We start from the raw sequence: 56,567 nt of genomic DNA on the forward strand, positions 1-56,567 counted from the left end.
TTCGCCGCCCGCAGGCGGCCAAGGAAGTGAGATCATTTTCTCCGGCGGCATGTACGTCGGAGAAAATACCGCCCAGTCCGCCAGTGTGCGGATCGCCTGCTCCCGGCGGACGATCCGTGCGCGCAGCGGACTGTGATCCAATCGTCGGGAAAGCCCGAAGGGGTTCCCCGATGGGCAAAAAGCCCGGGGCGGAAGCCCCGGGCTTTTGCTGTATTTTCAGGCCTTCTGCAGCTCGGCCGTGCGGGCGAGCAGGGCCTGCAGGCGCTCGGGAAAGTCCAGCTCGCTCAGCTGCAGGAGCTGGCGGACGGCGTTTGGGATCGTGGCGGCGTTTGCGCTGCCGTGCGCCTTCAGGAAGGGCTTTGGCAGGCCGAGCAGCATGGACGCGCCGTTTGAGGCAAAGTCCAGCTCGGCGGCAATGGTGTCGCCCGCGGCGCGGACGGCGGGATCGGTGCTGGCGCGCAGCCGGGCGGCCGTGAACAGGCCCGTGCCCTCAACGGTCTTCAGCAGCACATTGCCGGAGAAGCCTTCGGCTACGATGACGTCGTACTCGCCGGACAGGGCGTCGCGCGCCTCCATCATGCCGGTGAAGCGGATCGGCAGGCGCTCGAGCAGGTCATAGACCTCGCGGATAAAGTGGCTGCCCTTGCTCTCCTCCACGCCGACGGACAGAAGACCGACGCGCGGCTCCTCCACGCCGCAGCTCTGCATGAGTGCCGTGGCCATCAGGGCAAATTGCTCCATGCGCTCGGGCTTGCAGTCCACGTTTGCGCCGCAGTCGGCAAGGCACAGCCTGCGGCCGGGGACGGACGGCAGGAATGTGGCAAGCGCGGGCGTGCGCACGCCGCGGATGCGCCCGGCATAGGCCACGCCTCCCGCGAGTGCTGCGCCGGTGCTTCCGGCAGTGAGCATGCCGGCAAGCTCCGGGTCGCGCTTCAGGCGCTGCATGCCCTTGACGAGCGTGGAGTCGCGCTTGTGCATGACGGCGTCGATGGGATCGTCGTGATTTGTGATGATCTCGGATGCGGGCATGAATTCCAGCGCATCCCAATTGCAGGGATATTTTTCCAGCTCCGCACGGAGCATAGCCTCCTCGTCGGGCAGGACGAGCATGACGTCCGGGACCTCCAGCGTGCAGCGGGCGCAGCCCTCGAGCAGCTGCTCGGGATGGTCGCTGCCAAATACGTCAATCAGAATCTTCTTCATGATCCTCCAGTCCAAACTTTTCGGAAAGATTTTTTTTGCGGGCGCGGACGCGCACTGTGTGCATGGTGATCCAGGCATTCTGTAGCCCGTCGAGCCCCAGCGCGATGCCGATGGCGACGGACGGCGTGAGGAAGCTGGAATACAGCGCCGAAAGGGCGAACAGGCCGCCGAAGCCGAGCAGCAGGGAGGAGCAGAGAATGGCGATCCAGCTCTCCATGCCGAAGCGGCGGGCATCCATCGCGATCTGCAGCTTCAGCAGGGCATCCAGAATAACATAGACGCTCAGCAGCACCGGAAGTGTCGGCAGAACGCGCTGCGGCAGGAAGGCCAGAAGCCCTGCCAGCAGGGCGCACAGGATGCCGATGGCAAAGTCAAACTGAAAGGCGAGGCGGTAGAGATCATTGGAGTAGTAGCCGATCATTTTGGCGGCGCCGGTCAGCAGAAATAAAACGGCAAGCACTGTCCGCTGCAGGGATGTGACCTCCGTGCTGGGCAGGAAGATCAGCATCAGGCCCGCCAGAAAGATCAGAAACGAGGCGGCCGTATTGGTGATTTTGGCCAGCTTGACCAGATTGTCGTTTTGCTTCATGGCTGTTTGTTCCTTTCCGCACCGCCGCGCCACTGCGCGCGGGCGAGAATTTCATAGACACGGGGATCGACCATCGGCCGCTGCACCCCGGCAAGCGTCTGCTCCGAGAGCGTTCCCGTTTCGGCATATTCCCGGCCTGCCGCCTCGAAGGCCTGCAGACGGCGGGCCCGCGGCCCGTCCAGCTTTTCCACCGGGAGCAGCTCGCCCTGCGGGAAAAACAGGGGCGTATAATTCCGGCCGCTGCACAGCCGGTCAAGCTGGGCCAGCAGCGCTTCATACATGGGCGCGGCCTCCGTATAGCCGCATGAGGAGATGACGACGAGCTTCTTGCGCCGCAGCGCCGGGTCCCGCAGCGTCTGGAACGAACAGTGCCCGCCCTCCGGCGTCTGGCCGTGGTATGGCTCCATCAGGCTGATCGTCCGATCCAGCAGGGCTTTGAGCTGAGCGGGAAGACCAAAATAATACAGGGGGAAGCTCGCAATCAGCACGTCTGCCCGGCGGAACTGTCCGACAAAAGCAGAGAAATCGTCCGCGATCGTGCAGGGGGCGCCGCTGCGCCAGCAGGCCATGCAGCCCCGGCAGGGCTCAATGCGGTTTTCTGTCAGGGAAAACGTCTCAAACGGCCAGCCTGTACCCTGCAGAAAGGCGCGGGAAAGTCGCAGCGTATTGCTGGCAGCGCCGCGCGGGCTGCCATTGAGCAGCAGAGCCTGCATGTTGATCTCCTCCTGTGTTCTGCGAGACTCAAAAAACCACCCCTATAGCATAGCGGGTCAGCCTCTGCTAGTCATCATTCATTCCCGGAGCGATGTGCAAAATCCATACACTCCGGGATATTTGTATGGCATTCAGGTGCGCGGATGAGCGGCGCTGAATTCCAGCGCATGGCGCACCGTGCCCTCGAACAGCTGGGCGACGCGGCGAAGCTCTGCCTCGAGCGCAACGTCGGAGCGGCCCGTCAGCCATTCCTCCAGCAGGCCGTAGAGGGCGTGGCAGCAGATGTCGCAGATGAGCTTGCGGTCCTGCTGGCTGTAGTCCAGATCGCGGACGTTTTGCTCGATATAGCGGTCCGACAGCTCGGAGATGACCTTGCTGAGGTAGACGCGCATGGCGTCCTGACATTTCGACTGGAAAATATGACGGCCGATCTGCGGCGAATCGGTGAGAAAGCTGAGCATATCGAGCAGCATGGTCTCCCATGAGGCCCCGCCTGCGGGGACGGACAGCGCCCGCTCGATCTCGGACTCTAGCACGTCGCTCAGCAGATCGTAGATGTCTTCGTAATGATAATAAAAGGTATTGCGCGTCAGCCCGCAGTCCTCGACGATATCGCGGACGGTGATCTTATCCAGCGGCTTGACGGCCAGAAGCGCCCGGAACGACTCGGTGATGGCGCGTTTTGTGATCTGCTGTTTCATCCGGACTCTCCTTTCCGTGCCGCGCGGCTTCGGGCTGCGACGGCAAGTTTCTGCATTCGACAGCATTCAGTGTAGCACATGAATTAAAATTTTTCAACTTCGGCAGGAAAAAACAACATTTTCCGTTAAGAATTCACCGGCTGCGCGGTATGGGTGAAAGGAGGTATACAGCAACATGGAACAAGACGTTCTCATCGCGCTGCTGTCGCTGGCCGGAACGCTGACAGGCACCCTCGGCGGGATCCTGACCTCGGCCCGGCTGACAAATTATCGGATCGAGCAGCTCGAGAAAAAAGTGGACCGTCACAACGGCTTCGGAGAGCGCATCCCGGTCCTGGAGGATCGGGTCACGGCGATCTCGCACAGAATGGACTGCCTGGAAGGGGGGAAGACATGAAGGATCGGTTATCCGCTTTGCTGACGGTCAAGTCGCTCGTCACGGTGACGCTGACGGGGGTCTTTGCCGCGCTTGCGCTGCAGCGGTGTGTCTCGGCGCAGGAATTTCTGACCGTGTTTACGGTCGTCATCAGCTTTTATTTCGGAACACAGCATGAAAGGAGCAATGCAGCATGAAAATTTGTCTCGATGCCGGCCATGGGACCGGCCAGAATCAAAGCCCCGCACGGTGCGGCTACTTTGAGGGCGACCGGATGTTTACGCTGCAGCGCCTGCTGCAGCAGGAGCTGGAGGCCTACGGCGTGACCGTGGTCTGCACGCGCGCCGCGCGGCAGGACGACCCGCCGCTCTATACCCGCGCGCTGGCGGCGAAGGACTGCGATCTGTTCCTCAGCCTGCACAGCAACGCAGCGGGAAACGGGGTCTGCGAAAGCGTGGACTATCCCGTCGTCTTTTATCCGGTCAGCGGGAAGGGGATCGGGCTGGCTGCCGAGCTGGCGGAGTGCATCCATAAGACGATGGGAACGCTGCAGCCCGCGCAGACGCGCGTCCGCTGGAACAGCGCGCACAACGCCGATTATTACGGGGTCATCCGCTTCACGGCAGCCTTCGGCGTGACGGGGATGATCCTGGAGCACAGCTTCCACACGAACACGCGCATGACGACCTGGCTGCTGGACGACGAAAATCTCAAGCGGCTGGCAGCTGCGGAGGCGGCCGCCATCGCTGAGCACTACGGCCTGAAAAAGACCGCAGACGAGCCGCAGCGGGCGGAGACGGTGTGCTATCATCTGCTCTCCGACGTGCCGCAGGGCGATTACCGCACCGTGCTGGACAAGCTGATCGCGGCGGACATCCTGCGCGGCCGCAGCGGAACGGGAGAGGAGCGGGTGCTGGACCTGACGGAGGACAGCGTCCGGCTTCTCGTTCTGCTGGACCGCGCAGGTGCGTTCGGGAGTTGACAGCGGGCCAAAGCCGCTGTAAAATCAGAAACAGAAAGCAGAAAGAAAGCGGAGGAAACTGCATGGAACGGATCGAGGAACAGCTGCGGGCCTATCGCCCGTGGAACGAGCAGGAGGAGGCGGACTGCGCGGAGCTGCTGCGACGGCTCGGGCAGGGGGAGGACCTGTGGACGCGGGAGAACCGCTCGGCCCACCTGACGGCCTCCGGCTGGATCGTCAGCCCGGAGCGCGACCGTGTGCTCATGGCCTATCACAATCTCTATGACTCCTGGTCCTGGCTCGGCGGCCATGCCGACGGCGACCATGATCTTCTGGCTGTCGCTCTGCGGGAGACGCAGGAGGAGAGCGGGCTTTCCGCTGTGCGCGCCGTCAGCCCGGAGCTGTTCTCCGTGGAGATCCTGACTGTGGACGGGCACGAAAAGCGCGGGCACTATGTGCCGTCTCACCTGCACCTGAACGTGACATATCTGCTGGAGGCGGACCCGGCGCTGCCCATCCGCTGCAAGCCGGATGAGAACAGCCGCGTGGGCTGGTTCGGCCTGGATGAGGCCGTGGCGGCCTCGTCGGAGCCGTGGTTCCGCGAGCGCATCTATTCCAAGCTCAATGCCAAGCTCTGCGCGGGCTGGCCCAAATAAATACGGAAAACAATGCGGCAGAGGCGAAAAGGCCCCTGCCGATTTTTTATGCTTCTGTGCCTTACAGCCTGCCGAGCGGCACGGCGAGCCCCGTTCGAGTCGGGTGCGGTTTAGCCCCACATTGCGGAGAGCGTGGGAATGATCTGCTTTTTACGGGACATGACGCCCGGCAAAAACACGACGTTGTTCTTGGCCTCGCTGGAGAAGGCCTGCTGGATCGTCTCCTCGTCGCCAAGGTAGATGAGCTGCGTGCCTTCAAGCAGCACGTCCGTCAGCATGAGCAGCATCAGGCTGTAGTGCCGCTCCTGCATGGTCTGGCCCATGATTTCCAGAAATTCCTGCTTGCGCTCGAGGATGTGCGCGGAATTCACGCAGGTGATCTGGCCGACGCCGAGATCGTGGCCCGCGATGTGGAAATCCTTGAAGTCCGTGAACAGCAGCTCCTCCGGCGTCTTGTCATCCGACCACGAGGCGGAGAAGATCTGCTGGCCCAGCTCCTCGAGCGAGACGTTGGCGATGCGCGCCATGCGCTCGGCCATACTGCGGTCGCGCTGGGTGCAGGTGGGGGACTTGAACATGACGGTATCCGAGACGATGGCGGCTGCCATCATGCCTGCGAGCTTTTCCGAGGGCATGAGGCCCTTTTCCTGATACATCGTGGCGATGATGGTCGTGGTGCTGCCGACCGGCTCGTTGCGGAAATAGATGGGATTGCCCGTCTGGATGTCCGCAAGGCGGTGATGATCGATGATCTCCAGAATTTCCGCCTGATCGAGGCCGGGTACGGACTGGGCCGCCTCGTTGTGATCGACGAGCACGACACGCTTGCGCTTCGGGCGGATCAGATGGTAACGGGAGAGCGTGCCGACGACGCGGTCGTTTTCATCCAGAATGGGATAGCAGCGGTAGCGGCTTTTCAGCATACCCTCGCGGACGTCGTCGACAAAGTCGTCGAGATGGAAGCACTCGAGGTCCTTCGTGCGGCAGATGCGGCTGATGGGCAGTGACTGATACAGCAGGCGGACGGCGCGGTAGGCATCGAACGGCGTGGAGATGATGACGGTGTCCGTCGGCGCGTTGCGGAGCTGCTCGTCCAGCTCGGCCTGACAGACGATGACGCAGCGGGCGTGCTGCTCGATGGCGCGACGCACCATGTCCGGCTGGTGGCCGCAGACGATGATGCTGCCGCTGCCGGAGAACAGCAGATTGTCACAGCTCTGCGGCAGGGCGATGCACACGTCGCCGCTGATGGAATCCACAAGATCGCCCGCTTCGTTCAGAATACGGCCCTCGAGCACGCTGAGCACATTGAACAGCGGAACGGCGTCGATGTGCGGATGCTCGATGGACTGCATGTCGCTGGCGGCGATGTCGCCGGAGGAGAGCATGCCGAACAGTGTGCCGTCCTCATTTGTGATGGGCAGGGCGGCGATGGACGTGTCCGTCGATAGAGCAGCCCACGCGCGGCTGATGGTCACACCGGAGGAAAGCGCGGGCGGCGTGTCATAGTCGAGGTCGCGCACCTGCGTGCGCATGGTCTTGATCCAGACCGGGGCAGGGAAGCCGAAGCGGTCGAGCACGAGCTGCGTCTCGTCGCTGACGTGGCCGAGACGGGCGGCGCGGTACTCCCGGTCGCCGAGTGCATTGCGCAGCGCGGCGTAGGCCATGGCGGAGACGATGGAGTCGGTATCCGGATTCCGATGGCCGGTGACGTAAATGGGATCCATGGGCAGCCTCCTTCGGCAGCGCAGCTGCGCCGCCGTTCATTTTCTATTATAGTATTATCCTACCCCGATTTCGGCGTTCTGTCAATGTCGGAATGCGGCTTTTTCCCGTTTCGATGGTCTGAATATGATGAAAACGTTTGCAAAATGTAGGTAAGCAGTACACATGGCAGTATTGCATGAAATCATGCAGGTTATGCTGATATTACGGCATATGAAAGGATAATCATGCGGGAAACCGTGAAAGAATTCCTGCAAGTATGCACGACGAGCAAAAAGCATAAGGAAATATATTCAAATTTTAGCGCATTTTTATCTTGACTGCACTTTGCGGCACTGCTACAATAAAGTATGGCCTAACGTCCGGTTTATCGAAAAGGGCCTGCGGGACCTTTTCGGCAAGCCGGGCGTATTGTCATAACAAAAGAAAGGAAGGTTGATTCGATGAGAAAACAGAAGCTTCGGCAGCTATTGGCTGTCCTCCTGACGCTCTGCCTGCTGCTCGGCTGCGTTCCCGCAGTGTTTGCAGCAGACCAGACGAAGGAGCTGGAGCTGCAGCAGACGCCTGTTTCCATCTCTCCTGAAAATGAGAATGTGGAAACGGACGCAGCGGACGAGCCCGCGCCGGAGGAAACGGTGCGTGTGATCATCCGCTTCCGCAGCGATTCCCTGACCGAGCACGGCTATTCGACCCGCGGCCTCGGCAGCAACGCTGCGGCACTGGCCTACAGTGACCGCCTGCAGAAGAAGCAGCGCACGCAGATCAAGGCCATTTCGGCGGAGCTCGGCGTGACGCTTCCCGTGCGCTACCAGTTCACCATCGGCGTGAACGGCGTTGCCACGAGTGTGCCCTACGGCGAGGTGGAGGCGATCCGCGCCATGGACGGCGTTGAGAGCGTCTATGTGGAAAATCAGTACGAGCCGGATGTCGACGAGCCCAACACGGCTACGGCAGGCACGATGATCGGCTCCTATAACGCCTGGGCCGACGGCTATACCGGCGCAGGCAGCCGGGTCGCCATCATCGATACCGGCCTGGATATCGACCACCCGAGCTTTGATGAGAGCGCGTTCCTTTATGGCCTCGAGCGCTCCGCGGCCCGTTTCGGCAAGCAGGTCTCCGATTATGATCTGATGACGGAAGAGAACATCACGAAGGTCCTGCCCCGTCTGCATGCATCGGAGCGCATGAGCGGCCTGACGGCCGACGAGCTCTACCGCACGGCCAAGATCCCCTATGCGTTCAACTATATCGATGAGGATCTGGACGTCACCCATGACAACGACGCGCAGGGCGACCACGGTACGCACGTTGCCGGTATCGCCACTGCGAATACCTATGTCTGGACGAAGGACGCCGACGGCGATCTGCACGCGGCCCGCCAGAAAAACGGCGTGGCCGGCGTGGCGCCGGATGCGCAGGTCCTGCCGATGAAGGTCTTCGGCAAGGGCGGCGGCGCGTATGATTCGGACTATATGGCGGCCCTCGAGGACGCCCTGCTGCTCGACTGCGACACGGTCAACCTGTCGCTCGGCTCGTCCGTCTCCGGCCATACGTTCAGCGATAACGACGAGCTGTTTGCCAGCCTCCAGGACACGGACACCGTCGTGACCATCTCCGCCGGCAACAAGTTCAGCTATGCGCAGTACAACAATACCGGCACGAAGATGCAGCTCACGCAGGACACCGTGATCGACACGGTCGGCTCTCCCGGCTCGTTCGGCAATGCGTTCACCATTGCCTCGACTGACAACTCCGGTCTGACGGGCGTGATGCCGGTGTTCAACGGCGTCGGCACGTCCTACAATGATACCTCCGAGAACTACGGCGCCTATGCGTTCACGACGCTCGATACCTCGGCGGACAAGTCCGGCACGACGTATGACTACGTCTTCCTTGGCGACCCGACGACGGGCGAGGACATCTTCGGCGCGGACGAGAGCTTTGAGGGCCTCGACCTCACCGGCAAGATCGTCCTGATCTCCCGCGGCGGCGGTGTTTCATTCTATGTCAAGGCGAACAATGCCGTGAAGGCCGGTGCGGCCGCCACCGTCATTTATAATAATGACAGCGCCAACAATCTCAACATGAACCTGACGGGCTATGAGTACAAGAACCCTGCCGTCCTCATCCCGATGATCAGCGCCGAGAGCATTCTCGCCGCCTCCGAGAAGGACGAGACGACCGGCCTGTACGGCGGAAAGATGGTCGTTGCCAATCAGGTCCGCACCGTGACAGACGTCCCCGGCGGCTTTGTACCGAGCGACTTCTCCTCCTGGGGCGTTCCCGGCAACCTCGACCTGAAGCCCGAGATCACCGCTCCGGGCGGCAACATCTGGTCCACCCTGACGGATGGCACCTACGGCTCCATGTCCGGTACGTCCATGTCCGCGCCGAGCGTGACCGGCATGGCGGCAGTCGTTGCGCAGTATCTGCGCGAGACCGGCCTTGCCGAGCAGGAGGGCATGACGGTTCGCGCCCTGTCGCAGGCACTGCTCATGTCCACGTCCAGCCCGCTGAAGCAGGATAACGGCGTGGAGTATTCGCCCAGAAAGCAGGGCTCCGGCTTTGCAAACGTCTATCATGCCGTGACGACCCCGGCCTATCTGCTGACGGACAGCAAGGATGTGACCGACGGCAAGGTCAAGGTCAACCTCGGCGACGATCCCGACCGCACGGGCGAGTATACCTTTGACTTCACCATTAACAATCTCTCGGATAAGGCCCTTGCCTATGTGCTCCATGCCGGCATCAACACCATGGCGGTCGAGGAGATCGAGGGTGAGAACTATATGTCCGATACGGCCCGTGTCCTGACCCCGAAGGTCACCTTCGACGTCGAGGGCGGCACGAGCTACCTCTATGACCTGAACGGCGACGGCGCCATCGACGAGAACGATGCCCTCGTGCTCCTGCAGGTCGCAAACGGCACGCATGACGCGCTGCCCGAGGCCGATACCGCCAAGTACGACTTCGACGGCGACGGCGCTCTCACTACGGCGGACGCCCAACTCTATCTGGCCGGTCTGCACAATGAGCCGGAGAGTCCGAACGTCTACGCGGCTGCCGTGACGGTCCCCGCCAGCGGCTCCGTCTCCGTCAAGGCGACAGTGAAGCTCAGCGAGGCCGACCGTGCTTACTTCGCAGAATACTATCCAAACGGCTGCTATGTCGAGGGCTATGTCTACGCCTCCGATCCGACGGAAGCCGAGGCCGAGCTGTCTCTGCCGATCCTGGCCTACTACGGCAGCTGGACGGATGCCTCCATGTTCGATAAGTACATCACCCTGCGCGACAGCGTCGATCCGGATGCCGTCGGCTACACCACGACGCAGTACGCCAACGCGCTCGTCCTGCGCGGCTCCGGCTCCTCCTCGGCCTACTACCTTACGGCAAACCCCTACGGTCAGGCTGCGGAATTCCTCGCCGACCGCACGGCCATCAGCTCCACGTCCGGCGTGCAGCTCTATGGCGCATACGCCAGCCTGATCCGCAACGCGGGCGGTGATCTGAATGCCGTCATCTCCAATGCAGAGACCGGCGAGGTCTATGCAAGCGTTGATCAGGGCGTGCAGTTCGGCGCTTACTACAACACGAGCGCAGCGGCCTGGGGCAACAACATGATCGCCATCCCGCTGAGCTGGAATGTGACGGACAAGAACGGCGGTCCGCTGCCCGAGGGCACGAAGATCAAGGTCACCGTGAACGCCATTCCGGAATACAACTGGGACCGCGCCACGAAGACTGTGAAGGGCACGCTCGGCGCGGGCGCTTCCTGGACGACGGAGCTCACGGTCGATAACACCGCTCCGGAGCTGACCGGCGCGAGCTACACCCGCGATTTCGTGACCGGCGAATCCAGCCTGCGGGTCACCGCGAAGGATAACCGCTATGTGGCGGCCATCCTCGTGACGAATGCCCGCCAGACGCAGGTCCTTGCCCGTCAGGCCGTGAACCAGACCGAGCTCGGCGTGGAATCCACGGTCACGGTCGATACCTCCGGCGTCACCGGCTCCGAGGTCTGCGTCATTGCCGTCGACTATGCCGGCAACATGGCAGGCTATAAGATCAAGCTCAACGGCAGCGAGGAAGAGGAGATCGATGCGGACAGCTTCTATGCCAACAACGCCTACGATTCCTCCTGGATCGCCTTCAAGGCCGGTTCGATGGACACTGCCAAGACCGTGGCGCAGGGTGCGATCTATGCTGCCGACTGCGTCGAGGATCATGTCTTTACGATCGACAGCAGCGCCCGCTTCTGCGTCGCTCCGCTGAACGATCTGGAGAACCAGACATACATCGAAACGCTCAGCCTGCCGAGCAATGCGCTCGATATGGCCTACAACTACGCGGACGGCAAGCTGTACGTCCTGTGCACGCAGAACCGCCTGTACTCCATCGACCCGCTTATGGGCACACTGGAGATGGTCGGCACCATCCCGATGTCCGCCGGCCTGAGCTTCATGACGCTGGCCTGCGCGACAGACGGCACGTTCTATGCCGCGACCTACAGCGACTATAACTCCCGCCTGTATAAGTTCGTCCTGACGGACGAGGGCTTCACGGTCACGCCGTTCCCGAAGACGACGGGCATGAAGGTCGCATTCCTGCAGTCCATGACCTACGACCATAACACCGGCAAGCTCTATCACGCCAACTACGGCGCGAAGACGTACTACACCACCTTCATTTCCTATGACCTGACGACCGGCGAAGCCACCGTGCTCGATGAGCTCTATCAGGCAGAGCTGTGCGGCCTGTTCATCCCGCGCAAGAGCGGCTCCATGTTCGGCCCGTCCGAAAAAGTTCAGGAGATCTCACTGAGCCAGGAGAGCCTCGACCTCATCAAGGACAGCAGCGCCACGCTGGAGGTTTCCGCGAAGCCGTGGACGGTCGTGAACCGTGACTGCACCTGGACAAGCTCCGATGAGACCGTCGCCAAGGTGGAAAACGGCGTCGTCAAGGCCGTCGGCGCAGGTACCTGCACCATCAAGGCAGCCTCCGTCCTGGACCCGAGTGTCACGGATACCTGCACTGTGACGGTCAAGGAGGTCGACCATGACCTCAGCGCCGTCATCTGGGATGCGGACAGTCAGTCCTGGTTCAGCACGTTCAACACGAAGACGATCCCGAATTACAAGAAGCTGACCGAGCAGGCCAGCCGCCAGCAGATCATGGCCGCGGCGACCGATACCGCCGGCATTACTTACGCCGCCTCCTATGAAGAAAAGGACGGCAATCTTTACTCGACTCTCTATCAGGTCGGAAAGGATTACAGCCTGACGAAGATCGGCGATTCCGAAGTTGCCTATACCGATATGACGTTCGCCGAGAAGCTCAATGGCGGCACGATGCTTGCAACCTGTGGCAAAAGCATCGTCACGGTCGACACCGCAACCGGTGCTTACACTGCGGGCTGGAATCTCTCCACACTCTTCTCCGCGAACCTCGTCGGCATTACCTATCTCAACACCATCAACGACACGACGAATGGCGTGACTGACAACTGCCTGGTGCTTGACGCAGACGGCAAGGTCTGGGCCATGGGCTTCTACGGCGACGGCGACAACCTGCACTGCACGCTGCCGCAGCTCGTTGCCGACCTCGGCATCACGGCGAGCAGAGCCTTCTTCTGCTCCATCGCGACCGACGGTGCTTACCTCTATGCCACGATCCTGAACGGCTCGCAGTCCGAGCTGGCCGTTCTCGACCTCAAGACCGGCGCGGCTGCCGACCTCGGCAGCTTCAACGCGGACGTCTGGCCCGTTGTCGGCCTGAGAACGGACCGCGTGACGATCGTCACCTCCGCATCCACCTCCTCCGCCATGGAAAGCACCGACTCCCTGCCTGCACTGCAGGAGGCGCAGATCGAGGCGCTTCCCGTGACGGCACGCTGAAGAAAGGATGAGGCAAGTCATGATGAAACGAATCATTTCCTGCCTGCTCGTCTGCTTCCTGCTGCTCGGGCTCTGCCCGGCAGCGCTGGCAGCTGCAGGCTCTCCCACCGCGACTGCAGCCGTAACGGCGAACGCGCAGGGCTCTGCGACGGTCGTCCTCACGGTCAAGGCGGGCAGCGGCTCGTCCCACGGCCGCGTGACTGCAACGATGCCTGCCGGCCTGACGCTGGCAAGCGCCCGCTCCCTGCTGGGCAGCGAAGGCATTGCCGACCTGTCGAGCACGAAAACGTCCCTGCGCTTTGCCTGGGCCTGCTATGCGGACCTGAAGAAGGATACCGCTGCGCTTGAGCTGAAGCTCACGGGAAAGCCCGGCGTCTATGCGCTGCAGCTTTCCCTCCCGGAGACAAAGGAGACGGTCTCCGTCTCGGTCGAGATCCCCGGCGTGTTCCGCGACGTTTCCGCTGACGACTGGTTCTTCAACGCGGTCTATGACGCATACGGCCGCGGCCTCATGGTCGGCGAGTCCTCCGATCTCTTTGCCCCGAACGACAGCATGACCCGCGCCATGCTCATCACGACGCTGTACCGCATGTCCGGCTCTCCGGCCGTGACGGGCGAGAACCCGTATTCCGACGTTCCTGCAGGCAGCTACTATGAGAAGGCTGTCATCTGGGCCATGCAGAAGGGCGTTGCCAACGGCATGGGCGGCGGCAAGTTCGAGCCGGACACCCGCGTGACGCGCCAGCAGGCCGTGACAATGCTCTATCGCTACGCCGTGAAGATCGCAGGCATCCGGACGGATGAGCGTGCCGAGCTCGGCCGCTTCACCGACAGCGCGAAGATCAATGCCTACGCGATCACCGCGATGCGCTGGGCTGTCGGCTCCGGCCTGATGAAGGGTTACCCCGACAATACGCTGCAGCCGAACGGCACACTGACGCGCGCCGAGGCCGCAACGCTTCTTGTCTGGCTGGCTGCCAAGGTTTGATGATCCCCATGCGGGGGCTGCGGCCCCCGCTCCGGATCCCGTGTTGTAACTCACAACAGAAAGGACAGAATCTATGAGTATTCGCAAACGCGCCCTGTCCCTGCTTCTGGTTCTGGTCATGCTGCTTGGCGTTCTGCCTGCCGGCGCTGCCGCGGCGGAGGTCTATCAGGATGTGCCGTCCGGGCATTGGGCCAGCGATTATATTGCGCGCGTCGCGGAGCAGGGCCTCATGGTCGGCACCTCTGACACGACGTTCGCTCCGGAAGAGACGATCACCCGCGCCATGTTCGTAACGATCCTGGCGCGCTATGCCAAGGCAGAAACGGACAACAATGCTGAAACGGCGTTCACGGATGTCCCCGCCGGGCAGTATTACACCGGCGCCGTTGCCTGGGCTGCGGCTAACGGCATCGTCAACGGCACGAGCGCTGTGACGTTCGCTCCGAACGATCCCGTGACCCGCGAGCAGATGGCAGCCCTGCTGTATCGCGCCATGCGCTTCCTCGGGAACAAGTGCCCGCAGGACGGCAAGCTCGACGTCTTCTCCGATGCCTCCGCGCTTTCGGATTGGGCCGTTGAGGGCATGATCTGGGCTGCCGGCGCAGGCCTGTTCGGCGGCTTTGAGGACGGAACGCTCCGCCCGCAGGAGACCGCCACCCGCGCGCAGGCCGCAAAGGTCTTCTGCGTGCTGCTGGACTATTCGGAGCAGCCCGAGCCGACGGAGCCCTCTGCCGAGCCGACGGAGCCCTCCGAGGAGCCGACGCAGGAACCGACTGCGGAGCCGACCGATCCCACTGAGCCGACGGAGCCGGAGACCGGCTTCACCGTTACGTTCAAGGGCGAGGGCGGCTATGCCAAGGTCAACGGCGAAAAGGTCACGTCCGTGACGCTCGAGCCGGGCGTGACCTGGCTGAACTTCAACCTCTACGGTGATCACAGCGAGGGCTTTGATCTCGATCAGGTCGCCGCCTCCTCCGGCACGCTGCAGCGCGTGCGCTCCGAGTTCATCCTCCGCGACATCACCGAGGATGTGACCGTCACGTTTACGACGACCGGCATGATCGTCACCGTGACGTTCGTCTCCAAGCAGGTCGCCACGGTCACACCCGAAAAGGTGCAGGTGCCCTGGGGCCAGACCGTTGAGCCCGCCACGGCGGAGCGCAGCGGCTATACGTTCGTCAGCTGGACGACGGAGGACGGCACACCGTTTGACTTCTCCCAGCCCGTTCGTGAGGACGTGACACTCTATGCGACCTGGAAGGTTCGCATGTACGTTGTGACATACTATGACGGCGAAAACGTGCTCTACACGCAGGAATACAGCTACGGCTCCGTCATCGACCGTCCGACTTCTCCGAGCAAGGAAGGCTACCTGTTCACCGGCTGGTTCAAGGATCCCGAGCTGACGCAGATGTTCGACTTCATCGACCGCTGCCGCGGCGATATGAGCCTGTACGCCAAGTGGCGTGAGGACGATCGCTCCGACTATATCTACCTCGACGGCACGGACGGCGATGATGCGAACGACGGCACGACCGAGGAGAGCGCCGTCAAGACCTTCGAGCGCGCGAAGTCGCTGCTCGCAGAGAGCAAGAACCCCGTCATCCTGATCTGCGGCACCGTGACCATTACGAAGGACACGACGTGGACCATGGCCGACCTTGAGGGCGGCAAGGTCATGCGTGCAGGCTCCTTCACGAAGCGCATGATCGTCATCGAGCCGGAGGCCGAGGACGCTTCCGCAACGCTGACGCTCGAGAACATCACGCTCGACGGCGGTGCGACCATGTGGCCGGAGCTGCTGACGCAGAATATGGTCTGGTACATCCTCGATATCGAGGCCGGCGGCCGCCTTGTCCTGAACAGCGGCGCGACGGTGCAGAACTCCGCGGCATCGTCCCGTATGGTCGGCGGCGCGATCTATGTCACCGGCAGCGGCTTTAACTGCGGCACGGTAGAGATGAACGAGGGCGCCAAGATCATCAATAACTACGGCGGCTATATGTCTGCGATCGCCGGTTCCGCCGGTGCGCATATTACGATCAACGGCGGCCTCATCTCCGGCAACAAGGCAACGAACACCGGCACGACCCTCCCGCACCGCGGCTCCGCCGTTGGCGTGAGCAGCGGCGAAGCCAACGCTCCCGGCATCCTGACTATCAACGGCGGCATCATCGAGAATAACGAATCCCTGAAGGGCTGTGCCGTCAGTCTTGCCCAGCATGCGGTCGGCTATCTCAACGGCGGTATCATCCGCAACAACGTCTCCGGCACCTATGCGGCTCTTGTTGCCTACGGTAACTCCGGCAGCTCGACGTGGTACCTCAACGGCGGTACGATCGAGAACAACACGCCGGGTGCAGGCTACCCCGACGATCAGGTCGCCATGCTTGAAAAGTCTCAGGTCGTCTTTGGCGCCGAAAAGGATGCCCTGACGTTCTCCGGCCTGTATCTGAACACCGAGAGAGGAGCGCTCCCAGTCGCCATCGCCAAGCCCCTGAGCAATGTGACGGGCGGCGGCGTCCGCGTGACCCTCGACTACATGGGCACGGATATCGTTCTGGCCATCGGCTACGGCACCTATAAGCTCACAGCCGAGGATACGAAGGCCTATCAGCTGGTCAACTCTCTCGACCCGTATTACAAGGCGGAGATCGACGCGGCGAACAACCGTTACTGCGTTGTTTCCGCGCAGGTTATCGGCGCCGAGGTCTACATGAACGACAGCACGATGTCCACGAACCCCGGCAATGATGCCAACGACGGCCTGACGCCGCAGACGCCGGTCGCCACCTTCGCGCGCGCCAAGGAGATCCTGAAGGCCAACGCCAAGGAGAAGGGCGACAACATCATCTACATTATGAACGGCGGCACGCTGGAAGCGGGCACGAGTGAGGTCTGGTCCCTCGAGGGCATTCCGAACGCCATGCTTTCGCGCTATCTCAACGGCAGCACCGGCTCGGCCGTCTGGGTCGAGGGTGAACTGACGCTCGAGAATATCACGCTCGACGGCCTGTGCATGTATACCCCGCAGACGCGCTCAACGAGCGCCTTTGTCCGCGTGGATGAAGGCGGCACGCTGAACGTTAAGGCCGGTACGGTCGTGCGCAACATGCGTGGTTCGTCTCAGGTCTTCGTGTGGTCGTTCAGCCGTGCAGGCAAGACGAACACGGTCAACGTTGAGGACGTGACGGTCACGAACTGCCAGACCTACAGCTCCAGCAACAGCGAGACCGGCGGCGCTTCCGTTTTCGCCATGTACGGTCAGAGCGGCAGCAGTGTTCTGAACCTGAAGAACGGCACGTTCACGAACAATCAGGCCAGGCTGGTCCATGTGAACGGCGGCGGTACGCACACGATCAACATCGAGAATGCGACGTTTACGAACAACTCCGTCAAGGGCTGCGGTGCGATCTTCCTGATGGATCAGTCGAATGCGGGCAACGCCTCTGCGATCAACGTCTACGGCGGCACGTTCACGGACAATGCCTGCCTGCTGAGCAGCACGTCCTACGGCTCCGGCTCCATCGCCCGCCTGAAGTCTCCGGGTGCGCTGCACTTCTACGGCGGCACGTTTGCCAACAACACGACCGTAGCCGGCAAGAACTATGAGGGCATCTATCTGCGCGACGTTTCCCAGAAGCTCGGCTCCAACGTCTATGTGCACAAGCTCTCTGCGGACCTGAACGTGTACCTGACACCATACAGTGCCAAGGTCTTCATGAGCCGCATCGTCGTCGACAGCGCCCTGACACATACGATCTCCGTGTATATCGCGGATAATCGCGTCCCGGCTAAGGGCATGCCGCTCGTCGTCGGCACGGACGAATACAAGCTCAGCGAGGCTGATCTGGCCATGGTCAAATCGGCCAATCCGAAGGCGACGTTCTACCTCGATACCGAGAACAACGCCATCTGCATTGCCAAGGCAGAGTGATTACTCTCCATTACATCCCCGCGCGCCCCGGCTTCGGCCGGGGCGCTTTTGCGTGCAGATTTACCAGATCCTTCCGCGCATGCAAGCCAACGTGCAAAATATTTGCCGAAATATGCGCCGTTTTTTGCAAAAACCATTGAGCTTTTGGAAAAGAGCTGTTATAATAGTGCGCACTGAGCGGGCTGCTCTGCGGCCTGCCCCGCGGCATATGCCGCGCAGAAAACCGAAATAACGCAGTAGAAGGGAAGTATTTCCATGAAAAAGCCGACGCTGGTCGTGATGGCGGCGGGCATGGGCAGCCGGTTCGGCGGCCTGAAGCAGATGACGCCCATTGATCCGCAGGGCAACAGCATCATCCAGTATTCTCTGTATGACGCGCGCCTTGCCGGGTTCGACAAGGTCGTTTTTATCATCAAGCACGAGATCGAGCACGACTTCCGCGAGAAGGTCGGCCGCGGCGTTGAGCCGTATTTTGACGTTTCCTATGTCTTTCAGGAGCTGACGTCCTGCCTGCCGCAGGGCTTTACCGTGCCGGAGGGCCGCACGAAGCCCTGGGGCACGGGCCACGCCGTGCTGTGCGCGCGCGGCGTGATCGACGGGCCGTTCGCCGTCATCAACTCCGACGATTTTTACGGTCGCGGCGCGTTCACGGCCATCGGCGGCTTCCTGACCGGGCAGCATGCCGATAATGCCTATGCCATGGTCGGCTACCGCCTGCACAACGCCATGACGGAGCACGGCTCCGTGGCCCGCGGCGTCTGCGAGCTGCGCGACGGCTACCTTACCGGAATCACGGAGCGCACGCACATCGAAAAGCGCGGCGACGACGCGGCCTTTACGGAGGACGGCGAGCATTTCACCCCGCTGTCCGGCGATACGACCGTCTCCATGAACTTCTGGGGCTTCACGCCGCGCATCCTTGACGAGCTGGCGGCAGAGTTCCCACGCTTCCTGCAGGAGTCCGTGTCCGTTAACCCGTTGAAGGCGGAGTTCTATCTGCCGACGGTCGCCAACAACCAGCTTGCCGCCAACCGCGCTACGGTGCGCGTTCTCCACACGGACGAGAGCTGGCACGGCGTGACCTATCGCGAGGACCTTGCCTCCGTGCAGGAGTCCGTGGCCGCCATGCATGCGGCCGGTATCTATCCGCCCGTGCTGTTCGAATAACAGCCGGCGGAACGGGAGGAGGGGCCCGCCTTGGTTGAAAATCTGAACAAGCTGACCTTTTCCGGCTACGGCCGCGTGCTGCGCGACAGCCTGCCGAACCGCGGCTTTCCGTCCGGAGCGCAGTGGCAGGAGTCCGTACAGTATTTCTCGGCGGAGGGCCTGTGCTTTTACCGCCAGAGTGCCGGACCGGTCTATCTGGATTTCGAGCTGGGCATGACGGTGCTTGCCGTGCGCAGGGAAGGGGAGACGGCGTATTTTTATCTCGATAAGCCGGTCTGCCTGCCTGCGGGACGGGAGTTTGCCATCCTGCCGTATCAGACGGAGTGCTCCGTCCGGCTGGCACAGCCTGCGGGCGCGCAGCTTGAGGTGCTCGAGCCTGTGACGGCGGCCGAGAATCTCAAGCTCGGCGACCGCCTGCGCGTCGGCGAGATCTATACGCTGTTTTACCGCGAGGTGGAGAGCGGCTTCCTGTTCAAGGGCGAGCAGCACTCCATGTTCGAGCTGACGTACGTCGACCGCGGCGCGCTGCACTGCGTTGTGGACGGCAACGGCGTCGAGCTGCATCAGGGCCAGCTCATGGTGTTCGGCCCGCAGCAATGGCATATGCAGTATACGGATCTGGACATGACGGCCCGCTTCCTCACGGTCAGCTTTGATCTGGAGAGCGAGTTTGCCGCGCGGCTGCCGGACCGGGTGTTCGACCTGTCGTCCGCCGAGGCGGCCCAGCTGCGCCAGATCGTCCGCGAGTCCGAAAATATGGACGCCTACAGCGGCGATTTTATCCGCAGCTATCTCAAGCTGCTGCTCCTGTCCGTTCTGCGCGACACGGGCAGCGAAAAAAAGCGCCTGAAAACGCCGGTGGCCCTGAACCACGAAAACGAGATCGTCAGCCGCACGCTGCAGTATGTGGCCGATCATGTGTGCGACAAGCTCTCTGTGGAGATCGTCTCGCGCGAGGTCGGTGTGAGCGCGTCGCATCTGACGGCGCTGTTCCACCGGCAGATGAATATTTCGCCCGGCGAGTATATCCGCCGGGTCAAGCTGGAGGAGAGCAAGCGCCTCATCCGGGAGGGAACGATGAATTTCTCCCAGATCGCCGCGCAGCTCAATTATTCCACGATCCACCATTTTTCCCGCCAATTCAAGGATAAATTCGGCATGTCTCCCTCGGAATACGCAAAGTCGATCCAGTCGGAGTAACGTGCGCAGCGCGTCAGACTGTCAAAAACTGATTTTGCAATTCTGAAAGCAGCTTGGCGAAGAAGCCCGAAAGGCCTTTTTTGACAAGCTGACGCGCGCAGCGCCTGCCGGGAGGAAGGACCCCCATGATGACTCTGCTGTATCTGCTGCTGCTTCCCATGCTGTCCGGCATCGGCATGCTCGGCCTCGGCCCCGCGCTGATGGCCGGACGCGCCGGAGCGGCGCATGTCGTGCTGCTGCTGTCGGGTCTGCTCCTGCCGCTGCGCGGCCTTATGTACCTGCTGCTCGCGCGCCGGCGCGGCAACCGCCCCGGCCGGATGTCCGTGCTGCTGGCGGCTGTCGAGCTGCTGCTGGGCGCGGGCCTGCTGCTCCTGCCGCAGCTGTCGGTGCGGCTGTTTGCCGTGGTCGTTGCGGTGTATCTGACGCTGCTGGTCACGGTCGAGGCAGTTAATGCGATCCTCTATGGCAGAATGCGCCGCTGGGGCGCTTTTTTTCCGGCGATGGCAGCCGCTGCGGGCGGCACGGGCCTGTTTGTGCTCATCGTGTTCGTTCCGGCGCTGCGGGACGCTGCGCTTCGCTATACGGCCGCGCTGCTGCTGACGGTGTTCGGCACGGGGCTTGTCTGCGATGTCCTTGCGCTGACGATCCGCAGCCGCCGCGTCCGGCGGGTGCTCGGCTCGATCCGCGTGGCACTGCCGGATCTGATGAGCTTGTTTTTGCCGCAGCGGACGGCGGACGTGCTGCCGCGCGCTCCGCTGGGCCCGGTCCCGCAGCAGGGGACGGAGGAGTTTGAGCTCCTGTTTCAGACGTCCGCGCACGGCATCGGCCTGGTCGGCCACTGCGAGCTCTGCTTTGACGGCCGGACGCTGACCTACGGCGCCTATGATCCGGCCCATCAGCGCCTGCTCCGTACGGTGGGCGCCGGGATCGTCTTTTCCGCCCCACGCGAGCCGTATCTCCGGTGGTGCATCGGCACGCATCACCGCCGCGTCATCAGCTACAGCCTCCGCCTGCCGCCTGCACAGGCCGCGCAGCTGCGCGCGGAGCTGGAGCGTTTCCGGCAGACGCTGTCACCCTGGCAGCCGGAAGCTCTGCCGGAGGACTGCTTTGCCGGGCGGCTCCGCAGGCTCGGCGGCGTGCGGTTCTGGCGCGTGCAGCGCGGGCCGTATGCAACGTACTTCATCCCGACGATCAACTGCGTCTCCCTGACGAACGAGCTGCTGGAGAAAACGGATATCGGCCGCACGGTCATGCTCGGGCTCAAGACGCCGGGCGCCTATCTCGACCTTCTTGAGCGCGAATATCTGGCCGGAAATCCGGCCGTGACGGCCCGCCGGGTTTATGACAGAATTTAATTGGTCCACTACTATATTTAAAAATTTGATGCATGATCCGGCATCCTTTTGCCAGCATAAAGCCTCGCGAGTTCGCTGCCCGTGAACTGGGAAAAATCTACAAATCAAAGGTTAGACGGGACAAACTTTTGGGCATGTATACAAAACACACAAAATCAGTGGGTAAATGAAATTACGGGCTTGACAAAAGGCCGCCCTCCCGTTATAATGATTCTCGGTTAGGGAAACCTAACCAATTTCAAACGACTTCGGTTAGCAAACGCTAATCACAATACCGGAGAAAGAAGGCGAACGTATGATGCCGTTGACCCTGATGTCGCCCGGTGAGGACGCCATCATCCAGAGAATCGGCGGAAAGCCGGAGGTGCGGCAGCATCTGGAAAACCTTGGCTTTGTGGTAGGTGGCAATGTCAGCGTGATCAACACGATCGGCGGAAACCTGATCGTGAACGTCAAGGAAGCGCGCGTTGCGATCAGCCGCGAAATGGCACAGAAGATCATGGTTTGATCCCGGGAGCCATTCGCTGCGGCTCTCTCACTTCAATCATATGCAATGCATTACAGAAAAGGAGGAGATTTCGATGAAAACACTCAGGCAGGTCAAGGTCGGCGAAACCGTTACCGTCGTGAAGCTGCATGGCGAGGGCGCCGTCAAGCGCCGCATCATGGACATGGGCATCACGAAGGGCGTGCAGGTTTACGTCCGCAAGGTCGCGCCGCTGGGCGACCCGGTCGAGGTCAATGTCCGTGGCTATGAGCTGTCCATCCGCAAGAACGACGCGGAAATGATCGAGGTGCAGTAACCCCGTTTCTTTTTGCAGGAGGGTTAGCCCAAACTACCCTCACTGAAATCCGGAAAGAGAGGAAGCAAAATGAACATTCGAATTGCCCTTGCGGGCAACCCGAACAGCGGCAAGACGACGCTGTTCAACGCGCTGACCGGTTCTAACCAGTTCGTTGGCAACTGGCCCGGCGTCACCGTGGAAAAGAAGGAAGGCAAGCTCAAGAAGCACAACGGTGTGACGATCACCGACCTTCCCGGTATCTACTCCCTGTCCCCGTACACGCTGGAGGAGGTCGTCGCCCGTAACTACCTGATCGGCGAGCGTCCCGATGCGATCCTGAACATCGTCGACGGCACGAACCTCGAGCGCAACCTGTACCTCACCACGCAGCTCACCGAACTGGGCATCCCGGTCGTCATCGCCATCAACATGATGGACGTCGTCCGCAAGAACGGCGATAAGATCAACACCGCAGAGCTGTCCCGTGAGCTTGGCTGCAAGGTCATCGAGATCTCTGCCCTGAAGGGCACCGGTGTCATGGAAGCCGCCGAGGCTGCCATCAAGGCCGCCGAGGGCACGAAGACCGTTCCGATGCACACGTTCTCCGGTCCGGTCGAGCATGCGCTGGCCCACATCGAAGAGGTCGCTGTGCATCAGATGCCGGAGGAGCAGCAGCGCTGGTACGCCATCAAGATCTTCGAGCGCGACGAGAAGGCCATGGCACAGCTCAAGCTCTCTGCCGATGTGCAGGCGCACATTGAGGAGGACATCAAGGCTGCCGAGAAGGAGCTGGACGACGATGCCGAGAGCATCATCACGAACGAGCGCTATGTCTATATCGCCTCCCTGATGAAGGGCTGCTACAAGAAGAAGAACGCCGGCAAGCTCACCGCCTCCGATAAGATCGACCGCGTGGTCACGAACCGCTGGCTGGCTCTGCCGATCTTTGCCCTGGTCATGTGCCTTGTTTACTATGTCTCCGTTACGACGGTCGGCTCCTGGGCGACCGACTGGACGAACGACGGCCTGTTCGGCGACGGCTGGCATCTGTTCGGTATCGGCTCGAGCGCCTATGACGATGCCATCAACGAGTACGCCGAAGAGAACATCTGGACACCGGAGGTCGTCGCAGAGGTCTCCAAGGCCGCTGACGAAGGCGTTATCGGCGCGCAGGACGTTCTGGACGCCATCAACGACCAGGACTTCGGCGCATTTGACGAAGCCTACGGCAGCTACGGCGACTCCCTCGCCGCTGCGGGCTATGACATCTCCGAGGTCTATGACACCGCCATGGAGTCCGCTCCGGATACGAGCGACTACGGCGTGTGGGTCCCCGGCATCCCGGTCCTCGTGGAGAACGGCCTGAACGCCATCCACAGCCCGGATTGGCTCAACGGCCTGATCCTTGACGGCATCGTCGGCGGCGTCGGCGCAGTCCTTGGCTTCGTCCCGCAGATGCTCGTCCTGTTCATCTTCTTGGCCTTCCTCGAATCCTGCGGCTACATGGCCCGTATCGCATTCGTGATGGACCGTATCTTCCGCAAGTTCGGCCTGTCCGGCAAGTCCTTCATCCCGATGCTCATCGGTACCGGCTGCGGCGTTCCGGGCATCATGGCCTCCCGTACCATTGAAAATGACCGAGACCGCAAGATGACCGTCATGACGACGACGTTCATCCCCTGCGGCGCAAAGCTCCCGATCATCGCCATGATCGCCACGGCTCTGTTCCATGGTGCATGGTGGGTCGCTCCGAGCGCCTACTTCCTCGGCGCTGCCGCCATCGTTGTCTCCGGCATCATGCTGAAGAAGACGAAGATGTTCGCAGGCGACCCGGCTCCGTTCGTTATGGAGCTGCCCGCCTATCACTGGCCGACCGTCGGCAACATCCTGCGCAGCATGTGGGAGCGCGGCTGGTCCTTCATCAAGAAGGCCGGTACGATCATTCTGCTGTCCTCCATTGTGATGTGGCTCGGCTCCGTCTTTGGCGTCGTGGACGGCAAGTTCGTGTTCGACCTTGAGATGGAACTGGACTACAGCCTTGTCGGCCGTCTTGGCAATGCCATCAAGTTCATCTTTGCTCCGCTTGGCTTTGACAATGCCCGTGCCGCAATCGCGACCGTCATGGGCCTTGTGGCAAAGGAAGAAGTCGTCGGCGTCTTCGGCGTCCTGGACTTCGTCTCCATGACCAAGCTGGCCGGTTACTGCTTCCTGATCTTCAACCTGCTGTGCGCCCCATGCTTCGCCGCTATCGGCGCGATGAAGCGCGAGATGAACAACGCAAAGTGGACGTGGTTTGCCATCGGCTATCAGTGCTGCTTCGCCTATGCGATCTCCCTGATCGTCTATCAGCTCGGCTGCCTGTTCACCGGCCACGGCAATGTCCTCGGCATCATCGTCGCTGTCCTGCTCATCGGCTTCATCTGCTACATGCTCTTCCGCCCGTATAAGGAAGCGGAGCACCTGAGCACGAAGGCGAAGGCTCTCGCACAGAAATAATCATCGCATTTCCTGAAAGGAGGAACTTCTCATGCTGGAATGGTTAGCATATTATTGGCCCACGATCCTCGTGTGCCTTGCACTTGGCGGTATCGTGTTCGCGATCATCATTTCGATGGTGCGCAGCCGCAAAAAGGGAAAGACCTCCTGCGGCTGTGACTGCGGGCACTGTGCGCTGCACGGCTCGTGCCACTCGAAATAATACCTCTGAACCGTCTGCGGGGCGGGTCCGCCCGCCCCGCAGGAACAAAACACTCAGCGGAGGGAACCGGAATGCAGCAAGCGCTTTCTGCAAGCAACATCAAATATCTTCTCGCGCTGCGCAGTCTGTGCGGTCCGAGCAATGAGATCCGCTGTGTCAGCGTGGCAGACGCGCTCGGCATCTCCAAGGCCAGCGTCCATGCCATGATGAATGCCCTGAAGGAAAAGAATCTCATTGAAAAGAATCACTATGGCATGGTGCATTTCACCCCGGAGGGCCGCAGCCTGGCGGATCAGTACGCCGCCTGCTACGACGTTCTGGCGGGCTATCTGCACCGCGTCTCCTCCGAGGAGGCCGCCCTGCGCGCCGCGCTGTGCGCTTTCCTTGCGGAGCTGCCGCCGGACCATCTTGGCCGTCTGTGCCAGTCGTCCGCCTGCGCAGCACACTGCTGAGGCTCGGGAGCGCCCACAGAAGTGAGGCCCCGATGGAATATGCTTCTCCTTGCCGGGCTGCTGCCCGATGCACCGGAAGCATTTTCTTCAGCACGTTGGTTAGAGATGACTAACTGCGAAATACCGGGCTGTCCGCAGGAAAACGGGGCATCCTAAAAGAGAAGGAGGAGACGATATGTCCGAATATCAGATCATTCGCTTCTGTGCGCCGACGCTCGCCGGGCTGAAAACCGCCAGCCTGTTCTGCTGCGATGCGCCGGATGAGGCAGAGCTGCTCGGGCAGCTGCGCTACTGGAACACTTCTCTTGCCCCGAAGGGCCTGCGGATGCTTCCGCTGCGCATCTGGAACGGGCGGGCGCTCATATACCTCTACCGGCCGAAGGCGCTGGCGCGCGACCTGGCCTGTGAGGATGCGGCCTGCCTGCTCAACGGCAGCGGTTACGATGGCACGGAGCCTTCCGGCTGCCTGCGCTGCCTGATGGACCGTCTGCAGTGCCAGAAGGACGGCTTCCCGCATGAGATCGGCCTCTTCCTCGGCTATCCGCCGGAGGACGTGCGCGGCTTTATTGAAAACGAGACCCGAAATTACAAATTCACCGGTTACTGGAAGGTCTACGGAGACGAGGAGCGCTCGCGCGCCCTGTTCGACAAGTTCGAACGCTGCACGCGCTGCTATCTGGCCTCCTGGGCCCGTGGGACCGGGGTGGAGCGGCTCGCTCTGGCCGTCTAAGCCGGAGCTGCCGTGATAAAAATTCAAAACAGAAAGGATCATGGATCATGAGTAAGATCGCAGTTGTTTATTGGAGCGGTACCGGCAACACCGAGCAGATGGCCAACGCCGTCGCCGAGGGAGCCAAAGAGGCCGGTGCGGAGGTCAGCACGCTGACCGCCGATCAGTTCTCCGCCGCGAAGGTCGCGGAATTTGACGCCATTGCCTTCGGCTGCCCCGCCATGGGTGCGGAGACGCTGGAAGAGGACGAGTTCGAGCCGATGTTCACGGGCTGTGAGTCCGCCCTGTCCGGCAAGAAGCTCGCGCTGTTCGGCTCCTATGGCTGGGGCGACGGCGAATGGATGCGCACCTGGGAGGACACCTGCCGTTCCGACGGCGCGGTGCTCGCCTGTGAGAGCGTCATCTGCTGCGAAGCGCCGGAAGACGACGCGCTTGCGCAGTGTAAGAAGCTGGGTGCTACGCTGGCCGGCTGATCCCGGGTGTAACGGGCGGGATCGCAAAAGAGTGGCCTTCGGCAATTCCTGTCGGAGCCCTGTGCGGCACTGCCTGATAGATCGACCACGCCAGAGCACAAATAGATCGTAATCAGCAAAAATCACCTCCTGAAAATGGGATACGTCCCGAAAAAAAGCTGTGGGCCGCCTGACGAACGGTCCACAGTTTTTGTTTCGGGGCTTCCTCGTTTTTTTGATGATTCAATTTGACAGGGTACTGTTCTCAGCTCATTCCGCTTCCATGGCGGCGCTGACCTCGCGGCGGTAGCGCAGCGTGACGACGGAGAACAGAATGCCGGAAACGGCGCTGAGGAGCAGGGAGAACATATGCAGCAGAACACTGCCGTTCAGATAGCCGAACATGCCGTAGAGCTGGAGGGCGATGTCGTAGTCCAGATACGGCGCGCCCCAGTACATAGCAAGACCGATGATCTGCATGGCGGCCTCTGCCATGACGATGACGGCGAGGAGCATCGGCGGGAGCGTTGTGGCGCGGGCTTTGACAGCTGCCTCATTTGCGGAGTTCAGTGCGGCGATGATGCAGCCCTGCAGGACAATGGTCAGCGCACAGCCGCCGGCCATGACAAAGACGACGTATTCTTCGCCGGCAAAGTGGAAGCTGAAGAAATCCTCGGCGCTGTAAAACAGCAGATAGATCAGCAGGAACGTCAGCTCAAGTGCCTCGAAGATGATGCGGAAGACGGCCGCCGTGCGCAGGCAATTCAGCCCGCCGGTCGAGATCTGCGCGCCGCGGCTTCTGCAGGCCCCTGCAGCAGACCACACGCCGATGACGGTCAGCAGCTCCGGCAGCCAGAAGGCAGCCTGCAGGAACTGCATCAGGCCGCTCGGGCTTGCGTCGATGGCCGCCCAGACGCTCTCGATGCCGCCGGAAATGCCCAGCAGCAGGTCCAGCAGGTGCAGCACCGCGACAGCGGTCAGGGCAATGGCGGCAAACAGGTAGGACAGCGACCGGCCGCAGCCCGTCAGGGCATGGGTATAGGCCGTCGGATGGGCAGGCACAAGCTGCACGGGCGCTGGGCGGACCTGCTGCACGACGACCGGAATCGGCTGCGTGCTCTGCACGGACGGCTGATGTGCGGGCATCGCTGCGCCGCAGACAGTGCAGAAACGGGCGGAGGTGTCGTTCGGCGCTCCGCATTTCGGACAAAACATGGAAAATCCCCCTCGATTCGATTCTGCCTTCAGTATAACGGAACGGCTGTGCCTTGTCAATGCACGCGGTACAAGAATGCTTTTCTGCTTGCATAAATGGACACAATCCGGTATAATAGTCCTACTCAAAGCAAATGGGGGATAGCCAATGGCAAAGCTCTACTTTAAATATGGCTCGATGGGCTCGTCCAAGACAGCACAGGCGCTCATTACCAAGTATAACTATGAGGAAAACGGCATGCACGTCTGGCTGATCAAGCCCGCGGCCGACGAGCGTGACGGCGCGATCATTCTGCGCAGCCGCGTCGGTCTGGAGGCCCCTGCCGAGGTCGTTCCGCCGCACAGCGACATTTACGAGCTCTACCGCAGCCGCGAAAAGACGGATGTCATCATCGTCGACGAGTGCCAGTTCCTGACGCCCGCGCAGATCGATCAGCTCCGCGACATCGTGGATGTGGAGAACATCCCGGTGCTGTGCTTCGGCCTGCGCACGGATTTCCAGTGCAAGCTGTTTGACGGCAGCCGCAGGCTGTTCGAGGTGGCGGACACCATCACGGAGATCAAGGCCATCTGCGACTGCGGGGCCAAGGCCACGGTCAATGCCCGGCTGGACAGCGAGGGCTGCATCGTCACGGAGGGCGCTCAGCTCCTGCTCGGCGGCAACGACCGTTATCTTGCCATGTGCCACAAGTGCTGGATCCGCAACATCCGCGAGCACCGCAAAGTAAAGAACCGCTGAATTTTGAAAGGAGATCCTGTTATGAATTATCCGACTCCCCATATCAACGCCACGCCCGACGATTTTGGTCAGACCGTCCTGATGCCGGGCGATCCGCTCCGCTCGAAGTACATCGCCGAGCATTTCCTGGAGAACGCCCGCCTCGTGAACAACGTCCGCGGCGTGCAGGGCTACACGGGCACCTATCACGGCGTGAAGGTTTCCGTTATGGCCTCCGGCATGGGCATCCCGTCCATCGGCATCTATTCCTATGAGCTCTACAACGCCTTCGGCGTGCAGAACATCATGCGCATCGGCTCGGCCGGTTCCATCAACCCCGATATCCACGTCCGCGACATCGTCATCGCCCAGGGCGCCTGCACCGATTCGAACTTCCTGCACCAGTATCACATCGACGGCACGTTCGCACCCATTGCCTCCTATGAGATGCTGCGCCGCGCCGTTGCGTCCTGCGAACAGGTCGGCGCGACGTATCACGTCGGCAACGTCCTGTCAACGGACAATTTCTATAACGACGACGAGGGCATGCCCGAGGTCCTGCAGACCGTTCCCGCCTGGATCAAGATGGGCGTCATGGCCTGCGAGATGGAGGCTGCCGGCCTGTATATGACCGCCGCCCGCTGGAAGAAGAACGCCCTGTGCATCTGCACGATCTCCGATCACATGCTCACGGGCGAGGCCCTGCCCGCCGAGGAACGTCAGACGTCCTTCACGCAGATGATGGAGGTCGCGCTCGAAACGGCCGTCAAACTGGAAAAGTAATCAAAAAATTCGGAAGCGTAAAACAACGCTTCCGAATTTTGACCGCTTATTTTCTTTTTCTTCTCAAATTTCTATCACGACAAAAAGGAGCAAATACCAAAATGAAGCGCATTTTTCTGATCGTTCTGGATTCCTGCGGCGCAGGTGAAATGCCCGATGCCGCAAAGTTCGGTGATTTCGGCGTGAACACGCTCAAGAGCTGTTCCACGTCCAGCAAGCTGCACATCCCCACGATGGTGCACTGCGGCCTCGGCAACATCGAGGGCCTGTCGTTCCTCGGCACGGATCCTGCGCAGACGGGCGCCTGCGCCCGCATGGCAGAGGCCTCCATGGGCAAGGACACCACGATCGGCCACTGGGAGATCGCGGGCGTCGTTTCCCCGAATCCGCTGCCTACCTATCCCAACGGCTTCCCCGAGGAGGTGCTCAAGCCCTTCCGCGAGGCGACGGGCCGCGGCGTTCTGGCGAACGCTCCCTGGTCCGGCACCGAGGTCATCGCAAAGTACGGCGCGGAGCATATGCGCACGGGAGACCTCATCGTTTATACGTCCGCAGACTCCGTGTTCCAGATCGCGGCGCACGAGGACATCGTCCCTCTGGAGCAGCTGTATGAATACTGCCGCATCGCCCGTAAGATCCTCGTCGGAAAGCATGGCGTCGGCCGCGTCATCGCCCGTCCGTTCATCGGCAACGAGAAGGACGGCTTCACCCGCACGTCCAACCGCCACGACTTTTCGCTCGAGCCGCCCGCGGAGACCATGCTTGACGCCATCAAGGCCGCCGGTCAGGATGTCCTTGCCGTCGGCAAGATCCACGATATCTTCGCAGGCCGCGGCCTGACGGACTATGTCTACACGAAGGGCAACACCGACGGCCTCGCCAAGACCATGGACTACTTCAAGCGCGATTTTCAGGGCCTGTGCTTTGTGAATCTCGTTGATTTCGATATGCTCTACGGCCATCGCCGCAACATCGACGGCTATGCTGCCGCCCTGACGGAATTCGACGGCTGGCTGGCCGAGCTGCTGCCGCAGCTCGGCGACGAGGACCTCGTTATGATCACGGCCGACCACGGCTGCGACCCTGCCTACACCCGCACGACGGATCATACGCGCGAGTATGTGCCGCTGCTGATGGCGGGCAAGCACCTGCGCCCTGTGAATCTCGGCACGCGCAAGTCGTTTGCGGACATTGCCGCGACCGTGACGGAGCTGCTCGGTGTTCCGTATCAGACGCCCGGCACGAGCTTTGCCACCGAGATCCTGTAATTTCTGAAAGGGGAGATCGCCATGACACCGGAAAAACTGCTGGAGCTTGCGCATGAGGCCCGCGAGCGCGCCTATGCGCCGTATTCCCATTATGCTGTCGGCGCTGCACTGCTGACGAAGGACGGCCGTGTCTATCAGGGCTGCAACATTGAAAATGCCAGCTTCTCCGCCACGAACTGCGCGGAGCGCACGGCCTTTTTCAAGGCGGTGTACGACGGCTGCTATGACTTTGCCGCCATTGCCGTGGTCGGCGGTCCTGCCGGGAAGCCTGTGCAGGCTCAAGACGAGCCGAGCGGCCCGTGCGGTGTGTGCCGTCAGGTCATGCAGGAATTCTGCGGCCCGGACTTCGAGATCCATATGCAGAAGGCCGGCGGCGGTGTGTTCACCGTAAAACTGCCCGAATTGCTGCCGTTCGGCTTTACAAAAGACAGTATGGAGGCCTAATTTTTGGCGCTTTTCACAAAAATTTTGCAGTGTCTTGATTTTTGTACCAATTTGTGTAATAATTGCTTACGGCCTTGAGCCAAAATAAATGGAGGTTAAGAAAATGAAGAAACTCTTAGCAATGCTCCTTGTTCTTGCTATGATCTCTTGCCTGTTCGTGGCCTGTGCCAACAACGACAGCGAGACCGATGCACCCACCACTGCTCCTACGGATGAGTCCAAGACCAACGAGAGCACGGACAACAGCGATGCGACTGAGCCCGATGATAACAACGGCGACGTCAAGATCGCGATGATCACCGACTACGGCGACATCACCGACCAGTCCTTCAACCAGACCACCTATGAGGCTTGCCAGAAGTTTGCCGGCGACAACGGCTATGACTTCAAGTACTACAAGCCCACCGACAACTCCACTGCCGGCCGTGTTGCTTCCACCGAGCTGGCCATCGCTGACGGCTACAACGTCATCGTGATGCCGGGCTATGCCTTCGGCGGCACCATCGTTGAGGTCGCTCCGCAGTACCCCGATGTGAAGTTCATCGCGCTGGACGTCGCCAAGGGCGATCTGCTCGAGGCTGCTGTTGCCAACGCCGGTGAGACCTACGACTACAACCCCGACAACTGGAACCTCGCTGACTACGTCGACCTGAGCAACGTTTACTGCGCTGTTTATCAGGAAGAGCTCAGCGGCTACATGGCCGGTTACGCTGCTGTCTGCCTCGGCTACACCAAGCTTGGCTTCCTCGGCGGCATGGCTGTTCCTGCTGTTATCCGCTTCGGCTACGGCTTCGTGCAGGGCGTTGACGCCGCTGCTGCTGCCAAGGGTGTTGAGGGCGTTGAGGTCAACTACATCTACGGCGGCCAGTTCAACGGCGACGGCGACATCACCGCTGTTATGGACACCTGGTATTCCAACGGCACTCAGCTGGTCTTCGCTTGCGGCGGCGGCATCTTCACCTCTGCTGCTGAGGCTGCTCAGAAGGTCAACGGCAAGGTCATCGGCGTCGACACCGACCAGTCCGCTGTCATCGACGGCGGCTACGGCGAAGGCATGACTGTTACCTCCGCTATGAAGGGCCTTGCTCCCACCACCATCGACACCCTGACCGATGTCATTGTCAATGGCAACTGGGCCAACTACGCCGGCAAGATCGAGACCCTGGGCCTCGTCTCTGCTGACGATCCTTCCGCGAACTATGTCCAGCTCCCGCTCGAGACCACGCAGTGGGCAGACGGCAAGTTCACCGTTGAGGATTACACCGCTCTCGTCGCTGATATGTTCAACGGCAAGGTGAAGGTCTCCAACGACACCACTGTCGAGCCGACCGTCTCCAACATCGCTGTGAACTACCTCGGCAACATCAAGGGCTAATTCCCCATAAGGAACCGCAAAAGGACGGGCTTCGGCCCGTCCTTTTTGTATGCCGACGCGTTCGGACAACGAAAGCTGCTCAGCCGAAAACCGGGCCGACCTATTACAAAGTCAGCCCGGCTATTTTCTTGCTTATCTTATTTTACTGCCCGCAGAACTGCAATATTGCGCTTTCCTATTACGGCGTACATTCTCTGGATGTTTTCGCTTAGAGAAGCGCCCTTCCAGAAGACGCTGGAGCTGCCGCCGACGAACATCGTCGCCCCGGCCTGCCGCATTTTCTCCGCATTTTCAAAGCTGACGTTTCCGTCTACCTCGATCTCCAGATCCGGGTAGCCGTTTTCGTCCAGAAATGCGCGCAGATCGCGCAGCTTCTGCAGCATGGCCGGAACGAGCTGCTGACCGGCAAAGCCGGGATCGACCGTCATGACCAGCACGCCTGCCAGATCGGGCAGCAGATAGCGGATCACATCATACGGCGTCGCAGGATTGATCGCGAGCATCGGCTTTCCGCCCAGCGCGGCGATCGCACCGATCGTGCGATGGATGTGCGGCGTGCTCTCCCAGTGCACCGAGACATACTCGCCCGGCTGGATCGCAAAGCATGAGAGCTTCGTATCGGGCCGCGAGATCATCAGATGAATGTCCAGCGGGATCGGCGTCAGCTTGCGCAGCTGCCTGCAGAAATCCGTGCCCAGCGCATAGTTCGGCACGAATTCTCCATCCATGATATCGACATGCAGGGCGTCGATGCCGCACTGTTCGAAAACCTCCAGCGTCTGCGCCATGCGGGAAAAGTCAACACACATCAGCGAGGGTAAAAGCTTGGGCGTGTTCATCGTTGTGCTCTCCTCTTATTTTCGGACTTCGGGATAGGTGCTTTGACAGGTCAGCCATTATCTGTGCCGGAAATCAGCGCCGTGACCTCGGCCTCCGTCGGGATCGAGGTCAGCGCGCCCCGCCGCGATACCGTGATTGCTGCCGCGGCGTTGGCAAACGCGATGCTGCGCTGTTCAAGAAAAGGGTGAAGCATGCGCTGAGCGGCGGACGGCTGTAAAAATTGTTCGACATATCCGGGACGGGCTTTGACCCGTCCTTTTTCGATCCGTCAAAATGCTGCAAAATACATGCTTGCGCCAGGGATAAAATACTACTTTTGGTTGAAATGCATAAAAAAATGAAAAAGTTAGCTGCGAGAGCTTTTTGTGTTTGAAATCAAACATGGAATTGATTATAATAGAATCTGAAACCATAAGAGAGGGAGGCAATCGGTTTGGGTAACGAACAGTATGCAATCGAAATGCTGAATATCACCAAGCGGTTCCCCGGTATCATTGCAAACGACAACATCACGCTCCAGCTTCGCCATGGCGAGATCCATGCGCTCCTCGGCGAAAACGGCGCAGGCAAGTCCACGCTGATGAGCGTCCTGTTCGGCCTGTATCAGGCGGAAGAGGGCATTATCAAGAAGGATGGCGTGGAAGTCAAGATCAATGATCCGAACGATGCCAATGCACTGGGCATTGGCATGGTGCATCAGCACTTCAAGCTCGTGGAGTGCTTTACGGTGCTTGAAAACATCATCCTCGGCGTGGAGCCGAACAAGGCGGGCTTCCTGCAGATGGATCAGGCCCGGGAAAAGGTCATGAAGCTCTCTGAGCAGTATGGCCTGCACGTCGACCCCGATGCTCTCATCGAGGACATCACCGTCGGCATGCAGCAGCGCACGGAGATCCTCAAGATGCTCTACCGCGACAATGAGATCCTGATCTTCGATGAGCCGACTGCCGTTTTGACGCCGCAGGAGATCGAAGAGCTCATGGACATCATGCGCGGCCTGGCAGAGGAAGGCAAGTCCATCCTCTTCATCTCCCACAAGCTCAACGAGATCATGGCCGTGGCGGACCGCTGCACTGTCCTGCGCAAGGGCAAGTACATCGGCACCGTGGACATCAAGAACACGACGAAGGAAGAGCTTTCCCGCATGATGGTCGGCCGCGATGTGGAATTTGCCGTCCACAAGGAGCCTGCCAAGCCCGGCAAGCCCATCCTGGAGGTCAAGGGCCTCACGGTTGCTTCAAAGCTCCACCACAACAACGCCGTCAAGCAGGTCTCGTTCAACGTGCGCGAGGGCGAGATCGTCTGTATCGCCGGCATCGACGGAAACGGCCAGACGGAGCTCGTCTACGGCCTGACCGGCCTCGAACCTGTGAAAGAGGGTACGGTCACGCTGTGCGGTCAGGATATCACGAATATGCAGATCCGCAAGCGTTCCATCCTCGGCATGAGCCACATCCCGGAGGATCGTCATAAGCACGGCCTCGTGCTGGACTATACGCTCGAGGACAACCTCGTGCTGCAGCGCTACTTTGAGCCGCAGTTCGTCAACGGTGCGGGCTTCCTGAAGCGCAAGAACATCCGTACCTATGCCGAGCACCTCATCGACCAGTACGACGTCCGCTCTGGTCAGGGGCCCATCACACTGGCGCGCGCCATGTCCGGCGGCAACCAGCAGAAGGCGATCATCGCCCGCGAGATCGATAAGGACCCGCAGCTGCTCATCGCCGTGCAGCCGACCCGCGGCCTCGACGTCGGCGCCATTGAGTACATCCACAGGCAGATCGTCGCTCAGCGCGACAAGAACAAAGCCGTTCTCCTCGTCTCGCTGGAGCTGGACGAGGTCATGAGCCTCTCCGACCGCATCCTCGTCATGTACGAGGGCGAGATCGTCGGCGAGCTCGATCCGAAGAAAACGACTGTTGAAGAGCTCGGCCTCTATATGGCCGGTGCAAAGAGGGAGGTGCACGGGGCATGAAAAAGCGCAAGTCTCTGCTGCGCAGCGACAGCTTCCAGACCCTTCTGACCTCTCTGCTGTGCATCATTCTCGGCGTGGCCATCGGCTATGTCGTCCTGCTCATCATCAACCCCGCGGGCGCATGGAAGTCCATGTCCGCCCTGCTGAAGAATTTCTTCCATTATCCGGCGGGCAAGCTGCGCATGAAGTATTTCGGCCAGACGCTCGTCCGCACGGCGCCGCTGCTGATGTGTGCGCTGTCCATCCTGTTCGCCTATAAGGTCGGCATGTTCAACATCGGCGCGGCCGGTCAGTATGTCGCGGGCGCATGCGTCGGCCTTTATGCCGCGATCGCCTGGCAGCTGCCGTGGTACCTGTGCCTGCTGCTGGCTATTGCTGCCGGCGCGTTCCTCGGTGCCATTTCCGGTGCGCTGCGTACCTACTGCAATGTCAACGTTGTCATCTCCGGCATCATGCTCAACTGGATCGCCCTGTATCTGACGAACCTGATCCTGACAACGGTCAAGCACCCGAACAGCCCCTATACGAAGTCCCTGACGGCGGCTAACCCCTCGGCTCTCATCCCGAGCCTCGGCCTGAGCAAGCTGTTTGCAGGCGAGAAGACCGTGACCATTGCCATCCCGCTTGCTATCCTCATGGCGGTCCTCGTTTGGGTCATCCTGAACAAGACGAAGTTCGGCTATGAGCTGAAGGCGACCGGCTTCAACTTTAACGCTGCGAAGTACTGCGGCATGAAGGAAAACCGCAACGTCATCCTTACGATGGTCATCGCGGGCGGTCTTGCCGGTATGGGTGCAGGCCTGTACTATCTGACCGGCATCGAGGACTGGGAGACGACGATCTCCTCCGTTCCGGGCATGGGCTTCAACGGCATCGCCGTTGCCTTCCTCGGTGGTCTGAGCCCCTTTGGCTCCATTCTCGCCTCGTTCTTCATCCAGCATATCACGACCGGCGGCGGCAATGTCGACCTGACGGTCTATTCCCCGCAGATCTCCAGCCTGATCTCCAGCCTCATCATCTTCCTGTGCGCGTTCAGCGGCTTCCTGAAGGAGCGCCTGCAGGCCTCGCTGCGGAAGGGCGATGAGCGCCGTGCCGCGCGCGCCAAGCTTGCGGAAGAACAGAAAGGAGGTGCGCAGAAATGACACTGCTGATCCAGTATACGATCATTTTTGCCTCGGTCCTGCTTCTCGTCGCCCTGGGCGGCTGCTTCTCGGAGCGTTCCGGCGTCATCAACATCGGCCTTGAGGGCATCATGGTCATCGGCGCACTCGGCGGCGCACTTGTCATGAAATTCCTGCCGGTCTCCGTCGGCGCACCGGTCATGGTCCTGACGGTCATCCTCGCCAGCGCTGCGGCGGGCCTGCTGTATTCGCTGCTGCTCGCCGTTGCCTCGATCACGTTCCGCGCGGACCAGACCATCACCGGCACGGCCATGAACCTGCTGGCAACGGCTGCTGCGACTGTCGCGGTCAAGGCTATGAACGCGTCGATGTCCGGTGGCAACGACGTTTCCTCCGATATCTCCTACATCGAGCCGAAGAAGCTCTTCATCCTGAACATCGGCAAATTCGAGTTCAACTGGTTCATGCTGGTTGCCGTCATTGCACTGATCGTCTCGTTCGCTGTGCTGTATAAGACGCGCTTCGGCCTGCGCCTGCGTGCCTGCGGCGAGCATCCGCAGGCGGCGGACTCCGTCGGCATCAACGTCTACAAGATGCGTTATGCCGGTGTCATGATCTCCGGCGTGCTCGGCGGCCTCGGCGGCATCGCTTTCATCACGGCCGGCGTCAGTGTCTGGAAGTTTGAATACGGCGTCGCGGGCTTCGGCTTCCTGGCCCTCGCCGTCATGATCTTCGGCGGCTGGAGTCCGGTGAAGATCGCACTGGCTGCGATCCTGTTCGGCTTCTTCCGCGCTTTGGGCAATGTCTACTCCGGCTTTGACTTCCTGCTCAAGCTCAACATGCCCAGCGTTGTTTACAACATGCTGCCCTACTTCGTCTCCCTCATCGTTCTGGCCTTCACGTCCAAAAAGTCCAGAGCCCCGAAGGCTGAGGGCATCCCCTACGATAAGGGTCAGCGCTGAGTCCTGTTCAAACCGGTTCTCCTGCTCCCGCTTTCGGGGGCAGGAGAATCCCAGACTGTCAAAAAACCTGCACAGCCGAAAGTTTCGGAGGGAAGAAAAGCGTGAAAGGAAACCGTCAGGGTGTCCTTTCACGTCAAATAACCCGCCGCAGCGGCAGAATTGCAAAATCATGCTGCAAAATTTAATTTTGCAATTCTGAAAGCAGCTTGTCAAAAAAGTCCAAAGGGACTTTTTTGACAAGCTGAATCCTTTGCACCGGGACAAGCAGCCCGGTATTTCGATAGAGGAGAAATAGAATGTCAAATATCATTGTGCTGGGTATCGCAGGCGGCAGCGGCAGCGGCAAAACAACGCTCATGAAGAACCTGATCGCTCGTTTTCAGGACGATGTCACCGTGCTCAGCCACGATAATTACTATCGGCCCTATGACGAGCTGACCATCGAGGAGCGCCGCAAGCTCAACTATGATCATCCGGACGCCTTCGATACCGACATGATGATCGGCCACTTGAAGGAGCTGAAGGCCGGGCACAGCATCGAATGCCCCGTCTACGACTATGCGACCTATTCCCGCACGAGCGAAACCGTTACGGTCGAGCCGCGCAAGGTCATTCTGGTCGAGGGTATCCTGATCTTCGAGAACCACGCCCTGTGCGATCAGATGGATATCAAGATCTTTGTGGATACGGACGCTGATGTCCGCCTTATCCGCCGCATCCGCCGCGACGTTGCAAAGCGCGGCCGCAGCCTCGATTCTGTGCTCGGCCAGTATCTTGCAACGGTCAAGCCCATGCACGAGCAGTTCGTGGAGCCGAGCAAAAAAAATGCTGATCTCGTCGTGCTCGAGGGCGGCAAGAATCTGGTCGCACTCGAAATGATCATCGACCGCATCCAGCGCCACATCGACAGCAATTGAAGAAGGTCTTCTCTCCGGGCGGCCCATTCGGCCGCCCGGAGTTGTTTTTCAGAATGGGGGATTGACAGTGGCCTTCCGGCGTGCTATACTGCTTATGAGCGATTTATGAGCGAAATTAACGTTCTGGTTACGGAGGTGCAGTATGAAAGCTTGGGAACGGGAGCGGCGGCTGCTGGAGCGGCTGCAGGAGCAGGGCTCGCTTGCATTGACGGAGGCCTGCGCATTGACGGGGGCATCCGTCGCAACGACGCGGCGCGATTTTGAGCTGCTGCAGGAAAAGGGACTGGCTCAGCGCACGCACGGCGGCCTGCAGCTTCCGAAAAAGGAGGAGCCGAAGGGCTATCTGCAGGGAACGGCGATCCTGAATCATACGGATGAGGAAAAATACCGCATCGCGCAGGAGGCAGCGGCCTCGGTCAAGGCAGGGGAGTCCGTGTTCCTCGGCGCGGGCAAGACGTGCAATATGCTGGCGTCCATGCTCCAGAACGTCGAGCGCCTGACCGTCGTCACGACGAGCATCACGGCGGTGCTGGAGCTTGCCGAGTGCCCGAATGCGTCCGTGACGCTGCTGGGCGGCGATGTCCACGCAGGGAAGAATTATATTGAGACGCTTGATCCGGACATCAGCCATGTCTTGCGCAGCTTTTACTTTGACAAGGTCTTCATCACGGTCGACGGCATCGATCTGGAGCGCGGCTACACCGTGAACAACAAGAATCAGATCGGCCTCTACACCCAGCTTGCGCGCATGACGCGCCGGTTTTACATTCTGGCCGACAGCGCAAAGTACGACCGCCGCGCCTTTGCCAGCGTTTTTCCACCGGAAAAGACCTGCCGCATGATCACAACGAGCGGCGCACCGCAGAAGTATCTGGATTTTTATGCCCGGCAGGGGATCCCCTGCACGGTACTGCCGTTTGAATGAGCGAAATATGAGCGATTAAAACCCGCACGGATGGAAGGGAAACCGGAAGATCTGTGCGGGTTTTTGCAATCGGGCCTTGGTATGTGAAAATATTTCCAAACGATTTTGGCTATTTCGCCGAAAAACAAAAAATCCTGGCCGATGTATTGACAGATCGCCAATTTTGTGGGATGATAGATGCCGTAAAGATGGGCGTAGTATGCTTGAGCGATTTTGAGCGATACGCCCGGCAAACAAATGGAGATAGCAACTATGAGAAATGAAGGCATTGTTGAACTGTATGCCCCGCGCAGAACGCTCATCGGGCGCGACGGCATCACCAAGATCCCGCATTTTCTGCAGCGCCTGAGTTCGAAGTGCGTCCTCGTTGTGACGGATAAGGGCCTCATCAAGGTCGGCACCGCCGGAAAGGTCACGGCTGTTCTCGATAATGCGAACATCCAGTATGTGGTCTATGACGGCGTGGAGCCGAACCCCACGACCCGGATCGTTTATGACGCGCTGCATTTCTATCAGGAGCACCAGTGCGATGCGATCATCGCCATCGGCGGCGGCTCGCCGATCGATGTGGCAAAGGCCGTGAGCATCCTGTCCGCCAACGGTGGAAAGATTCAGGATTACAACGGCTACAACAAGTCGAAAAAGCGCGGTACGCCGATCATCGCCGTCAACACGACGGCCGGCACCGGCTCCGAGTGCACGCGTGCCTACGTCGTCACGGACGAAGAGACGAAGACGAAGATGCTCATGGTGGACACGAACTGCCTTGCGCATTTGGCTCTGAACGACCCGATGCTCATGGTCGGCATGCCGCCTTCTCTGACGGCTGCCACCGGTATTGACGCCCTGACGCACGCCATTGAGGCCTACATCTGCAATACGCACACGCCCTACACCGACGCCCTGTCCCTTGAGGCGGTCCGCCTGGTCTCCGGCTCGCTGCGCGACGCAGTCCGCGACGGCTCGAACATGGACGCCCGCACGAATATGTGCTGGGCCGAGTACATGGCTGGTCTTGCCTTCTCGAATGCAGGCCTCGGCCTTGTGCACGGCATTGCGCATCAGCTCGGCGGCTTCTACAACATTCCGCACGGCCTTGCAAACGCCATCTTGCTGCCGCGTGTGCTGGAGTACAACCGCCCGTACTGCATGGGCCGCCTTGCCACCGTGGCGCAGGCTATGGGCGAGAAGTGCGATAACCTTTCGGTCGATCAGGCCTCGAAGAAGGCTATTGAGGCCGTCCGCCGCCTGTGTGACGATGTGAAGATCCCGAAGCTTTGCGACACGAAATTCCGCATGGAAGACATCGACGTGCTGGCCGAGCATGCGCTGGAGGACACCGCCACGCAGACAAACATCGTCCGCCCGACTCTGGATGATGTCAAGACCATCCTTGCCAAGACATATTACGAGGGCATCGTCCTGAAGACGGTGCAGAAATGAGGAGGCACGGCATGGAGAAATCTGAGGTCCAGAGAAAGGTCCAGCTTGCCACCTCGGAAGAGGTCTTCCGCAAAACGGGCCGGATCTTCGTTCCGGTCGCATCGTCTGCGCGCCATGTGCATCTGTGCCATGCGGATGTCGAGCGCCTGTTCGGACCGGGCCATCAGCTGACCGTGTTCCGCATGCTGTCCCAGCCGGGGCAGTACGCCTGCACGGAGCAGGTGACCATCGTCGGGCCGAAGGGGCAGCTTGCCAAGGTCCGCGTGCTCGGCCCGGAGCGCAGCGCCACGCAGGTGGAGATCGCCATGACCGACTCGTTCAAGCTCGGCATCAAGGCGCCTGTGCGCATGTCCGGCAAAACGGCCGGAACGCCGGGCTGCAGGCTCGTCGGCCCTGCCGGTGAGATCGAGCTTTCCGAGGGCGTTATCATCGCGGCACGCCATCTGCATCTTTCCGAGGCGCAGTGTGCGCTCTTCGGCCTGCGGGACGGCCAGCCCGTCCGCCTGCGCGCCGAGGGCGAGCGCGCCGTCGTATTTGAAAATGTGATCGTCCGCAGCGGCAAGGGCCATGATATGGAGGTCCACATCGACACCGATGAGGCCAATGCCATCGCCATGCGCGGGACCCCGATGATGGAGGTCCTGCCCTGACCGGCTGCGGGTAAGAGGTAGCTATGGATCGAGCACAGCTTTACAAGTTAACAGAGCTGATCGTAGCCGAGGTCGTCCGCCGCATTGCGCAGGAGGAGCGCCGCAGGCAGCACCCCGAGCAGGTGCTCGTGCTGCTGGCCGACAGTGTCTCCTTCCCGGAAAAGCTGCAGCAGACACTGAACGAGCAGTTCGGCGTCGCCTACACGCCTGTGAGCATCCCGGAGACGAACACGTTTGCAGACGAGGCCCTGCTCTACGCCGGAAAGCTGGAGCCGGGCGGGCTGCTTGAGCGGGTGAAGGAGGCCAAAACGGTCATCCTCGTCTCGCCGCGTCTCGAGCTGCTGCGCCGCATCGCGTCCGGTGATGACGGTGACCCGCTGTCGCATCTGCTCGTGCGCGCTATTCTGTGGCAGAAGGATGTCCGGGTGTATCTCGACTATGAGCCGCCCCGCTTCCGCCGCAACACCTTCCTTGCAGATACCGCTGAGGCCATCGACACGCTGCGGCAGATGGCCGTAACGGTCTGCCCGTATTTCGCCGTGGCTCCGCAGGAGCCGGAGGGCACGGACCTCGTTACGGAAGCGGATGTTCTGGACGCCGCGAAGACGGAGAGCAAAACGATCCGCTGCCGCAGCGGCGCGATCATCACACCCGCCGCACGCGATGCACTGGCCGCGACCGATGTGATCCTGCGGTATGAAGGAGAAACAACACATGCAGCTAGCTAGAGTGAAGGGAACCGTCGTCAGCACGAACAAGGCCGAAAAGCTCAATGGGCTGAAGCTTCAGCTCATCAAGCCCATCGACATTGAAACCTGGCAGGAAAAGGGCGGCCTCCTCGTCGCCATCGACGCCGTCGGCGCAGGCGAGGGGGAAGTCGTGATGGTCGTCAGCGGCAGCTCGTCGCGCCAGACGGCCGTAACGGAGGGCAAGCCCGTCGACCTGAGCATTGTTGCCATCATTGATTCGGTCGACGTCAACGGCTCCCGGATTTTTGAGAAATTCAGCAGAGGTTGATTTCAGAAAACCAGCAAACGCGAATCTATATTAGAAAGTTGAGGATATGTTATGGCATTGACGAAAGAACAGATCCAGCAAATTGCCGCGCAGACACGCAGCAGCTTTGAGTCGGGCTCGTTTGCCCCGACCGGCGTGCAGTGCCTGTTCGACGATGTACATGACGCGATCGACACGGCCATCCGTGCCCAGCATCAGCTCATGGACATGTCGCTCGAGGAGCGCGGCAAGCTGATCGAGGCCATGCGCGTCTGCGCCCGGGAGCATGCCGAAGAGCTTGCCATTCTGGCGCACGAGGAGACCGGCTACGGCAAGGTGCCTCATAAGATCGCAAAGAACCTCCTCGCTGCGAACAAGACCCCCGGTATTGAGGATCTGCATCCCACGGCGTTCAGCGGCGACAACGGCCTGACGCTCGTTGAGACGGCCCCCTATGGCGTCATCGGCGCCATCACCCCGTCCACGAATCCCACCGCCACCATCATCAACAACTCCATCAGCATGATCTCCGCGGGCAACGCCGTGGTGTATAATCCCCATCCGGCAGCAAAGCGCGCCTCTCAGAAGGCTATGGAGCTGCTCAATGAGGCGATCGTGAAGGCGGGCGGCCCGAATGGCCTGATGACCGCTGCGAAGGAGCCGACGCTCGATACCTCGAAGGTCATTATGACCCACAAGGCCATCAAGATGCTGGCCGTCACCGGCGGCGAGGCCGTTGTCGGCGTGGCCATGAAGTCCGGCAAGAAGTGCGTTGCCGCAGGCCCGGGCAATCCCCCTGTCATCGTCGACGAGACCGCCGATATCGCGCAGGCTGCCAAGGACATCGTCGACGGCGCGAGCTTCGACAATAATGTCCTGTGCGTGGCCGAGAAGGAAGTCTTCATGGTCAACTCCATTGCCGACTCCCTCATGAACACGATGGAAAAGTGCGGCGCTTACCGCGTCTACGGCGAGGATATCGACAAGATCGTCCGCACCGTGCTCATCCAGAAGGACGGCAAGTATGTCATCAACCGCAAGTTTGTCGGCCATGATGCAACGTACATCCTCCGCGAGAGCGGCGTGCAGTTCAGCGGCGATCCCGTGCTTGTCATCGCCGATGTCGACCGCTATCATCCGTTTGTCGAGGTCGAGATGCTCATGCCGGTGCTCGGCATGGTCCGCGTGAACAACTTCGACGAGGCGCTGGACGAGGCCTTCCGCGCAGAGCATGGCTGCCAGCACTCCGCGATGATCCATTCTTCCAACGTGCACAACATGTCCCGTGCGGCCCGCCGCATGAACACGACCATCTTCGTCAAGAATGCCCCGTCCTACTCCGGTCTGGGCTTCGGCGGCGAGGGCTACACCACGCTGACCATCGCCACCCCGACCGGCGAGGGCCTGACGAGCGCGAAGTCCTTTACGCGCGCAAGACGCTGTGTGCTGAAGGGCGACTTCCGCATCATCTGAGGCGGACGGGATGGAGCTGAATAAACTGGTCTGCGACGCCGGTATTCTCGGCGCGGGCGGCGCGGGCTTTCCCACCCATGTAAAGATCAACTGCAAGGCGGAATTCGTCCTTGCAAACGGAGCCGAGTGTGAGCCACTGCTGCGGGTCGACCAGCAGGTCATGCAGTATTTCGCAGCCGATGTCGTGCGCGGCATCCGCGCCGTGAAGGAATTCACCGGTGCGAAGCGTGCGGTCATCTGCCTGAAGGAGCATTACCACGCTGCCGTTGCCGCGTTGCAGGAAGTGCTGAAGGACGCGGACGATGTGGAGCTGCATCTGCTGCAGGGCTATTATCCTGCAGGCGATGAGCAGCAGATCGTCTACGAGGTCACGGGCCGTGTCGTCCCGACCGGCGGTCTGCCGCTGGATGTCGGCGCGGTTGTGTGCAACGTCAGCACGCTCACGAATATTGCCGCCGCGCTCGACGGCAAGAAGGTCACGGAGAAGTATGTCACGGTCGGCGGCGCGGTGAAGAACCCTGTCACGCTCCGCGTTCCGGTCGGCATCTCCCTGCAGGAGCTCATGGACGCCGCCGGCGGTCCCACCTGCGACTGCAAATACATCATCGGCGGCCCGTGCATGGGCCGGGTGGTCGACACGCTGGACATCCCGGTGACGAAGACGACCGGCGGCCTGCTGGCCATCCCGAAGGATCACCCCCTGCTGGAGCGGAAGTCTCCGAAGCTCAATCTGCAGCTCATCATGTCGGTCTGCTGCCAGTGCTCCATGTGCACGCAGATGTGCCCGCGCAACGCGCTGGGCCTGAACGTGCAGCCGCACAAGGCCATGCGCAGTCTGGCGAGCGGCGGCGACCTGCTTGGCGAGTTCAATGGCATCTTCTCCTGCTGCAATTGCGGACTATGCACCTATTATGCCTGCAACTTCGGCCTGAAGCCCTCGCAGGTGATGCAGACGCTCAAGTCTGCCATTGCCTCGAAGGGCGTTCGCCCCCGCAAGGAGGTCTACGGCCCGGTGGACGGCGGCTTGGAGAACAAGAAGGTCCCGGTCGAGCGCCTGATCGCGCGCCTCGGCATCGCGGAATACGACGTTCCCGCGCCCATGGCGGAAAAGCCCCTGACGACGAGCTGCGTGCGCATCGCGCTGCGCATGGGCGTCGGCGCTCCGAGCGTTCCGGTCGTTGCGGTCGGGGATAAGGTCCGCAAGAACCAGCTCGTGGCCGACATCGCGGAGAAGAAGCTCGGCGTCAAGATGCATGCCAGCATCTCCGGCGTCGTGACGGACATCACCGCCGACTACATTGAGATAAGGAAGGCTGCCAAATGAATGCACTGGGTATGATTGAAGTTCAGAGCATCCCGCTCGGCGTCAACGCCGGCGATGCGATGCTCAAGGCCGCGACGGTCCAGCTTGTCACGGCGCAGCCGGTCTGCGCGGGCAAGTACATCGTGATCGTCACGGGCGAGGTCTCCGCCGTCAGCGAAAGCGTCGCGGCAGGCAAGGCCGAGGCCGGTCAGCGCCTGATCGACAGCATGGTGATCTCCCATGTGCACGAGCAGGTGCCCCGCGCCATCAACGCCTGCAACGAGATCGGCGAGGTCGCTGCCATCGGCGTTATGGAGGCCTACAGCCTCTGCGCAGCCGTTGTCGCAGCCGATGCAGCCGTGAAGGCGGCTGATATCCACCTGATGGACGTTCGTCTCGGCCGCGGCCTGGGCGGCAAGTCCTTCATCACCATGACGGGCGACGTTGCTGCCGTGCGCGCTGCCATCCATGCCGCCGAAGGCATGTCCGAGGTCAAGGGCCTGCTGTCGGAGAGCGTTGTGATCCCGCACCCGCATCCCGATATCGTCAAGTCCCTTTATTAAGCGTAAAAATATTTTCACATATACAATCATTGGAGGTTTTTTATCATGAAAGAAGCATTAGGCATGATCGAGACCCGCGGCCTGATCGGCGCTGTCGAAGCAGCCGATGCCATGGTCAAGGCAGCAAACGTTCATCTGATCGGTGAGCAGCAGATCGGCTCCGGCCTCGTGACCGTCATGGTCCGCGGCGATGTCGGCGCTGTCAAGGCCGCTGTCGATGCAGGCGCTACCGCCGCGAAGCGCGTCGGCGAGCTGTACGGCACCCATGTCATCCCGTCCCCGCACGACGACGTGGAGAGCATCCTGCCCACCCTTGGCTGATTTATTCAGAATTGATTTACGGAGGAAATAACCTATGAAACTCGCTCTTGGTATGATTGAGACCCGCGGCCTGATCGGCGCTGTCGAAGCAGCCGATGCCATGGTCAAGGCAGCTAATGTTCATCTGATCGGCAAGCAGCAGATCGGCTCCGGCCTCGTGACCGTCATGGTCCGCGGCGATGTCGGCGCTGTCAAGGCCGCTGTCGACGCAGGCGCTACCGCCGCAAAGCGCGTCGGCGAGCTGTACGGCACCCATGTCATCCCGTCTCCGCACGACGACGTGGAAGCCATCCTGCCGAACATCGGTTAAGCTATGTATATCGGGGAAGTCGTCGGCTGCGTCGTGGCGAGCGTGAAGGAGGAGCGGCTGGAAAATATCCCGCTGCTCGTCGTTCAGCTCATTGAAAAAGGCGTAAAAACGAAGATGATCGTGGCTGCCGACGCGACCCGGCAGGCCGGTCGCGGAGATTTTGTCTTCATGATCGGCTCAAAGGAGGCGGCGCGCATGTTCCGCAAGACGGTGCCTGCGGCCGACTCGGCGATCGTCGGATTTATCGACTCGTATAATGTCAGAATCAAAGAATAATCTGGAGGAATAACCTATGAAACTCGCTCTTGGTATGATCGAGACCCGTGGCCTGATCGGCGCTGTCGAAGCGGCCGATGCGATGGTCAAGGCAGCCGATGTGCATCTCATCGGCAAGCAGCAGATCGGCTCCGGCCTCGTGACCGTTATGGTCCGCGGCGATGTCGGCGCCGTCAAGGCCGCTGTGGACGCAGGCGCCACCGCTGCAAAGCGCGTCGGTGAGCTGTACGGCACCCATGTCATCCCGTCCCCGCACGATGACGTGGAGGCTATCCTGCCGAAGCTCGGATGAAGCTGGCCAGGGTCGTCGGGAACGTCGTCTCTACGGTGAAGGATGCCTGCTACACCGGTCAGAAGCTGATGATCATCGACTATATCGACGAGAACGGCAGCCTGACCGGGAACCAGGCCATCGCCTTTGACGTGGCGGACGCCGGGATCGGGGATACGGTCCTTGTGAATGTCGAGGGCGGCTCGGCGAACATGTTCCTCGGCCGCTCCGTCATCGCCGATTTGACGATCTGCGGTGTTATCGACCACATCACGCTCGACGGCGAGACCCGGGAATACCACTGAGGTGACGCATTCCCACATTCCACGAAACAGGTGAGATGGATATGGATATCGAAGCGATCCGGAAACAGGTGGAGCAGCAGGTCATGCAGTATTTCCATCTGGAACCGACGGTAACGGACGCGCCCTATGCCGGCATGGTCACGGGCGTGGACGTGATCTCCCATCTGGAGCACTCTCTTCTCAACCCCGACACGACGCTTGAGACCATCGAGCGCGAATGTGCCGTCGCACGGAAATACTCCGTCGCAGCGGTCTGCGTTGCACCGTACTATGTACCGGCTGCGCGCGAGATCCTGCTCGGCAGCCCCGTCGCCGTCGGCACGGCCATCGGGTTCCCGCACGGCTGCATGTCGCAGGCCGCCAAGCTGGCGGAGCTGCGCGAGTGCATGGCCAACGGAGCCACGGAGGTCGACGTCGCCCTGAACGTGCTGGCCATCAAGTCCGGCCGTCTCGATGTGGCGCAGCGTGAGCTCGATGAGCTCGTGCGCTGTGCGGTCGGCAAGGTCCAGCTCAAGGCCGTGTTCGAGCACGCGCTCTACACGCCGGAGGAGAAGCGCGCCGTTCTGCAGATGCTGCGCAGCAGCGGCGTGAACTATGTGAAGATCCAGAATATGCTCAGCGGCCACGGCGCCCGCGTTGAGGATGTCCGCTTTGCCAGCGAGATCCTCGGCCGCAATGTCGGCATCAAGATCGACGGCGGCATCAAAACGCTCGCGCAGGCAGAAGAACTGCTTGCCGCAGGCGCAACGCGCCTTGGCCTGACGGCCACGGCGAAGATCGCCGAGGAAGCGCTGAAAAACGCATAAACGATACGAAAGGAAACGACTTTCAATGGATATCAATGAAATTATCAGACAGGTAACGGAGGAGATCTGCTCCAAGTACGGCGCGCAGACCCAGACGCCCGCCGCGAGCGACGGCTATACCCCGGCAGACATGGCCAAGTACATTGACCATACCTACCTGAAGCCGGAAGCCAGCGTCAACGAGATCCGCAAGATCTGCGACGAGGCCAAGAAGTATCACTGCGCCAGCGTGTGCGTGAACCCCTCCTACATTCAGTATGTCGCCCAGCAGCTCGAGGGCAGCGGCGTGACGCCGTGCTGCGTAATCGCTTTCCCGTTCGGCACCAGCACCCCCGAGGCGAAGGCCTTCGAGGCCTCCGACGCCGCCTCCAAGGGCGCTCGTGAGATCGACATGGTCATCAATGTCGGCGCCATCAAGTCCGGCGACTGGCTGCTTGTCAAGCGCGACATCGAGGGCGTTGTCAACGCCGTCAAGGGCCGCGCCAAGGTCAAGGTCATCATCGAGGCCTGCCTCCTGACCGACGAAGAGAAGGTCAAGGCCTGCACCGTCGCGAAGCTCGCCGGCGCTGCCTTCGTGAAGACCTCCACCGGTTATTCCACCGGCGGCGCTACCGTCGAGGATGTCCGCCTGATGCGCGAGACCGTCGGCCCCGAGATGGGCGTCAAGGCCTCCGGCGGCGTTCGTACCTATGACGATGCCATTGCCATGCTCAAGGCCGGTGCAAACCGTCTGGGCTGCAGCTCCACGATGAAGATCGTCAGCGGCGTGAAGGAAGACGAGCATAAGTGCGTCAACTGCGGCAACTGCAAGAACCAGTGCCCGTCCGGCAACGTCGAAATCCGCAAGAAGCTGTATTGATTTATTCCAAGCGCAACATAGAAAGGATCTGACCCCCATGAGAAAACCCATGATCGCGGGCAACTGGAAAATGAACAAGACGCCCGCTGAGACCGTCGCCCTTGTCGAAGACCTGAAGAAGATCCAGGTCCGCACGAAGGCGGAAGTCGTTGTCTGCCCGATGACCGTCAGCCTGTTCGCTGCCGCAACGCAGCTGAAGGGCACGGACATCAAGCTCGGTGCGCAGAACGTCCATTTTGAGGACAAGGGCGCTTTCACCGGCGAGTGCAACATCGCCAGCCTGAAAGAGCTCGGCGTCGAGTATGTCATCCTCGGCCATTCCGAGCGCCGTCAGTACTTCGCCGAGACCGACGAGACCGTCAACAAAAAGGTCCTGAAGGTTCTGGCCGAAGGCCTGAAGCCCATTGTCTGCGTCGGCGAGAGCCTGCAGCAGAAGCAGACCAACATCACGAACGAAGTCGTCTGCATGCAGACGAAGGCCGCTCTGTGCGGCGTCAGCCCGGCAAAGGTGACGGATGTCGTCATCGCCTATGAGCCGATCTGGGCCATTGGCACCGGCATGACCGCCACGGCGACGGACGCCAACCGCACCATCGCCGCCATCCGTGCTGCGATCCGCGAGCTGTTCGGTGACGCTGCCGATCAGGTCCGTATCCTCTACGGCGGCAGCATGAACGACAAGAACGCGACCGAGCTGATGAGCCAGCCTGAGATCGACGGCGGCCTGATCGGCGGCGCGAGCCTTGTTGCCGAGAAGTTCGAGAAGGTCATCAACTATCACGGCTGATCCTATTCGGAACAACACGAGCCCCGGTGCATCGCACCGGGGCTTCCGCTTGTCAAAAAAGTCCCTTTGGACTTTTTCGCCAAGCTGCTTTCAGAATTGCAAAATAGAATTTTGCAGTATTATTTTGCAATTCTGCCGCTGCGGCGGGTGATTGAACGCGAAAGGACACCCTGACGGTTTCTTTTCACACTTTTCTTCCCTCCGTAATTTTCGGCTGGGCAGGTTTTTCGACAGTCTGGAGCCCCGGTGCATCGCACCGGGGCTTTGCTTGTTTGCGGATGATGTGAACAGCTCCCGGTGCGGTTTGATACTGCACCGGGAGCTTTTCCGTCGGAAACGGTTATTTCGTATTCTCGAACACGTCGTGATTCCGGACGAAGTATTCGATGCCGGAATAGAGCGTCGTGACGGTGATAGCGGCCACGACAACCCAGTCGAGCACCTCGCTGAACACAAAGCGGCGGCCGAAGACGAGCATGAAGCTCAGGCCTGTCATGGTGACAGCAGTCTTGACCTTACCGGACCAACCGGCTGCAATGACGCGGCCCTTTCCGGCGGCGATGAGACGCAGACCTGTCACGGCAAATTCGCGCGCCAGAACGATCATCAGTGCCCAGGCAGGATAGATGCCCCATTCGCAGAACATGGCCATAGCGGCGATGACAAGCACCTTATCGGCCAGCGGGTCAAGGAATTTGCCGAGGTCCGTCACCTGATTGCAGCGGCGCGCGATCTGACCGTCCAGAATATCGGAAAGACTGGCCACGGCAAACACGACGCAGGAGACGATCTGCATCCAGCTCCAGATCTCACTGAGGTACATACAGACCAGAAAAACCGGGATCATCACGACACGAAACAGCGTGATCTTCGTTGCAGTCGTCATTATGCATTCTCCTCCATTTCACCGACCAGGTCGCCGTCCTCGGCACCTGTGATGCGGACCATTACAAACTCACCGGGAACGACACTGCGCGCCGCAGAGAACAGCACGCGGCCGTCGATATCGGGCGAGTCGGCATAGGTCCGGCCGAAGCAGCGGCCGGTCTCCGGCTCTTCGCCCTCGCAAAGCACCTCCATGACCGTCCCGACGCGGGCTGCGTTGTACGCATCCATGATGCGCGACTGCAGCTCGGCGATGATCTCGGCGCGGCGCTGCGCGACCTCCTCGTCCGCATGTTCCATTTTGGCGGCAGGCGTTCCGTCCTCGGGGGAGAACACGAACGCACCGACGCGCTCGAGCTTGTTCTCACGGAGCCAGGTACAGAGCTCTTCGAACTCGGCCTCGCCCTCGCCGGGCAGGCCCGTGATGAGGCTCGTGCGGATGACGGCGTCGGGCAGGCGGCTGCGCAGCTTCTGGAGCATCTCGTCCAGCTCGGCGCGGGTCCCGCGGCGGTTCATGCGGCGCAGGATCGCGTCGTTCACATGCTGGATAGGAATGTCCATGTAGTTGACGAGCTTCGGCTCGGACGCGAACGTGTCCAGCAGCTCGTCCGTGATCATATCGGGGTAGAGGTAGTGCACGCGGATCCAGTGGAAGCCCTCAATGCGGCACAGCTCGTGCAGCAGGAGGGGAAGGCGCGGCGCGCCGTACAGGTCCGTGCCGTAGCGGCTCGTGTCCTGCGCGACGACGATCAGCTCCTTGACGCCGGACTCCGCAAGGCCGCGGGCCTCCTGCAGGATGTCCTCCACGGCGCGGCTGCGGTAGCGCCCGCGCAGATGGGGGATGATGCAGAAGGCGCAGAAATTGTTGCAGCCCTCGGCGATCTTGATGTAGGCATAGTGCTGCGGCGTCGTGAGCACGCGCCCGGCCTCGTCTGCCGGGGCGTCGATGTCGCCGAACTCGCTGACGGTCTCGCCGCCGTTCAGCAGGCGGTCCGCCACGGAGACGATGTCGTCATAGCTGCCTGTGCCGAGCACGCCGTCGACCTCCGGCATCTCCTGCAGGATCTCGTCCTGATAGCGCTGCGACAGGCAGCCTGTCACGAGCAGTCGGCCGATGCGGCCCTCCTGCTTCAGCGCGCCCATGGCGAGAATGTTGTCGATGGCCTCGCTCTTGGCCGAGTCGATAAAGCCGCAGGTGTTGACGATCACGAGATCCGCGCCGTCCACATCCTCCTGCAGGGTGTAGCCTGCCTGCTGCAGGCGATAGAGCATCTGTTCTGCGTTGACCTGATTTTTGGCACAGCCAAGGGAGATCATTCCCACTCGTTTGCCCATCGGGGTTGTACCTCTTTCCTTATTCCTCCGGAAAATCCGGGTCGTAACGTTCGAGCGCGCGGCGGATATCGCCCCACGCATGGCCGCGGCGCAGCAGCGCGTCTGCTGCGCGGCGGATCTCCGTGCGGTCGGGCTGCCTGCCGCGGAACCGCTTCTGTAAAAATGCGTCGATCGCGTCGTCCTGCTCCGGGAGCTCGGCAAGAGCCTCGTCCCACAGCTCGCGCGGGATGTGCTTGGCGTAGAGCATCTGCCGGATGCGTGCCGCGCCGTAGCCCTTTGCCGTGCCGCTGCGGACGATCTGCCGGGCTGCGGCCTCGTCATCGAGCAGGGAGAGCCCGTCGAGCCATTCGACGGCCTGCCTGGCGTTCTCGGGCGATTCGCCCTTCTGGCGCAGACGGTGCTCCAGCTCGGCGCGGGAGACCGTTGCGGCGGACAGAATGCGAACGGCGCGCTCCTTTGCGGACGCGGAGCCGGCAGCGGCCTCGAGCGAGGCGCGTGCGGCGTCCGGGATGTCCATGCCGGGGCGCAGGCTCAGGTCCGCGACCACGGCCGGGAGCACCAGCATGGCTTCGCCGCTGTCAAAGCGCAGACGCAGCTTGCCCTGCGGCGAGCGCGTCTGTTCAATGGCAAGCAGACGCATTATTCGGCGTCAAAGTCGTCCGCCGAGACATCCACGGGCTTGGCTGGCGCAGTGGGCTGCTTGATGCGGCTGTTCTGGACCTCCATCAGGTGGGTACGGACGCGCGCCTCCAGCTCGGCGGCCAGCTCGGGATGATCGGCGATATACTGCTTGGCATTGTCGCGGCCCTGCCCGATGCGCTCGTCGCCGACGGAGAACCAGCTGCCGCTCTTATTGACAAGCTCCAGCGTGACGGCGATATCCAACAGCTCGCCGAAGCGGGAGATGCCCTCGCCGTACATGATATCGAACACGGCCTCACGGAAGGGGGGCGCGCACTTGTTCTTGATGACCTTTACGCGCGTGCGGTTGCCGACGATCTCAGTGCCGCTCTTGATGGCCTCGATCTTACGGACGTCCAGACGCACGGAGGAGTAGAACTTCAGGGCGTTGCCACCGGTCGTGGTCTCGGGGTTTCCGTACATGACGCCGATCTTCATACGCAGCTGGTTGATGAAGATGACGATGCAGTTTGTCTTGGAGACGGTGCCAGCCAGCTTGCGCAGAGCCTGCGACATCAGGCGGGCCTGCAGACCGACAAAGGCCTCACCCATCTCGCCCTCGATCTCGGCGCGGGGCGTCAGAGCAGCGACAGAGTCGACGACGACGACGTCAATGGCGCCGGAGCGGACGAGGGCGTCCGTGATATCGAGAGCCTGTTCGCCGGTGTCCGGCTGGGAAACGAGCATGGAGTCGATGTCCACGCCGATGGCGGCCGCATAAACGGGATCGAGCGCGTGCTCGGCATCCACAAAGGCGACTTCGCCGCCGCGCTTCTGTGCCTCCGCCAAAACGTGCAGGGCAAGTGTCGTCTTACCGGAGGATTCCGGACCGTAGATCTCGACGATACGGCCGCGGGGCAGGCCGCCGATGCCGAGGGCAGCGTCCAGTGCAAGGGAGCCGGTGGGGATGGCGTCCACGTTCATCTCCGGACGGTCGCCCAGACGCATGACGGCGCCCTTGCCGTAGTTTTTCTCGATCTGGTGCAGCGCGGTTTCCAACGCTTTTTTCTTGTCGTCTGCGGGCGCGGGGGCCTCGTAGGCGGGCTTTTTCTGTGCCATGGTCAGCCTTCCTCTCTCTTCCGGGCGAGAACGGCCCGGGTGATGTCTGCGGTGTCTTTTTTCAGCTCCGCGATCTCATAGCCTGCGCGGCGCAGCAGGTCGCACACGGCGGCGTCCTGGCCCATGCCGAATTCGAAGCAAAGCCAGCCGCCGGGGTTGAGCGCGGGGGTGAAGTTGCGCACGATGGCGCGGTAAAAATCCAGTCCGTCGTCGCCGCCCCAGAGCGCCAGATGCGGCTCATAGTCGCGGACGGACGGATCGAGCGTCTCCATTTCCGCCGTTGTGACATAGGGCGGATTCGAGACGATCAGGTCAAAGGTGCCGAGAAACGGGGCCGTGGGCTGCCGGACGTCGATCGTCAGGCACTTCACACGGCCGGACAGGCGCTGGCTGCCGACGTTCTGCCGGGCCACGCGCAGCGCGGCAGGGGAGACGTCTCCGAGCGTCACGCGCGCGTCCTTCACGCGGCGGGCGATGGCAAGGCCGATGCAGCCGGAGCCGGTGCACAGATCCAGAATGCGCGGATTCTGCTCGAGAAACAGCGCCTTTTTGATGGCAAGCTCCGTTACGGCCATGGTGTCGTCGCGGGGAATGAGCACGTCGGGCGTGACGGTGAGCGTCATGCCGTAGAAGTCCCATTCACCGAGGATGTATGGCATGGGCTCTCCTGCCACGCGGCGGCGCACAAAGGACTGCGCCAGCTCACAGATCTCCTCAGAGGCGTAGAGGTCGCGGTCCGAGATCAGCTGCTCTGCCGTTTTGCCGGAGGCCGCGCAGATGAGCTCCCGCGCGACGTTCGAGGCAAACTGGCCCTCTGTGGGCAGCAAGGCGCGGCGGGCGTCGAGATAGAGCTCGGCGTATTTCTTTACCACCGGTCCTCGCCCTCCTTTTCCGGCAGAACGAGCGTCAGCGCCTCGATGCCGACTTCCAGCATGGAGTCGTCCGGCTCGTTTGTCGTCAGGTACTGCAGCCACATGCCGGGAGCGGACAGCGCGCGCGTCAGCCAGTTGTCATGGCGGCCGACGAGACGGTTGAATTCATAGCTGATGCCGACGACAATCGGCAGGAGCAGGAGCTTCAGCACCACGCGCACGAGGGCCTCGAGCCAGTGCGAGGTGATGCCCGCCGTGATCGGCCGCAGCAGCGGCGTGGCAAGGGAAAAGACCAGAATGGAGACGATCATCACGACGAACAGGAAGCTTGTGCCGCAGCGCGGATGCAGGCGGGTCATTTTGCGCGCGTTTTCGACCGTCAGGGGGAGCTTAGCCTCGTAGCAGCGGATGGTCTTATGCTCCGCGCCGTGATAGGAGAAGACGCGGCGCATGTCCTTCATGCGGGACACGAGGAACATGTAAGCAAGGAAGATCACGATGCGCAGCAGGCCCTCGAGCAGGTTGCGCACGATCTCATTCGTGGTGACAAAGCGGTTCAGGAACGAGCCGAGCAGCGACGGCAGCACGAAGAACAGCGCGATGGAGAACGCCAGCCCGAGCACGACGGAGAACGTGATGAGCGCGTTCTGCGCCTTCTCGGAGGACAGGCGCTTTTCCAGCCAAGCCTCAAAACGGCCGGGCTCCTTGCCTTTTTCGTCCTCGTCCTCCTCCGCAAAGAAATCCGCGGAATACATGAGGGCGGAGACGCCGGTCTTCATGGATGTGCAGAAATTGAAGATGCCGCGGATGAACGGCAGCTTCTTCGGCGACCACTTCTGCGAGAGCTTCCGCGGCTCGACCTTGCGCTGCAGGCCGTCCTTCGTGCGGACGACAACGGCGGATTTCTCCGGGCCGAGCATCATAATGCCCTCGATGAGGGCCTGCCCGCCGATCATGGTCTTGAATTGTTCCTGCGGCTGCTGTGTGTTCTTTTTTGCCATGTGTTTCCTTTCTATTGCTCTGCAATGGGGAGCCGGATGGTGACGACCGCGCCGCCGCCCTCGGCATTGGCGATGTCGAGCACGCCGTTGTGCATCGTAACGATCTCTTCGCAGACCGCAAGGCCGATGCCGCTGCCGCGCGCCTTGGAGGCGCCCTTGTAGAATTTCTTTTTCACGAGCGGCAGCTCCTCTTCGGGAATGCCGGGGCCGAAGTCGCGGATGCGGATGACGACGGAGTCCTGCCCGTCTGCGTTTTCCCGGCAGATCTCGGCCGTGATCCTGCCGCCCTCGCCGCCGTGCTTGGCGGCATTGTCCAGAATATTCAGGAAGACCTGCTTCATCCGCGCCGGATCGCAGGGGATTTCGGGGATATCGTCGTCATTTTCCAGGTAGTCCAGCACAATTCCCTCCTGCCGCAGGCGGGAGCCGTACATGAACACGGTGTCCTCAAACTCCGTGCGCAGGTCGCACGGCACGACGTTCAGGGTAAAGCGGCCGTCCTGAATGCGGGTGAACTCCAGCAGCTCCTCGACCATGTCCGTCAGGCGGGCGGCCTCGCGCTGGATGATGCTCAGGCCGCGGCGGGCCTCGGCGCTGTCAACGCCAGCTCCGGCGGACAGCAGCGTTTCGCTCCAGCCGCTGATGGCTGTGAGCGGGGTGCGCAGCTCATGCGAGACGGACGAGACGAACTCGGACTGCATTTTCTCTGCGCGGCTGATCTTTTCAGACATTTCGTTGATGGTGTCCGTCAGCTCGCCGATCTCGTCGTCGGACTTCCGCGGGATCTGCACGCCATAGCTGCCAGCGGAGATGCGCTTGGCCGTGGCGGTCAGCTCCTGCACCGGGACAAGGATGGATTTGACAAAGTAGCGGCCGCTGACATAGACAACGAGCAGCACGATCAGGCCGACAAGCGCGGCGCACAGGCTGAAGAGCATGATCTGCCGGTCGGCGCGGCGCAGGCTCGTGACATAGCGCAGCACGCCGATGACCTCGCCGTTTGTATAGATGAGCGGGCTGGAGACTGCCATGATGCGCTCGCCGGTCGCGGGATTTGTTCCGGTGTAGGACGCGATGGCCTTCGTCTCGATGGCCTCGCGGATGTCGGACGTCACACCGGCCATACCGGAGTACACGCCGTAGGACGAGGCGACGATGCGGTTGTTCGTGTTGACGAACTGCAGCTCCATCTGGTCCTTCGAGTCAAAGCTCTGGGCGAATTTTGCGCAGGACTGGTAATAT

At 61.1% G+C, this 56,567-nt stretch carries 58 protein-coding genes (1 of these 58 running past the window's edge); 43 read left to right on the plus strand and 15 right to left on the minus strand.

The genetic code is table 11. The features are described 5' to 3' along the window. Positions 1–216: 216 nt before the first annotated feature. The 4 genes from WMO66_RS10165 to WMO66_RS10180 all read right to left on the minus strand — a co-directional run bounded on the left by WMO66_RS10165 (position 217) and on the right by WMO66_RS10180 (position 3,207). Complete coding sequence (locus tag WMO66_RS10165) at positions 217–1,203, minus strand: phosphate acyltransferase (protein ID WP_349136322.1); 987 nt, start codon at positions 1,201–1,203, stop codon at positions 217–219. Beyond that, positions 1,184–1,792, minus strand: a complete 609-nt coding sequence (locus tag WMO66_RS10170) for a DUF308 domain-containing protein (protein WP_349136323.1) — start codon at positions 1,790–1,792, stop codon at positions 1,184–1,186. Before WMO66_RS10170 ends, WMO66_RS10165 begins: the two co-directional genes overlap by 20 nt. Beyond that, positions 1,789–2,505 (minus strand): flavodoxin family protein, encoded by a 717-nt coding sequence (locus WMO66_RS10175; protein ID WP_349136325.1) that lies wholly within the window; start codon positions 2,503–2,505, stop codon positions 1,789–1,791. Before WMO66_RS10175 ends, WMO66_RS10170 begins: the two co-directional genes overlap by 4 nt. A gap of 132 nt (positions 2,506–2,637) precedes the next feature. Further along, positions 2,638–3,207, minus strand: a complete 570-nt coding sequence (locus WMO66_RS10180; protein ID WP_349136326.1) for a TetR/AcrR family transcriptional regulator — start codon at positions 3,205–3,207, stop codon at positions 2,638–2,640. 175 nt (positions 3,208–3,382) lie between these two features. On the opposite strand from WMO66_RS10180, the gene WMO66_RS10185 reads away from it, so the two are divergent. From WMO66_RS10185 to WMO66_RS10200, 4 genes are all read left to right on the plus strand, one after another. Continuing rightward, positions 3,383–3,604 carry a hypothetical protein gene (locus tag WMO66_RS10185; protein ID WP_349136328.1) on the plus strand — a complete coding sequence of 74 codons (222 nt, stop codon included), beginning with the start codon at positions 3,383–3,385 and terminating at the stop codon, positions 3,602–3,604. Beyond that, positions 3,601–3,780, plus strand: coding sequence for a hypothetical protein (locus WMO66_RS10190; RefSeq protein WP_349136330.1), 180 nt, complete (start codon positions 3,601–3,603; stop codon positions 3,778–3,780). The genes WMO66_RS10185 and WMO66_RS10190 overlap by 4 nt, the downstream gene beginning before the upstream one ends. After that, the gene (locus WMO66_RS10195) at positions 3,777–4,565 is read left to right on the plus strand and encodes an N-acetylmuramoyl-L-alanine amidase family protein (RefSeq protein WP_349136332.1); all 789 of its coding nucleotides are present in this window, start codon (positions 3,777–3,779) and stop codon (positions 4,563–4,565) included. Before WMO66_RS10190 ends, WMO66_RS10195 begins: the two co-directional genes overlap by 4 nt. A gap of 62 nt (positions 4,566–4,627) precedes the next feature. Further along, entirely contained in the window at positions 4,628–5,200 is a 573-nt protein-coding gene (locus WMO66_RS10200; protein WP_349136334.1) for an NUDIX hydrolase, read from the plus strand. 110 nt (positions 5,201–5,310) lie between these two features. Here the strand turns inward: WMO66_RS10200 and WMO66_RS10205 are convergent, their stop codons facing one another. Next, positions 5,311–6,927, minus strand: a complete 1,617-nt coding sequence (locus WMO66_RS10205; protein ID WP_349136335.1) for a putative manganese-dependent inorganic diphosphatase — start codon at positions 6,925–6,927, stop codon at positions 5,311–5,313. A gap of 441 nt (positions 6,928–7,368) precedes the next feature. Here WMO66_RS10205 and WMO66_RS10210 point away from each other — a divergent pair, with 441 nt between their 5' ends. From WMO66_RS10210 to WMO66_RS10270, 13 genes are all read left to right on the plus strand, one after another. After that, entirely contained in the window at positions 7,369–12,822 is a 5,454-nt protein-coding gene (locus WMO66_RS10210) for a S8 family serine peptidase (protein WP_349136337.1), read from the plus strand. A gap of 19 nt (positions 12,823–12,841) precedes the next feature. Continuing rightward, positions 12,842–13,810, plus strand: coding sequence for an S-layer homology domain-containing protein (locus tag WMO66_RS10215; protein ID WP_349136339.1), 969 nt, complete (start codon positions 12,842–12,844; stop codon positions 13,808–13,810). Between the two features lie 73 nt (positions 13,811–13,883). After that, positions 13,884–17,747 carry an S-layer homology domain-containing protein gene (locus WMO66_RS10220; RefSeq protein ID WP_349136341.1) on the plus strand — a complete coding sequence of 1,288 codons (3,864 nt, stop codon included), beginning with the start codon at positions 13,884–13,886 and terminating at the stop codon, positions 17,745–17,747. 255 nt (positions 17,748–18,002) lie between these two features. Further along, entirely contained in the window at positions 18,003–18,914 is a 912-nt protein-coding gene (locus WMO66_RS10225) for a nucleotidyltransferase family protein (RefSeq protein ID WP_349136343.1), read from the plus strand. A gap of 30 nt (positions 18,915–18,944) precedes the next feature. Continuing rightward, on the plus strand, positions 18,945–20,114 hold the full coding sequence (locus WMO66_RS10230) for an AraC family transcriptional regulator (protein ID WP_349136344.1): 1,170 nt from the start codon (positions 18,945–18,947) through the stop codon (positions 20,112–20,114). Between the two features lie 125 nt (positions 20,115–20,239). Beyond that, positions 20,240–21,469 carry a hypothetical protein gene (locus tag WMO66_RS10235; protein WP_349136345.1) on the plus strand — a complete coding sequence of 410 codons (1,230 nt, stop codon included), beginning with the start codon at positions 20,240–20,242 and terminating at the stop codon, positions 21,467–21,469. Between the two features lie 295 nt (positions 21,470–21,764). Next, the gene (locus tag WMO66_RS10240; protein ID WP_349136347.1) at positions 21,765–21,977 is read left to right on the plus strand and encodes a FeoA family protein; all 213 of its coding nucleotides are present in this window, start codon (positions 21,765–21,767) and stop codon (positions 21,975–21,977) included. A gap of 73 nt (positions 21,978–22,050) precedes the next feature. Next, complete coding sequence (locus tag WMO66_RS10245; RefSeq protein ID WP_349136349.1) at positions 22,051–22,272, plus strand: FeoA family protein; 222 nt, start codon at positions 22,051–22,053, stop codon at positions 22,270–22,272. Between the two features lie 69 nt (positions 22,273–22,341). Next, positions 22,342–24,750, plus strand: coding sequence for a ferrous iron transporter B (gene feoB, locus WMO66_RS10250; RefSeq protein ID WP_349136350.1), 2,409 nt, complete (start codon positions 22,342–22,344; stop codon positions 24,748–24,750). 31 nt (positions 24,751–24,781) lie between these two features. Further along, positions 24,782–24,952 carry a FeoB-associated Cys-rich membrane protein gene (locus WMO66_RS10255; RefSeq protein ID WP_349136352.1) on the plus strand — a complete coding sequence of 57 codons (171 nt, stop codon included), beginning with the start codon at positions 24,782–24,784 and terminating at the stop codon, positions 24,950–24,952. Between the two features lie 71 nt (positions 24,953–25,023). Beyond that, positions 25,024–25,404, plus strand: coding sequence for a metal-dependent transcriptional regulator (locus WMO66_RS10260; protein WP_349136353.1), 381 nt, complete (start codon positions 25,024–25,026; stop codon positions 25,402–25,404). A gap of 175 nt (positions 25,405–25,579) precedes the next feature. Beyond that, complete coding sequence (locus WMO66_RS10265; RefSeq protein ID WP_349136355.1) at positions 25,580–26,134, plus strand: DUF3793 family protein; 555 nt, start codon at positions 25,580–25,582, stop codon at positions 26,132–26,134. A 47-nt stretch (positions 26,135–26,181) separates the two neighbouring features. After that, positions 26,182–26,607 (plus strand): flavodoxin, encoded by a 426-nt coding sequence (locus WMO66_RS10270; protein ID WP_349136357.1) that lies wholly within the window; start codon positions 26,182–26,184, stop codon positions 26,605–26,607. A 249-nt stretch (positions 26,608–26,856) separates the two neighbouring features. Here WMO66_RS10270 and WMO66_RS10275 read toward each other — a convergent pair whose 3' ends face one another. Then, positions 26,857–27,801 carry a zinc ribbon domain-containing protein gene (locus tag WMO66_RS10275; RefSeq protein ID WP_349136359.1) on the minus strand — a complete coding sequence of 315 codons (945 nt, stop codon included), beginning with the start codon at positions 27,799–27,801 and terminating at the stop codon, positions 26,857–26,859. Positions 27,802–27,949: 148 nt separating this feature from the next. Here WMO66_RS10275 and WMO66_RS10280 point away from each other — a divergent pair, with 148 nt between their 5' ends. The 5 genes from WMO66_RS10280 to WMO66_RS10300 all read left to right on the plus strand — a co-directional run bounded on the left by WMO66_RS10280 (position 27,950) and on the right by WMO66_RS10300 (position 32,389). After that, complete coding sequence (locus tag WMO66_RS10280; protein ID WP_349136361.1) at positions 27,950–28,540, plus strand: thymidine kinase; 591 nt, start codon at positions 27,950–27,952, stop codon at positions 28,538–28,540. A 21-nt stretch (positions 28,541–28,561) separates the two neighbouring features. Then, the gene (deoD, locus tag WMO66_RS10285; protein ID WP_349136362.1) at positions 28,562–29,302 is read left to right on the plus strand and encodes a purine-nucleoside phosphorylase; all 741 of its coding nucleotides are present in this window, start codon (positions 28,562–28,564) and stop codon (positions 29,300–29,302) included. A 101-nt stretch (positions 29,303–29,403) separates the two neighbouring features. Then, positions 29,404–30,570 carry a phosphopentomutase gene (locus WMO66_RS10290; protein WP_349136364.1) on the plus strand — a complete coding sequence of 389 codons (1,167 nt, stop codon included), beginning with the start codon at positions 29,404–29,406 and terminating at the stop codon, positions 30,568–30,570. 21 nt (positions 30,571–30,591) lie between these two features. Next, a complete protein-coding gene (locus WMO66_RS10295; RefSeq protein ID WP_349136365.1) occupies positions 30,592–31,014 on the plus strand; it encodes a cytidine deaminase in 423 nt (140 codons plus the stop codon). A gap of 103 nt (positions 31,015–31,117) precedes the next feature. Continuing rightward, the gene (locus WMO66_RS10300; protein ID WP_349136367.1) at positions 31,118–32,389 is read left to right on the plus strand and encodes a BMP family lipoprotein; all 1,272 of its coding nucleotides are present in this window, start codon (positions 31,118–31,120) and stop codon (positions 32,387–32,389) included. Positions 32,390–32,526: 137 nt separating this feature from the next. On the opposite strand, the gene WMO66_RS10305 is transcribed toward WMO66_RS10300, so the two are convergent. Continuing rightward, complete coding sequence (locus WMO66_RS10305) at positions 32,527–33,228, minus strand: ribulose-phosphate 3-epimerase (protein WP_349136369.1); 702 nt, start codon at positions 33,226–33,228, stop codon at positions 32,527–32,529. A gap of 50 nt (positions 33,229–33,278) precedes the next feature. Beyond that, entirely contained in the window at positions 33,279–33,422 is a 144-nt protein-coding gene (locus WMO66_RS10310) for a hypothetical protein (RefSeq protein WP_349136370.1), read from the minus strand. Positions 33,423–33,689: 267 nt separating this feature from the next. On the opposite strand from WMO66_RS10310, the gene WMO66_RS10315 reads away from it, so the two are divergent. From WMO66_RS10315 to tpiA, 21 genes are all read left to right on the plus strand, one after another. Continuing rightward, complete coding sequence (locus tag WMO66_RS10315; protein WP_349136436.1) at positions 33,690–35,204, plus strand: ABC transporter ATP-binding protein; 1,515 nt, start codon at positions 33,690–33,692, stop codon at positions 35,202–35,204. Continuing rightward, entirely contained in the window at positions 35,201–36,346 is a 1,146-nt protein-coding gene (locus WMO66_RS10320) for an ABC transporter permease (RefSeq protein ID WP_349136372.1), read from the plus strand. The genes WMO66_RS10315 and WMO66_RS10320 overlap by 4 nt, the downstream gene beginning before the upstream one ends. Next, a complete protein-coding gene (locus WMO66_RS10325) occupies positions 36,343–37,287 on the plus strand; it encodes an ABC transporter permease (protein ID WP_349136373.1) in 945 nt (314 codons plus the stop codon). The genes WMO66_RS10320 and WMO66_RS10325 overlap by 4 nt, the downstream gene beginning before the upstream one ends. A 296-nt stretch (positions 37,288–37,583) precedes the next feature. After that, positions 37,584–38,204: a uridine kinase gene (gene udk / locus WMO66_RS10330; protein ID WP_349136375.1), complete on the plus strand. Its 621-nt coding sequence runs from the start codon at positions 37,584–37,586 to the stop codon at positions 38,202–38,204. A 142-nt stretch (positions 38,205–38,346) separates the two neighbouring features. Beyond that, positions 38,347–39,129 (plus strand): DeoR/GlpR family DNA-binding transcription regulator, encoded by a 783-nt coding sequence (locus WMO66_RS10335; protein ID WP_349136377.1) that lies wholly within the window; start codon positions 38,347–38,349, stop codon positions 39,127–39,129. Between the two features lie 53 nt (positions 39,130–39,182). Next, positions 39,183–39,392: a hypothetical protein gene (locus tag WMO66_RS10340; RefSeq protein ID WP_349136378.1), complete on the plus strand. Its 210-nt coding sequence runs from the start codon at positions 39,183–39,185 to the stop codon at positions 39,390–39,392. Next, positions 39,382–40,572: an iron-containing alcohol dehydrogenase gene (locus tag WMO66_RS10345; RefSeq protein WP_349136379.1), complete on the plus strand. Its 1,191-nt coding sequence runs from the start codon at positions 39,382–39,384 to the stop codon at positions 40,570–40,572. Before WMO66_RS10340 ends, WMO66_RS10345 begins: the two co-directional genes overlap by 11 nt. 11 nt (positions 40,573–40,583) lie before the next feature. After that, complete coding sequence (gene pduL, locus WMO66_RS10350) at positions 40,584–41,222, plus strand: phosphate propanoyltransferase (protein ID WP_349136381.1); 639 nt, start codon at positions 40,584–40,586, stop codon at positions 41,220–41,222. A gap of 23 nt (positions 41,223–41,245) precedes the next feature. Continuing rightward, on the plus strand, positions 41,246–41,950 hold the full coding sequence (locus tag WMO66_RS10355) for a hypothetical protein (RefSeq protein ID WP_349136383.1): 705 nt from the start codon (positions 41,246–41,248) through the stop codon (positions 41,948–41,950). Next, positions 41,937–42,239, plus strand: coding sequence for a EutN/CcmL family microcompartment protein (locus WMO66_RS10360; protein WP_349136385.1), 303 nt, complete (start codon positions 41,937–41,939; stop codon positions 42,237–42,239). Before WMO66_RS10355 ends, WMO66_RS10360 begins: the two co-directional genes overlap by 14 nt. A gap of 51 nt (positions 42,240–42,290) precedes the next feature. Next, positions 42,291–43,691, plus strand: a complete 1,401-nt coding sequence (locus tag WMO66_RS10365; RefSeq protein WP_349136386.1) for an aldehyde dehydrogenase family protein — start codon at positions 42,291–42,293, stop codon at positions 43,689–43,691. A 10-nt stretch (positions 43,692–43,701) separates the two neighbouring features. Beyond that, positions 43,702–45,015 (plus strand): 4Fe-4S dicluster domain-containing protein, encoded by a 1,314-nt coding sequence (locus WMO66_RS10370; RefSeq protein WP_349136387.1) that lies wholly within the window; start codon positions 43,702–43,704, stop codon positions 45,013–45,015. Beyond that, a complete protein-coding gene (locus WMO66_RS10375) occupies positions 45,012–45,557 on the plus strand; it encodes a BMC domain-containing protein (protein WP_349136389.1) in 546 nt (181 codons plus the stop codon). The genes WMO66_RS10370 and WMO66_RS10375 overlap by 4 nt, the downstream gene beginning before the upstream one ends. A gap of 45 nt (positions 45,558–45,602) precedes the next feature. Next, positions 45,603–45,878 (plus strand): BMC domain-containing protein, encoded by a 276-nt coding sequence (locus WMO66_RS10380; protein ID WP_349136390.1) that lies wholly within the window; start codon positions 45,603–45,605, stop codon positions 45,876–45,878. Between the two features lie 34 nt (positions 45,879–45,912). Further along, positions 45,913–46,188, plus strand: coding sequence for a BMC domain-containing protein (locus WMO66_RS10385; protein ID WP_349136392.1), 276 nt, complete (start codon positions 45,913–45,915; stop codon positions 46,186–46,188). Positions 46,189–46,191: 3 nt separating this feature from the next. Continuing rightward, positions 46,192–46,464: a EutN/CcmL family microcompartment protein gene (locus WMO66_RS10390; RefSeq protein ID WP_349136394.1), complete on the plus strand. Its 273-nt coding sequence runs from the start codon at positions 46,192–46,194 to the stop codon at positions 46,462–46,464. A 16-nt stretch (positions 46,465–46,480) separates the two neighbouring features. Further along, positions 46,481–46,756, plus strand: coding sequence for a BMC domain-containing protein (locus WMO66_RS10395; RefSeq protein WP_349136396.1), 276 nt, complete (start codon positions 46,481–46,483; stop codon positions 46,754–46,756). After that, positions 46,753–47,040, plus strand: a complete 288-nt coding sequence (locus WMO66_RS10400) for a EutN/CcmL family microcompartment protein (RefSeq protein WP_349136398.1) — start codon at positions 46,753–46,755, stop codon at positions 47,038–47,040. Before WMO66_RS10395 ends, WMO66_RS10400 begins: the two co-directional genes overlap by 4 nt. Before the next feature lie 41 nt (positions 47,041–47,081). Next, a complete protein-coding gene (deoC, locus tag WMO66_RS10405; RefSeq protein ID WP_349136400.1) occupies positions 47,082–47,846 on the plus strand; it encodes a deoxyribose-phosphate aldolase in 765 nt (254 codons plus the stop codon). A 130-nt stretch (positions 47,847–47,976) separates the two neighbouring features. Next, positions 47,977–48,705 carry a deoxyribose-phosphate aldolase gene (gene deoC, locus WMO66_RS10410; protein WP_349136438.1) on the plus strand — a complete coding sequence of 243 codons (729 nt, stop codon included), beginning with the start codon at positions 47,977–47,979 and terminating at the stop codon, positions 48,703–48,705. A gap of 37 nt (positions 48,706–48,742) precedes the next feature. After that, positions 48,743–49,492, plus strand: coding sequence for a triose-phosphate isomerase (gene tpiA / locus WMO66_RS10415; protein ID WP_349136401.1), 750 nt, complete (start codon positions 48,743–48,745; stop codon positions 49,490–49,492). Positions 49,493–49,832: 340 nt separating this feature from the next. On the opposite strand, the gene pgsA is transcribed toward tpiA, so the two are convergent. The 7 genes in view from pgsA to WMO66_RS10450 are tightly spaced (at most 19 nt apart) and all read right to left on the minus strand, a layout consistent with a single transcriptional unit that may run on beyond the window. Then, positions 49,833–50,378, minus strand: coding sequence for a CDP-diacylglycerol--glycerol-3-phosphate 3-phosphatidyltransferase (pgsA, locus tag WMO66_RS10420; protein ID WP_349136403.1), 546 nt, complete (start codon positions 50,376–50,378; stop codon positions 49,833–49,835). Further along, positions 50,378–51,712 carry a 30S ribosomal protein S12 methylthiotransferase RimO gene (gene rimO / locus WMO66_RS10425; RefSeq protein ID WP_349136405.1) on the minus strand — a complete coding sequence of 445 codons (1,335 nt, stop codon included), beginning with the start codon at positions 51,710–51,712 and terminating at the stop codon, positions 50,378–50,380. Before rimO ends, pgsA begins: the two co-directional genes overlap by 1 nt. Positions 51,713–51,731: 19 nt before the next feature. Further along, entirely contained in the window at positions 51,732–52,352 is a 621-nt protein-coding gene (locus WMO66_RS10430) for a regulatory protein RecX (RefSeq protein ID WP_349136407.1), read from the minus strand. Continuing rightward, positions 52,352–53,452, minus strand: a complete 1,101-nt coding sequence (gene recA / locus WMO66_RS10435; RefSeq protein WP_349136409.1) for a recombinase RecA — start codon at positions 53,450–53,452, stop codon at positions 52,352–52,354. The genes WMO66_RS10430 and recA overlap by 1 nt, the downstream gene beginning before the upstream one ends. 2 nt (positions 53,453–53,454) lie before the next feature. Then, positions 53,455–54,324 (minus strand): peptide chain release factor N(5)-glutamine methyltransferase, encoded by an 870-nt coding sequence (gene prmC / locus WMO66_RS10440; protein ID WP_349136410.1) that lies wholly within the window; start codon positions 54,322–54,324, stop codon positions 53,455–53,457. Further along, positions 54,318–55,325 carry a DUF1385 domain-containing protein gene (locus tag WMO66_RS10445; RefSeq protein ID WP_349136412.1) on the minus strand — a complete coding sequence of 336 codons (1,008 nt, stop codon included), beginning with the start codon at positions 55,323–55,325 and terminating at the stop codon, positions 54,318–54,320. Before WMO66_RS10445 ends, prmC begins: the two co-directional genes overlap by 7 nt. An 11-nt stretch (positions 55,326–55,336) precedes the next feature. Then, positions 55,337–56,567, minus strand: the 3' portion of a protein-coding gene (locus WMO66_RS10450; protein WP_349136414.1) for a sensor histidine kinase. Its footprint extends 200 nt past the window's final position; 1,231 of the gene's 1,431 nt are visible here — the last part of the coding sequence; the start codon falls outside the window, past its right edge — the gene reads right to left on this strand; it ends in the stop codon at positions 55,337–55,339.

This window comes from Faecousia intestinalis (genome assembly GCF_040096185.1).
Lineage (GTDB): Bacteria > Bacillota > Clostridia > Oscillospirales > Oscillospiraceae > JAZOXB01.

Coding starts and splice junctions, on each gene's coding strand:
- WMO66_RS10280 (WP_349136361.1), top strand. CDS start 27,950: ATGGCAAAGCTCTACTTTAAATATGGCTCGATGGGCTCGTCCAAGACA.
- tpiA (WP_349136401.1), top strand. CDS start 48,743: ATGAGAAAACCCATGATCGCGGGCAACTGGAAAATGAACAAGACGCCC.
- WMO66_RS10185 (WP_349136328.1), top strand. CDS start 3,383: ATGGAACAAGACGTTCTCATCGCGCTGCTGTCGCTGGCCGGAACGCTG.
- rimO (WP_349136405.1), bottom strand. CDS start 51,712: ATGGGCAAACGAGTGGGAATGATCTCCCTTGGCTGTGCCAAAAATCAG.
- WMO66_RS10215 (WP_349136339.1), top strand. CDS start 12,842: ATGATGAAACGAATCATTTCCTGCCTGCTCGTCTGCTTCCTGCTGCTC.
- WMO66_RS10380 (WP_349136390.1), top strand. CDS start 45,603: ATGAAAGAAGCATTAGGCATGATCGAGACCCGCGGCCTGATCGGCGCT.
- deoD (WP_349136362.1), top strand. CDS start 28,562: ATGAATTATCCGACTCCCCATATCAACGCCACGCCCGACGATTTTGGT.
- WMO66_RS10360 (WP_349136385.1), top strand. CDS start 41,937: ATGCAGCTAGCTAGAGTGAAGGGAACCGTCGTCAGCACGAACAAGGCC.
- WMO66_RS10370 (WP_349136387.1), top strand. CDS start 43,702: ATGGAGCTGAATAAACTGGTCTGCGACGCCGGTATTCTCGGCGCGGGC.
- WMO66_RS10270 (WP_349136357.1), top strand. CDS start 26,182: ATGAGTAAGATCGCAGTTGTTTATTGGAGCGGTACCGGCAACACCGAG.
- WMO66_RS10365 (WP_349136386.1), top strand. CDS start 42,291: ATGGCATTGACGAAAGAACAGATCCAGCAAATTGCCGCGCAGACACGC.
- WMO66_RS10325 (WP_349136373.1), top strand. CDS start 36,343: ATGACACTGCTGATCCAGTATACGATCATTTTTGCCTCGGTCCTGCTT.
- WMO66_RS10265 (WP_349136355.1), top strand. CDS start 25,580: ATGTCCGAATATCAGATCATTCGCTTCTGTGCGCCGACGCTCGCCGGG.
- WMO66_RS10275 (WP_349136359.1), bottom strand. CDS start 27,801: ATGTTTTGTCCGAAATGCGGAGCGCCGAACGACACCTCCGCCCGTTTC.
- WMO66_RS10305 (WP_349136369.1), bottom strand. CDS start 33,228: ATGAACACGCCCAAGCTTTTACCCTCGCTGATGTGTGTTGACTTTTCC.
- WMO66_RS10225 (WP_349136343.1), top strand. CDS start 18,003: ATGAAAAAGCCGACGCTGGTCGTGATGGCGGCGGGCATGGGCAGCCGG.
- WMO66_RS10300 (WP_349136367.1), top strand. CDS start 31,118: ATGAAGAAACTCTTAGCAATGCTCCTTGTTCTTGCTATGATCTCTTGC.
- WMO66_RS10175 (WP_349136325.1), bottom strand. CDS start 2,505: ATGCAGGCTCTGCTGCTCAATGGCAGCCCGCGCGGCGCTGCCAGCAAT.
- WMO66_RS10385 (WP_349136392.1), top strand. CDS start 45,913: ATGAAACTCGCTCTTGGTATGATTGAGACCCGCGGCCTGATCGGCGCT.
- WMO66_RS10315 (WP_349136436.1), top strand. CDS start 33,690: ATGCTGAATATCACCAAGCGGTTCCCCGGTATCATTGCAAACGACAAC.
- WMO66_RS10395 (WP_349136396.1), top strand. CDS start 46,481: ATGAAACTCGCTCTTGGTATGATCGAGACCCGTGGCCTGATCGGCGCT.
- WMO66_RS10320 (WP_349136372.1), top strand. CDS start 35,201: ATGAAAAAGCGCAAGTCTCTGCTGCGCAGCGACAGCTTCCAGACCCTT.
- pduL (WP_349136381.1), top strand. CDS start 40,584: ATGGAGAAATCTGAGGTCCAGAGAAAGGTCCAGCTTGCCACCTCGGAA.
- WMO66_RS10245 (WP_349136349.1), top strand. CDS start 22,051: ATGAAAACACTCAGGCAGGTCAAGGTCGGCGAAACCGTTACCGTCGTG.
- WMO66_RS10390 (WP_349136394.1), top strand. CDS start 46,192: ATGTATATCGGGGAAGTCGTCGGCTGCGTCGTGGCGAGCGTGAAGGAG.
- WMO66_RS10190 (WP_349136330.1), top strand. CDS start 3,601: ATGAAGGATCGGTTATCCGCTTTGCTGACGGTCAAGTCGCTCGTCACG.
- WMO66_RS10200 (WP_349136334.1), top strand. CDS start 4,628: ATGGAACGGATCGAGGAACAGCTGCGGGCCTATCGCCCGTGGAACGAG.
- pgsA (WP_349136403.1), bottom strand. CDS start 50,378: ATGACGACTGCAACGAAGATCACGCTGTTTCGTGTCGTGATGATCCCG.
- WMO66_RS10430 (WP_349136407.1), bottom strand. CDS start 52,352: ATGCGTCTGCTTGCCATTGAACAGACGCGCTCGCCGCAGGGCAAGCTG.
- udk (WP_349136375.1), top strand. CDS start 37,584: ATGTCAAATATCATTGTGCTGGGTATCGCAGGCGGCAGCGGCAGCGGC.
- WMO66_RS10375 (WP_349136389.1), top strand. CDS start 45,012: ATGAATGCACTGGGTATGATTGAAGTTCAGAGCATCCCGCTCGGCGTC.
- WMO66_RS10195 (WP_349136332.1), top strand. CDS start 3,777: ATGAAAATTTGTCTCGATGCCGGCCATGGGACCGGCCAGAATCAAAGC.
- WMO66_RS10255 (WP_349136352.1), top strand. CDS start 24,782: ATGCTGGAATGGTTAGCATATTATTGGCCCACGATCCTCGTGTGCCTT.
- WMO66_RS10290 (WP_349136364.1), top strand. CDS start 29,404: ATGAAGCGCATTTTTCTGATCGTTCTGGATTCCTGCGGCGCAGGTGAA.
- WMO66_RS10335 (WP_349136377.1), top strand. CDS start 38,347: ATGAAAGCTTGGGAACGGGAGCGGCGGCTGCTGGAGCGGCTGCAGGAG.
- WMO66_RS10240 (WP_349136347.1), top strand. CDS start 21,765: ATGATGCCGTTGACCCTGATGTCGCCCGGTGAGGACGCCATCATCCAG.
- deoC (WP_349136438.1), top strand. CDS start 47,977: ATGGCCAAGTACATTGACCATACCTACCTGAAGCCGGAAGCCAGCGTC.
- WMO66_RS10295 (WP_349136365.1), top strand. CDS start 30,592: ATGACACCGGAAAAACTGCTGGAGCTTGCGCATGAGGCCCGCGAGCGC.
- WMO66_RS10205 (WP_349136335.1), bottom strand. CDS start 6,927: ATGGATCCCATTTACGTCACCGGCCATCGGAATCCGGATACCGACTCC.
- WMO66_RS10165 (WP_349136322.1), bottom strand. CDS start 1,203: ATGAAGAAGATTCTGATTGACGTATTTGGCAGCGACCATCCCGAGCAG.
- WMO66_RS10235 (WP_349136345.1), top strand. CDS start 20,240: ATGATGACTCTGCTGTATCTGCTGCTGCTTCCCATGCTGTCCGGCATC.
- WMO66_RS10345 (WP_349136379.1), top strand. CDS start 39,382: ATGAGAAATGAAGGCATTGTTGAACTGTATGCCCCGCGCAGAACGCTC.
- WMO66_RS10210 (WP_349136337.1), top strand. CDS start 7,369: ATGAGAAAACAGAAGCTTCGGCAGCTATTGGCTGTCCTCCTGACGCTC.
- deoC (WP_349136400.1), top strand. CDS start 47,082: ATGGATATCGAAGCGATCCGGAAACAGGTGGAGCAGCAGGTCATGCAG.
- WMO66_RS10400 (WP_349136398.1), top strand. CDS start 46,753: ATGAAGCTGGCCAGGGTCGTCGGGAACGTCGTCTCTACGGTGAAGGAT.
- feoB (WP_349136350.1), top strand. CDS start 22,342: ATGAACATTCGAATTGCCCTTGCGGGCAACCCGAACAGCGGCAAGACG.
- WMO66_RS10260 (WP_349136353.1), top strand. CDS start 25,024: ATGCAGCAAGCGCTTTCTGCAAGCAACATCAAATATCTTCTCGCGCTG.
- WMO66_RS10355 (WP_349136383.1), top strand. CDS start 41,246: ATGGATCGAGCACAGCTTTACAAGTTAACAGAGCTGATCGTAGCCGAG.
- recA (WP_349136409.1), bottom strand. CDS start 53,452: ATGGCACAGAAAAAGCCCGCCTACGAGGCCCCCGCGCCCGCAGACGAC.
- WMO66_RS10310 (WP_349136370.1), bottom strand. CDS start 33,422: ATGCTTCACCCTTTTCTTGAACAGCGCAGCATCGCGTTTGCCAACGCC.
- WMO66_RS10170 (WP_349136323.1), bottom strand. CDS start 1,792: ATGAAGCAAAACGACAATCTGGTCAAGCTGGCCAAAATCACCAATACG.
- WMO66_RS10180 (WP_349136326.1), bottom strand. CDS start 3,207: ATGAAACAGCAGATCACAAAACGCGCCATCACCGAGTCGTTCCGGGCG.
- WMO66_RS10445 (WP_349136412.1), bottom strand. CDS start 55,325: ATGGCAAAAAAGAACACACAGCAGCCGCAGGAACAATTCAAGACCATG.
- WMO66_RS10220 (WP_349136341.1), top strand. CDS start 13,884: ATGAGTATTCGCAAACGCGCCCTGTCCCTGCTTCTGGTTCTGGTCATG.